The following is a 57,103-nucleotide window of genomic DNA, read 5'->3' as shown; positions in this document are numbered from 1 at the left end:
TATCCATAGTTTTTTCATTTTTTTACGCTTATCAACAACTTATAATTAACAAGTTTTCAGTTTTTTATTGAAAACTCAAAAACGTATAAAATGACTTTTAAAGAACAAATAAAACAAGGAATTCCAACAACATTACCTCCAAAGCAAGAGTATGATACTACCATAAATCACGCGCCAAAACGTAAAGAAATTTTAACTGAAGAAGAAAAGAAGTTAGCTTTACGTAATGCGTTGCGTTATTTTGATAAAGAACATCACTCAGCATTATTACCTGAGTTTGCTGAAGAATTAGAAAAGTACGGACGAATTTATATGTATCGTTTCCGTCCTGATTATAAGATGTACGCGCGTTCTATTGATGAATACCCAGGGAAATCAGAGCAAGCAAAAGCTATTATGGTAATGATTCAAAATAATTTGGATTATGCAGTAGCGCAACACCCACATGAATTAATTACTTATGGTGGTAACGGTGCGGTGTTTTCTAACTGGGCACAATACTTACTAACGATGAAGTACTTATCTGAAATGACTGATAAGCAAACTTTAGTAATGTATTCAGGGCACCCAATGGGATTATTTCCATCACATAAAGATGCACCAAGAGTGGTAGTTACAAATGGTATGATGATCCCGAATTATTCAAAGCCAGATGATTGGGAAAAGTTTAATGCGTTAGGAGTAACTCAATATGGGCAAATGACAGCAGGAAGTTACATGTATATAGGTCCACAAGGAATTGTACATGGAACAACAATTACTGTGTTAAACGGATTCAGAAAAATAGGAAAATCACCAAAAGGGAACTTATTTGTAACTGCCGGTTTAGGAGGAATGAGTGGAGCACAACCAAAAGCAGGAAATATTGCAGGTTGCATTACAGTGTGTGCTGAGGTGAACCCAAAAATAACGCAGGTTCGTTTAGATCAAGGTTGGATTGATGAAAAAATCACAGACTTAGATGAATTAGTAGCACGTGTTCGTAAAGCAAAAGAAAACGAAGAAGTTGTTTCGTTAGCATATTTAGGAAACATCGTGGATGTTTGGGAAAAGTTTGCTGAAGAAGATGTGTATATTGATTTAGGTTCAGATCAAACATCGTTGCACAATCCATGGGCAGGAGGTTATTATCCAGTAGATATGTCGTTTGAAGAATCAAACGAAATGATGGCGAATAATCCAGAGTTGTTTAAAGAAAAAGTACAAGAAACCTTACGTCGTCACGCAAAAGCGATTAATAAACATACAGAAAAAGGAACGTATTTCTTTGATTACGGGAATGCCTTTTTATTAGAAGCAAGTAGAGCAGGAGCTGATGTAATGAACCCAAATCCGATGTTGGGAAGAGAGTTCAAGTATCCTAGTTATGTACAAGATATTATGGGGCCTATGTGTTTTGATTATGGTTTTGGGCCTTTCCGTTGGGTATGTACTTCAGGAAAACCAGAAGATTTAGCCAAAACGGATGCGATTGCTTGTAAGGTATTGGAGAAAATTATGAAAAAATCTCCTGAAGAAATCCAACAACAAATGGCAGATAATATTCAGTGGATTAAAGGAGCGCAAGAAAATAAGTTAGTTGTAGGTTCACAAGCACGTATTTTATATGCAGACGCTGAAGGACGTATGAAAATAGCAGAAGCGTTTAACAAAGCAATTAAGAAAGGAAAAATTGGCCCAGTAGTCTTAGGTCGTGATCATCATGATGTATCTGGAACTGATTCACCTTACCGTGAAACTTCCAATATTTATGATGGTTCGCGCTTTACAGCAGATATGGCAATTCATAATGTAATTGGAGATAGTTTTAGAGGAGCTACTTGGGTTTCTATCCACAACGGAGGAGGAGTAGGCTGGGGAGAAGTAATCAATGGAGGATTTGGCATGCTTCTTGATGGTTCTAAAGATGCATCAAGACGCTTAAAATCAATGCTTTTCTGGGATGTGAATAACGGGATAGCAAGACGTAGTTGGGCACGAAATGACGAAGCTGTTTTTGCTATCAAACGTGCCATGGAAGCTGAAAAGAAGTTAAAAGTAACACTTCCTAACTTAGTAGATGATGCATTATTAGAAAACATGTAAATCCTAAGAGAAATGAAAAATTTAAAATTACTTTTTTTGCCAATTATAGTTCTACTAATTACTTCGTGTAGTTCGGTAAGGGTAGTAACGGATTATGATACTCAAACTGACTTTAATCAGTATAAAACATTTGCATTTTATAAAACAGGAATAGACAAAGCTCCGATCTCTGATTTAGATAAAAAACGTATTATGCGTGCTATTGAAGCAGAGTTGACGGCGAAAGGGATGACAAAGTCAGCTACACCAGATGTTTTAGTGAGTTTGTTTACTAAGTCTCGTGAACGTATTAATGTGAATGATAATTTCTATGGAGGATTTTATTATCCTTGGTATTATGGTCCAAGTCCAGTAACTGTTTCTCAATATACCGAAGGTACGTTGTTTATTGATTTGTTAGATGCTGACAAAAAAGAGTTAGTTTGGCAAGGAATAGGAACGGGAGCTTTGAGAACAAGTAGTGTAGAAAGAAAGGAAGCTCGTATTAAAGAGTTTGTGGCTGAGATTATGGCGGAGTATCCACCTAACGCTAAAAAGTAAGATTTAAATTTTTTAAAGATATACAAATACGTTAAGCAGAAACATAAAGTCTGTTTAACGTATTTTTTTATGATATTTGTAACATGAGAAATAAGATATTAAAACCCACTCCTGATGAGTATTATACTAACGAACAAGGGTATAGGGTTTTTAAAGAAGCGTACCATTTACGTCGTGGATATTGTTGTAAAAACGGCTGTAAACATTGTCCTTATGGATATGATAAAAATACCGATAGTTTCAAATAAATGTGACAATAATTAGTTTATTGTTTCTAAAAAGATAGATAAAATCAAACAAGTAAACATGAAAAAAATTACAGTATTCTTTATTGCACTAACTTTTATGGGATGTGCAGAATTACAAAAAGTAGTAAATCAACTACCACAAGGAGGAGTGTTAACACAAGAACAAATTGGTAATGGTTTACGTCAAGCCTTAGACAATGGTATTCAGCATCAAGTAACCAAGTTAACTTCAAAAGATGGTTTTTATAAAAATGATTTAGTGAAAATTTTATTACCAGAGGAATTACAAGCAGTTGATAAAGGTTTGAGAAAGATAGGTTTAGGTAATTTAGCTGATGAGGGTTTAAAAGCAATCAACAGAACAGCTGAAGATGCTGTAAAAACGGCTACACCAATTTTTGTAAATGCTGTTAAGGAAATTACGTTTGCAGATGCAAAAAACATTTTATTAGGGGCGGATAATGCAGCTACTTCTTATTTAGAAGGAAAAACAACAACAGCTTTGTATAGTGAGTTTAATCCAGTGATTAAAAACTCATTTTCGAAAGTAGGAGCTGATAAAATTTGGTCAAACTTAATCACGAAATACAATAGTATTCCATTTGTTAAAAAAGTGAATCCAGACTTAACAGATTATGTAACTACGGAAGCTTTAGAAGGTGTTTTTACCATGATTGCTGTTGAAGAAAAAGGAATCCGTGAAAAAGTAGGGTTACGTGATACTCCTTTGCTACGTCAGGTATTTGCGTTGCAGGATAATAAATAAAATTAGAAAGCTCTTGAGAAATCAAGAGCTTTTTTGTTGTTGGTAATAATTAAAATAGGAATTTTCCCCGTTTTAAATTTTGATTAGTTTTTATATTTCTGTAAACCAAATATTTACGTATATTTATAATCCGCTTAAATTTTAATATAATGTCAAGAATTAATCAATTACGTAGATACAGAAAACATCTTGAAGAGAGATATTTAAGGTTGGTTGAGACAGCTAATGATTATAAATATGAAGATGAGTGTAAAAGTGACCGCTCAGCATTCAAAGCAATGAAGATTTTAGAAAAACTAAATAGAATAAAATATTTAGATGAAGATATGTCAAATCCTGCTGTGTAACTCCTTGAAATAATCAAAAGCTTTTAACAGTCTACTACCGTACCAAGAAAAGTACTCGCCATCGACCAAAATAGGTGTGCTGTTGCTTGTGTGCTCTTTTATTTTAGCAGTGTGTTTTTCTTTAAAAGGAAAAGGTTCTGAAGAAAGTAAAACGAGTTCTGCTTTTCTTTGTTTTGTGGTTTCGAGAGTAACTTCAGGGTAACGCTCTAAATCACTGTAAATATTTTCAAATTTGTTGAGCTCAAGTAGGTGATTTATAAACGTGTTATTTGCGGCAACCATCCAAGGATTTTTCCAAATAAAATAAGCTACTTTTCTGCTTTTCCTATCGTGAATAAAATTTTTAAAATCGATTACTTTTGATTCTAATTCATGAATCATTTTATCAGCTTCTTTTTTTTTGTCAAAAAAACTTCCGTATAAAGAAATAATATCAATAGCGTCAGCAAGTGTAAAGATATCAGAAACGTGAGTGTATGCTATTTGTTGGCAGGCTTCAACTATTTCTTTAGTGTTTTCTTCTTTGTTACATAAAATGATATCAGGTTGAAGTTCCTTGATTTTATCTGTTTTTATGTTTTTTGTACCCCCAACTACTGTTTTTGTTTTTAAAAGATGTTTTGGGTGAACACAGAATTTAGTTACTCCCACTATACTATCTTCAAGTCCCAAGTCAACTAGAAGTTCTGTTTGACTTGGAACCAAAGAAATTATTCTTTTATACTTTTTATCAATACCCATTAAAGCAAAAGTAAGGATTCAAAAAAAAAGAGCTATTATTTAACCCCCATTAGCTCTTGAAAATCTTTTTTATAGCTTTTACTTACTCTGAAAGTTTTATTATCATTAATTTTTACATCTGTTTCACCATAATTAGAGGTGATAATTTCATCAATAAAATTAGAGTTAATTATTGTTGATCTATGAATTCTAATAAATAAGTTAGAGTTTAACCTTTTAATAATGCTAGAAAGAGACTCTCTTAGTAAATACTTTTTGTTATCCGTAGTAAAAATTTCTACATAATAACCAGAAGCAGAAATATACTTAATTGAGTTTCGCTCTAAAAAGATTATTTTATTTCCTGATTTAATATTAATCTTGGTCCCTTTTACGGGCATTTCAATTGGAGTTTTTTCTTTTACAAGATCTAGGATGTTATCTAAGTTAGAAAGTTTTTCTATTTTTTTGTAGTCAATAACTTTTTTAATTGAAGCGTAAAATCTGTCTTTTTCTAGGGGTTTTAAAAGGTAATCAAAGGCAAAATAATCAAAAGCTTTTACAGCATGTTCGTTAGAAGAAGCTGTGAAAATAAAAATAGGCTTTTTAGGTAGAGTTATTTTTTCGATAATATCAAACCCTGTCATATTGTTGATTTTTGTATCAAGATAAACAACATCAGGGGATAAGGTGTTAATTTTTTTTATAGCATTTGAACCATCAGAACACTCACCAATGATTTCTATAAAACTATACTCACTCACTAATTTTTTAAATCTAGATCGAGCGTTCTTTTCATCGTCAACGATTAGAATTGATATCTTCATTTATAATATGTTTTCCAATAACTAAAACAACCAAATAAGAGTTCTCCCTAATTTGAAGGATGTTTAATTGTAGTTAAATTTTTATTAAAACTAGAGTTGTATGTTAAAAGTTGAGTTAGTAATTCTTAAGAAGGTTGAAGGAAACCATTGTTATTAATAATTAAGTTGATTTACGCTGCAAAATTAATGAAGAAAATCTTAAGAAGCGTAGTCGGCTAAAGGGGTTTTGAGAAAATTAACATTAATTAACAAATGATGATAAAGAGTTGTTTGTTGTTTACTTCCTTAAAGTGTTTTTTCACATCAAATAAACGGTTGTTTGATTCAAATAGGTGTAGGCAAAAACTTATTGCCGTTAGTTTTACAAATGTTAATTAATAAAAATTTAATAATTTATGAATCTACATTTAAAAAATGTGATCTGTGTATTATTCTTTTTTAGCTTTTTGCTAAATATCAATGCGCAGGAGAAGAAAATCACCGGTGTAGTATCTGATAGTTCAGGTCCTTTACCAGGTGTAAATGTAATTTTAAAGGGTACAACCATAGGTACAGAAACAGACTTTGATGGGAAATACTCTATAAATGCTAAACAAGGAGATGTTTTAGTATTTACTTTTGTTGGAATGCAAGCTGCAGAAAAAACTGTAGGTTCAGGTTCTGAACTTAATGTTTTAATGCAAGAAGATTCTAACTTATTAGAAGAGATCGTTATTGTTGGATACGGAACTAGTTCTAAAAAAGATTTAACGGGGTCTGTAGCAACAATTGGAGTAGAACAACTACAAGATAAGCCAGTAGCTAACGTAACACAGGCTTTACAAGGTAAAACTTCAGGTTTACAAATTGTAAGTACTGGAGGTAGAGCAGGTGATGCTACTCAAATTAGTATTAGAGGTAACGGTTCTTTGAGTGCATCAAACAATGCATTATACATTATTGATGGTGTTCCTCAAGAAGATATGTCTGGAATTTCTCCTGAAGATATTAAAAGTATTAGTATTTTAAAGGATGCTGCTTCTACTGCAATTTATGGTTCAAGAGCATCAAATGGTGTTATTTTAATTCAAACAAATAGAGGAGGATATCAACAAGATATTTCTGTGTCTTTTAACACTTCTTATGGTTTTCAAAATATTATTAAAAGACCAAATTTATTAGATGCTCAAGGATATAAGCAAGTATTAGATGCAGCAAGAGTAAACTATGAGCAAGATATTGCTTCTGGTGATTTAGACGCACCAAAAGATCCTACAGTTTTAACTCCATTACCTAATAGTTCTTACAATACAGACTGGTTAAAGTTAGTGTTAAGAGAAAATGCAACTGTTAAAAGACATCAGTTTAGTGTATCTGGCGGAGGAGAAAATACTAGAGCGTATTTATCAGCTTCTTTATACGATCAAGAAGGTATCATAAAAGAAGATACGTACAAAATTGGACGTGTAAAATTAAATTTAGAGCAAAAAATGAATGACTACATAAAGTATGGAGTTAATTCTTATTTCTCATATTCAGAGGCTACTCCTTTTGCAGATGATAATAGTACATATCAGCCTTATTCAAGAGCATTAGGAGCAAGACCAGATGTTAGTCCTTACGATGCGGACGGTAAGATTGCTGTTCATAGCTTTGTTAATCCGTTGTTTGCTTTTGAAAGACAAGTAACTGATAAATGGCAAAACTTAGGAGGAACATTGTTTTTAGATGTGACGCCAATAGAAAGTGTTGTATGGCACTCTGCTTTTAGTGGTAATATTAGAAGTAATAGATATAATAGATACGATGCTCCTAACACAAGAAGAGGGTTGAATGGAGATGGAGTACCTACAGGATATGGTTTGTATAGTACAGAAAACAATAGAGATTACTTAATTGAAAATACTGTAACTTATACAGATAAGTTTGCTAACGATAAATTAAAGTTAACTTTATTAGGAGGTCACTCTTTCCAACAATGGGATTATGAAAGTGCTTATGTAGCTGGTGAAAACTTCCCGTCAAGTGATTTAAATTGGTTGGTTTCTGCAGGAGAAATTAATCAAGGAGATAGTTTTTATAAGGCTATGGCATTAGAGTCGTATTTTACTAGATTACAATTGTCTTGGGATTCTAAGTATCACTTTATGGTATCAACAAGATATGATGGGTCTTCAAAATTTAGAAAGGAAAACAGATGGGGTAGTTTCCCTGCAGCATCTTTAGGTTGGACAATTTCTAACGAAAAGTTCTTCAATGTACCAGCTATTACAGAATTAAAAGCAAGAGCTTCTTTTGGATATACTGGTAACCAAACAGGTATTTCTTATGCTTCTGGACAAAGTTTAATTGGTTCTGGTGAAAATTATGATCAAGCTCCAGGTTTAGCAGCAACTACTATTTTTAACCCTGACTTAAAATGGGAAAAAGGAGAAGCTTTAAACTTAGGATTAGATATCACATTATTTGATAGAATTGATGTTAACTTAGATTACTATGAAAAAGAAACTCAAGATCTTTTAAGTAGGGTTAATGTACCGCAAGAAAGTGGATTTAGAACAATGTTAGCTAACGTTGGTAATATTTCAAATAAAGGTTTTGAAGCTAATGTTAATGCTAGAATTATTGAAAAAGAAGATTTTAAATGGAACTTCGGTGCTAACTTTTCATACAATGATAATAAAGTATTAAAGGTAGGAGCTGAATCAGGACAATACACAACAGGATTTGCCTCTATTGTTAAAGAAGGTAGCCCTTTAGGTTCGTTCTTTATCTTAGAATCAGCAGGGGTAGCTTCAGAAGCTTATACATACAAGAAAGCTGATGGTACAGACGGTCAAACAGTGGCAGCTGGAGATATGATTTATGTAGACCATAATGGTGATGGACAAATTACTGATGCTGATAAAAAAGTATTTGAAGGAGGTATTGCTCCAATCTACGGAGGTTTTAACACTTCTGTTGAATACAAAGGTTTTGATTTATCAATTAGTGGTCAATACTCTTTAGGTAAAAAAGTATATGCACTTTTCAAGGAAGACGGATTGAACGGAGGAGCAGTTGGAGCACCATCTTATTCTGAAAACATGTTAACGGAAATGTTAGATTATTGGACGCCAACAAATACGAATGCTTCTAACCCAAGACCACATTTATCTTCTGAAATTTCTGCATGGAACACTCAAAGATCTACAAGATACTTAGAGGATGCTGATTATTTAAGAATTTCAGATATTACTTTAGGATATAATTTTGACTTCTTAAAAGATTCAGATGTTAAATTCATTAAAAGTTTAAGACTTTATGCTCAAGTAAGAAACCCATTTACATTTACTAAATATTCAGGAGCAGATCCAGAAGTAAGTTATGTAGATCAAGCAGCACAAGGTAGCCAAGATAGAACAGACGGAAGTAAAATTGGAGCTGGAGTTGATTTAGGAGGTATTCCAAACGTGAAATCATTCTTGGTAGGATTAAACGTTAAATTTTAATAATAAAATACGATGATTAAAAAAATTTCAAAAATACTTTTCATAGGGTTATTTGCGGCGTTAACAACATCTTGTAGCGATCAGTTAGATATACCTTCTGAAGCATCTCTAGACGCAAATTCAAGCTTAGCAACAGAAGATGTAGATAAATTATTAACAGGGTTATATAAAAAGATGAGACACCCTAATCAGTATGGTTATTTCGCAATAATGAATACTGAAATTATGGGAGATAACTATAAGCCAGTTAAATTTCAATGGTTTCAAGTACAGAACTTTTACGAAAATAAAGTTCCTGCAAGTGATATTTTATTAAGTTATTTTTATGCAGATTACTATGCAGGTATCGATAGAGCTAATACTATATTAAAAGTACCTTCTGCAAATGAAGCTCAAAAAGGAGCAGCACGTTATAGCAGAGCTTTAAGTTACTTAAGACTTTATGATATGTTTGAAAGAGTTCCTTTAGTAGATGAAAGTTATGATAGAACACCTATTGCACCTTCTTCAAAAGAGGATGTGTTAAACTTTATTGTTGAAGATTTAAAATACGCAAAAGAAAACTGTGTAAGTTTTAATGGACTTAGTTTGTTAGAAAGTCAAAAAACTCCTACAAAAGAAGCAGCATCAGCTCTTTTAGCAAGAGTTTACAGAGTGCAAGGTGATATTGCAGCTGCAGGAGCAGAAGCAGAAGAGTTAATTACATCAGGTAAGTTCTCTTTAGCAGCAAACCCTTTAGAGAGAGATTCAGAAGTTATCTTTATGTTTAAAGGTAATAAAGCAGAAGAAGTTGGTTCTTGGGGTTGGATTATGAGTCCTATGGCAAAAGATTGGAACTGTTTTGCAGCAGCTGATGATTTAACAGCATTAGTAAAAGGAGAAGATACTCGTGAAATCTTATTTGACTTTGCTGGTAAAGATGATAATGGAGGTTATATTTACTCAAATAAATATAAAAGAGAAGATGATTCAGATTTATTAGTATCTAGAATTGCTGAAATGTATTTAATTTCTGCAGAAGCAGGTAATACAGGAAGATTAACAGAATTACAAACAGCAAGAAAATCTTCGTTAACATTAGCTGAAGAAAGACGTTTAGAAATGTCTTTTGAGTGGACAAGATGGCAAGATTTAAAATTAGAAGGAAAGGCTTCTTATGTTTTACCTTACCCAACTAGAGCGGTTGATTCTAACCCATTACTTCAGTAATAAGTAAAATAGATCTTACCCTTAAATAAAAAAAAGCTGAGAATATATTCTCAGCTTTTTTAATATATAGCTTTCTCAAATCAAAAATAAGGTGATTCAAATCAAAGTTGTAAGTATGAAGTAGTAAGCTTAATACTTTTGCACCATCTTACATCAAATTTTGTTTTCATTGATGTAATTATTTGAATTAGTTATAAAGTCAAGGAGTTATTAACCTTGACTTTTTTTATTTTAAAATATTTTCCATTTGCTGTTGTAGTTCTGTTGCTTTTGTAGCAGCAGCTTCAGCAAAATCATTTCCGTTAGAAGCATAAATAATTCCACGAGATGAATTAATTAATAACCCTATAGTGTCAGTCATTCCGTATTTACAAACTTCTTCTAAGCTTCCGCCTTGGGCACCTACCCCAGGAACTAATAAAAAGCTCTCAGGAATAATTTTTCTTATATCCGCTAAATATTCAGCTTTGGTAGCACCAACTACATACATCAAGTTTTGTGAGTTCTTCCAAGATTTAGAAGTTTCAATAACCTGTTTGTATAATTCTTTACCATCAACTGTTTTTGTTTGAAAGTCGAAAGCACCTTGGTTAGAAGTTAAAGCCAACATAATGGTATGTTTGTCTTCAAAAGCTAAAAAAGGTTCAACAGAGTCTTTTCCCATATACGGAGCAACTGTTACCGAGTCAAAAGCTAAGTCTTCAAAAAAAGCTTTTGCATACATGGTAGAAGTATTACCAATATCACCACGTTTAGCATCAGCAATGGTGAAAATTTCAGGATATTTTTCGTTTAAGTAATTAATCGTTCTTTCAAGAGATTTCCACCCTTTAATTCCATAAGCTTCGTAAAAAGCAGTATTCGGTTTGTAAGCTACACAAAGATGGTGAGTAGCATCAATAATAGCTTTATTAAAGGCAAAAATAGGATCTTCTTCTTGAAGTAAATGAGCTGGAATTTTGTCTAAATCAACATCCAGTCCAATACATAAAAACGATTTCTTTTTTCGAATTTCAGATACAAGTTGTTGTGTTGTCATGTGTTGTTGTAAAAGTTAGGCAAAAGTACATAAATTTAGCAGTTTCTGTTATCTTTGTTATATATGTTTCAATATATAGTTAACAAAATTTTTTACGGATTCTTAACACTGTTTGGTGTAGTTACTGTGATTTTTTTACTGTTTAACATTTTACCAGGTGATCCAGCTCGTATGATGTTAGATCAGAGAGAAGACACCGAACAACTACAAAATATTCGAAAAAAATACGGATTTGATAAACCTGTATTTACGCAGTATTTGTATTATTTGAATGATGTTTCTCCGTTGTCTTTTCATAGTAAAAATGCTGATAATTATACCTTCTTATCAGAAGGTAAATACAATGCGCAACCCTTGTTTTCTGTTGGGAATACAGAGGTGGTTATAAAAACACCGTATTTACGTCAATCATTTCAAAAAAATGGAAAAAACGTTTCCGAAGTAATTAAAGAAACGTTACCCAATACAGCAATTCTAGCGGTTGTAGCCATAACCATTGCTTTAATTTTAGGAATTATTTTAGGAGTCTTTTCCGCTTTATTTAAAGATACTTTTTTTGATAGACTCATAGCAATTATAAGTACTTTAGGAATGAGTGTTCCCTCATTCTTTTCGGCAATTTTATTTGCTTGGTTATTTGGTTTTGTATTACATAAATACACTCATTTAGAAATGACAGGAAGTTTGTATGAAGTAGATGATTTTGGTGAAGGAATGCATATTCAATGGAAGAATTTGGTATTACCAGCAGTAGTACTGGGAATTCGTCCGCTTGCAGTAGTCATACAGTTAATGCGTAATTCATTGTTAGAAACCTTAAGTCAGGACTATATTCGAACAGCAAAAGCGAAAGGGTTAACAATGTATCAGGTAATAAAAAAGCACGCCTTAAAAAACTCATTAAACCCAGTAATAACAGCAATATCAGGGTGGTTTGCTTCAATGCTGGCTGGAGCAGTTTTTGTAGAGTATATTTTTAACTGGAACGGATTAGGAAAAGAAATAGTAAACTCGTTAAACACGCTTGATTTACCCGTAATTATGGGAGCTGTTTTAGTAGTTGCTACGTTATTTATAATCATAAATGTTTTAGTAGATATATTATATAGTTGGTTAGATCCTCGAATAAGATTACAATAAATGAGAACATTTTTTTTATTGATTACCATAGTTTTTTTATCAAGTTGTGCCGCTTTTCAGCCAAAGTATTTTACTTCTGGTGCATTAAATGAAGAATTATTGACCTTAGAACGTGAGTCAATTTCTTTTCAAGAGATTTTAGATCAAAATCAAGGAAAGAAACTCTTTGTACAAATCTTTGCTACTTATTGCCCTTACAGTCAACGTAGCTTTAAAGATGTGCTTTTATTTCAGAAGCAAAATCCAGAATTTGAATATGTTTTTTTATCAGTAGACCATTCATACCATGATTGGAAGAGAGGTTTAGAAAATATTCCTGTTAAAGGTCAGCATTATTATATTCAAGAGAAAGGAAAAGGAGAGCTTGGGGAATTTTTAAAATTAAAAACGATTCCGAGATTTTTAGTAATTGATGAAGATAGAAATATTAAGGTATTTAAGTCATCGAAGGTGTCGGATAAATTAATTCGTTAAAGCCTAGAAATAATGTAATTTTGCAAACAGAAAATCAATAACCAGAAAAAAATAACACACGTGAGACAAAAAATAGTTGCAGGTAACTGGAAGATGAATAAAAACCTCGATGAAGCAAAAGAATTAATAGAGGGAATAAAGGAAGAAGTAAAAACTGGTTTAGAAGAAGGCACTAGAGTGATAGTTGCTCCTAGTTTTGTAAACCTAGAGTCAGCAGTAAAAAAGACTGAAGAATCACTTGTAGAAGTTGCCGCACAAAACATGCATCAATCTAAAAGTGGAGCATTCACAGGAGAGGTTTCAGCAGATATGCTAACAAATTTAGGTGTTAGCATAGTAGTTTTGGGGCATTCTGAACGTAGAGAATACTTTGGTGAAACGGATGAGTTATTAGCAGAAAAAGTAGATGCAGCTTTGGTGAACGGATTAGAAGTAATTTTTTGTTTTGGAGAATTATTAGAAGATAGAAAATCAGGGAATCACTTTACAGTGGTAGAAAGTCAAGTAAAAAAGGCTTTATTTCACTTAAAAGAAGAAGCTTTTAAGAATATTATTTTAGCCTATGAGCCAGTTTGGGCTATTGGAACAGGAGAAACAGCTTCACCAGAGCAAGCGCAGGAAATGCATGCTTTTGTAAGAGAATTTTTTGCTAAAGAGTATGGAAAAGAAATAGCTGATACCATTTCAATTTTATACGGAGGAAGTGTAAAACCAGCCAATGCTAAAGAAATTTTTTCTAAGCCAGATGTTGATGGAGGTTTAATAGGTGGAGCAGCATTAAAAGCTGAAGATTTTGCAGCAATAATTAAATCAATTTAATGGACAATATTTATATAGAATATACTTTTGAAGTAACACCAAAAGAACCAACTACAGAAATCTTAATTGCTGAATTGGGTTCTTTAGGATTTGAGAGTTTTGTTGAAAACGACAATGGAGTTATAGCGTATATTCAAAAAGAAGAATGGAATAAAGATATTTTAAATGATGTTTTTGTTTTAAACTCAGAAGAGTTTTCAATTGACTATAAACACAAAGAGATAGAACAAACGAATTGGAATGAAGAATGGGAAAAGAATTTTAATCCTATTCAAGTAGACGATTTGGTTAGTATCCGAGCTCCATTTCATGAAAACCCGAATTTGCCATACGATATTGTTATTGAACCAAAAATGAGTTTTGGTACAGGACATCATGAAACTACACACATGATGGTACAACATTTGATTAATTTAGATGTTGAAGGTAAAAAAGTTTTAGATATGGGGTGTGGCACAGGAATTTTAGCAATTTTTGCTGAAATGAAAGGAGCACAACCTATTGATGCTATAGATATTGATGCTTGGTGTTATGAGAATTCATTAGAAAATGTAGAAAGAAATAACTGTAAACATATTTCGGTTTATGAAGGAGATGCATCTTTATTAAAAGGGAAAAAATATGATGTTATTATAGCGAATATCAACCGAAATATTTTGTTAAATGATATGGAAACCTACACGAGTTGCTTAACTGAAAAAGGAGTTTTATTATTAAGTGGATTTTATAGTGAAGATATTCCAGTGATTGATAGTGAGGTGTCTAAGTACAGTTTAACATTAAAAGATACCATAAAAAGAAATAATTGGGTAGCTTTGCAGTATCAAAAATAAAACAAATGAGTACGATAGAAAAAATTCAAGAAGAGCTTGATGTTTTATTAAATGAAACAAGAAAGCACGAAATTGTTTTGCATAACGATGATGTAAATACCTTTGATTTTGTAATTGATAGTCTTGTAACTGTATGTGATCATACATTAGAACAAGCGGAACAATGTACCATCTTAGTACATTATAAAGGTAAGTGCTCGGTTAAAACAGGGGAGTATAAAGATTTAGAACCAAGATGCTCTAAGTTATTAGAGCTAGGTTTATCAGCAGAGATAGTATAAGAATGGAAAACATTTTTAGGTATTACGAATTTTCAGATTTTTTTAAAGATAACTCAGGAGCGTTTCAAGAAAACGAAATAAGCTTTTCGGAATTAAACGAACAACATTTTTTAATCTTTGAAAAGAAAAATCAAGATACAAAAACGGTATATAATTTATACGTGTCTAAGTACAAATCAAAAAAAGAGATAGGAAAAGAACCACCAGAGATATTGGAGTTACTGGTAAATGACTACGACAAATCAATACCAGAGCATCGAATTGTATTACGAAAATATTTATACTAAAAACTCAAAAAAAACTTTTTTTGAGTTTTTTTTGTTTTTATGTGACCAGTTTAAAAATATGGTGTCTTATTAGTGTAAACAAAGCAAAAAGGTTTACAAATTAATACAAGAAATTACACCCTTAAAGCAAAACACTTCTCTTAGTAAGTTGGGGGGCTGAAAAGAGAAGTTTTTCAAGGAAGGTTTAAAATAGTAGTAGTTAGTTTTTATACTAAGTTTGGTTAGACGAAAAGGCCTTAAGCGAAAGTTTAAGGTCTTTTTTATTGTGTTCTTTTAACTTAAAAATAATTAAGACTTTGTAAAAAAGAATGAAAAAAAATGTATCTTTATATAGATGAAACAGTAATAATAAAAGCCTATGTAATATCATTTTCTTTAAGTGCCACGAGCATAACTAAAAGCTAGTTTTTGCTAAAAGAAACTTGGACTTGTTGTGGTTAATATCCAAGATGAAAGTTTATTAATTAAAATTTTTAAAGAAAATGAAAAGTACATTTATAAAAACAGTTTTTATATTATTTATTGGGGCAAGTTTGGCTTTTACAACTAAACAAAATAAACTTATTGACCCTATAAAAACTGTAGCAATTTTTCAAGGTTATGATGAGTATGGTTATACTTTTTCGTTTGAAGACGAAGATGGAGATGAAGATGTAATAACCTTTGAAACCATATCAGAGAAAATATTAAAAATTTATAACTTAAAAGATAATAAATTTGTAGATCAGGTATTTGAAATTACATATGATTATAAGGTATCAGATGATGAAATTGAGACACCTGTGTTACAGTCAATAAAAAAAATAGAATAATTATGAGTATTGTAGATTTATACGAGTCAAGTAAGCATAGAAATAATGTAGCTCACTTTAGTGCTATTGTTAATCTTGCTATTATTGATGGAGGTTTAAATGAGGATGAAGAAAAATTAGTGAATCGTTTTGCTAGAAAATTAGATATAACCGAGGCAGAGTATCAAGATATAGTAGAAAACTCATAAAAATATCCAGTAGTGCCACAAGCAAAAACGGATGATAGGTTAGAGCGCTTGTTAGATTTATTCAAAATAATTTATTCAGATCATGAAATAGATGAGGCTGAATTAAAGTTAATTTTGAGATATGCTATTCAGCTAGGTTTTTCACAAGAAAGAGCAGAAGACATAATCTCTAAAACCACAAAGGTTTTTAGTGGTAAGATAGATTTAGATCAGTATAAATCAATACTAAGTATATTATAAAAAGTTAAATCCCATTCTCTTTAGAATGGGATTTGTTTTTTAAAGTGGTTGTAAGTTTTCTAACTTAAAAATTACAAGACCTTCATCATCTACATCATCAAAAATTTCTTTATACGTAATTTCAAAACTTTTATTTTTTAGAGATGAAGACTTTAAATCTAAATGTTCAAGATTCTTTTTGTTGATTTGTTCAAAGTCAATAATATCTCCGTTTTCTAATTCAAAAACATAATAGCCGTTTGTGTATCCTTGATAAACGCCGACTAATGTAACTGTTTGTTGTGAGTTATAATAAGCCATGGTTTAAATACAGTTTACTATTTATTCATTATCAAAGTCATCAGCTATTTCAATTTCATCAAAGGTATCGTCATTTTCTTCATCGTCGGTTTCATGGTCTTCCATTGACTGTTGTAACTGAGAACTTATTTTTACTAAAAAAAGAGTATCTTCGGTATTTACTTCTACCGCTTTTATTGTTTCTCCTTTACTATTTTTAAAGGAAATAATATCTGAATGATCATATCCATCAGGATATCTTTCTACCAATAAATCTAGAATATCAGTAGTTAACTTGGCATAGTCTACAATAACTCTCTTCATAAGGCTACATTTTTAATAAATAGGCAAATATTAATGGAGCAACAATAGTTGCATCACTTTCTATAATATATTTTGGTGTATCAATGTCTAATTTCCCCCAAGTAATCTTTTCGTTAGGAACAGCTCCTGAGTAAGAACCATAGCTAGTCGTTGAATCTGAAATTTGACAGAAATAACTCCAGAAAGGAGTGTCTTCTCTTTCTAAATCTTGATATAGCATTGGTACTACACAAATAGGGAAATCTCCAGCGATTCCACCACCAATTTGGAAAAACCCGATACCGTTTTCTGAGTTTTCAGTATACCAATCCGCTAAGAAGGTCATATATTCAATACCAGACTTCATAGTTGATGCTTTTAGCTCTCCTTTTACTACATAAGAGGCAAAAATATTTCCCATTGTACTATCTTCCCATCCAGGAACAACAATTGGTAAGTTCTTTTCTGCTGCTGCATACATCCACGAATCTTTTAAATCGATTTCATAATATTCCTCTAAAACTCCAGATAATAATAGTTTATACATATATTCATGAGGAAGATAACGTTCGCCAGCTTCTTCTGCATCTTTCCAGATTTTAAAAATATGTTTTTGTAGGCGTCTAAAAGCTTCTTCTTCAGGAATACAAGTGTCTGTAACACGATTTAATCCTTTTAATAATAAATCCCACTCATCTTGTGGAGTTAAATCACGGTAGTTAGGAACTCTTTTATAATGAGAGTGCGCTACTAAATTCATGATGTCTTCTTCAAGGTTGGCTCCTGTACAAGAGATGATGTGTACTTTGTCTTGACGAATCATTTCTGCAAAAATTTTTCCTAATTCTGCAGTACTCATGGCTCCTGCTAGAGATACTAACATTTTAGAGCCTTGTTCTAATTGTGCTTCGTACCCTTTGGCAGCATCTACCAGTGCAGCTGCATTAAAGTGTAAAAAGTATTTTTCTATAAAATTTGTTATAGGTTTGTTCATTTTATTATTTTTTTAAGCTTATAAAATTGCTTCTTTAATGCTAGAAGTGATAACTTTATAAGCCTTGTGTTTTTTAAATTAGCTTTTCAATAATTACCTGTACAACTTCAAAAAGAATTAGAAGAATGATAATCCATTCTAGCATGCTACTGTACTTGTGTTGTAGTATATCGTTAAATAAATCTAAATTTTCTTTAATTACGTTTAAACTATTTTCTATTCCTTGATGACGTTTTAAAATATCTAATTCATCTTTTAGTTTATAATCTAAATCAGACAAGTCTTTGTTATTCCAAGCAACATCTGGTGAGTCAAAAACAAATAAATTTTCAGCAATATTATTTTTTAAATTTAAGGTTTTACCAATAAATTTTCGCATTTGAATTTTAGAAAGTTTAAAACTTCCTGTCTTTTCTAATTGCTTTGAATACACTAATGTTTTATCGTGCAAATCAGATGTTTTGTTTACATAGTTCATCAATGCTACCGATTGTGCTAGGTTAAGCATAATGATATGTGCTACATCATCATTTAATTCTTTAATTTGAATAGTTCCGAAATCAACTTCTATAGTATCAGAAAAAGTGATGTTGTATTTTTCTGAGGGCAAGTTGTTGATATTTGAATTTTCTTTATTAATTAAAAAACTAACAATTTGATTAATTAAATCATTTGTACAGTTCATAAAAAAACAACACTTCCATAATCTTTTATATAGATGTATGAATTGTTTGTGATTTTATATAGTAAAAAAGAATGTTCTCTTTTGACTAACTCATACGATTCAAACTGAGAGCGAATAGCACTAAGTGCTATTCGTCTTTCAAGATGATATGCAATTGTTTGTAAGTGCATTTTAGTAATCGTCGTCGTCGTTTTTAAACTTCGCTAATTTGTTAAATGGAGAGCTTTCGTCATCATCGTAATCTTCTTCATCTTCCGTAGTAGAAGAAAACTTATAGCTCAACATTTTATAATATAATTTAGCCGCTAAAAAGTCTGAAGACTTTTCGTTTTCGTTAGGGCATAATTCTACGATATCAAAACCTACTACGTTTCTTTCAGTAAATACTTTCTTTAAGAACTCTAGTGTTTCGTAATAGAATAATCCTCCTGGTTCTGGTGTTCCTGTACTTGGTAATAAAGATGGATCAATAGCATCTAAATCGAACGTGATAAAAACATTACCTGTTAATTGATCAATCACATCATCCATCCAATATTCATTTACAGCCATGTCATGAGCAAAGAAGACTTTTTCCATGTTCATTGATGACTTTTCTGTAATATCCATACTACGAATTCCTACTTGTACTAAGTTAGTAGTTTGGCTTGCTTCGTAAACAGCACAAGCATGGTTACACTTAGTTCCTTCGTATTCTTTACGTAAATCAGCATGCGCATCGATGTGTAATACTGTTAAGTTGTTAAAACACTCGTTAAAAGCACGGATAGTACCGATAGAAATTGAATGCTCACCACCAAAAAGAGTTACAAACTTATTCTTATTAATAAATTTTTTAGTTGTTGCATGCACAGCTTCTACCATAGCTTCTGGAGAAGAATCTTCTGTAACAGCATCCGCTAAATAAACACCTTCTTTGTATACTTCGCTATCAGTTTCTATATCATATAACTCCATGTTCTCAGAAGCGTTTAAAAACGCCTCTGGACCTTTATCAGCTCCTTTTTGCCAAGTGCTAGTTCCATCATAAGGAACAGGGATTAATACTACTTTAGCAGTTTCTAATTTTGCGTATTGATCAGGAATACCTGCGTAATTTCTTTTTTCCATTTTTATTGATAATAAACTAGTACCCTAGGATTGATAATAGTTCTTCGCTTTTTTGTTGTTCTTTAAATAGTTTAGTGGTGAAATCACCATTTTCGTTTTTATCAATTAACACATGTTTTGGTGTTGGAATTAAACAGTGTTGTAATCCGCCAAAACCACCAATGGTTTCTTGATAAGCACCTGTGTTGAAAAAACCTACATATAGTGGAGATTCTTTTTCGTATACAGGTAAATATATAGCATTTACGTGCTGTTCTGAGTTGTAATAATCATCACTGTCACAAGTTAATCCACCTAACAATACACGTTCGTATCTATGGTTCCATTTGTTAACAGGAAGCATGATAAAACGTTTGTTAATGGCCCAAGAATCTGGTAAAGTGGTAATAAAAGATGAGTTAATCATATTCCATTTTTCACGATCGTTTTGTTTCTTTTGATACAATACTTCGTAAATAGCACCTCCAGCTTCTCCCACGGTAAAACTTCCAAATTCAGTAAAAATATTAGGAACATCAACACCTGCCTCTTTACAAGCTACATTAATTTGGTTGATGATTTCATCTACCATATACTCATAGTCAAAATCAAAAGCTAATGAGTTTTTAATAGGGAAACCTCCGCCGATATTTAAACTATCTAAGGTTGGACAAACTTTTTTAAGTTTGATATATACACTTAAACATTTCATTAATTCGTTCCAGTAGTATGCGTTGTCTCTAATACCTGTGTTGATAAAGAAGTGTAACATCTTTAATTCAACTTGAGGGTTATTAGCGATTTCACGCTCGTAAAAGGATACGATATTTTTGTATCCAATACCTAAACGGCTAGTATAAAATTCAAACTTGGGTTCTTCTTCAGAAGCTATACGAATTCCTACTTTAAATTTACTTTTAGTTTCTTCTAAAAGTAAATTTAGCTCTTCATAGTTATCTATGATTGGAATACAGTTTGTATGCCCTCCATCAATTAGACTAACAATATTAGCGATGTATTGATCGCGTTTAAAACCATTACACAATACAAAAGCATCATCACTTAGCTTTCCTTCTTTTTTTAATGACTTTACAATGTCAATATCAAAAGCAGATGATGTTTCGATGTGAATATCATTTTTTAAAGCTTCATCTAATACGTATTTAAAGTGAGAACTCTTAGTACAGTAGCTGTAATTGTAGTTTCCTTTGTAATTGTGTTTTTCAATAGCATTATGAAACCAGTTCTTAGCTTTGTTAATGTTTTCCGATATTTTTGGCAAATACGTGAACTTTAAAGGTGCACCGTATTGCTTCACTAATTGCATTAAGTCAATGTCATGAAAAAATAAGTTGTTGTTTTCTGTGTGAAACTCCTCTTGAGGAAAATCAAACGTTTGTTCTATTAAGTCTTTATATTTAGTATTCATTATTATTTTTAGTTGTATCTGTTTTTTGAGTACAGATAGATAATTCAAAAAGCAGTTAAGGCATGCACCAAAACTTTTTTAAATAAATTGTATAACAAGTATCATTGTTGTTGTTATAACAAACAAGATTGTTAAACCAAAATAATATGAATAGTTAGACTCTTAAAGCTAAGCAATCACCGCACTGTTTATAAAAATTCAGTGGTAGAGAGTATTGAGGAATGGAAGAATCCTTAATTTTTTCGTTGTGTTTCCAAAACACTAAATAACCTTTAATCTTCCCGTAAAAGTTATTACCGAAATAAGTAAAACGTAACATTCGACTTATATAATAAGATGCCGTAAATGTAAACTATTTTTTAATACAACAAACTTTTTTTTATTTTTTTTAAAAAATTAATTTACAGTGAATTAGATGTTGTTTTGTTTCTTTATTAGCTCAATTCCTTTGTACAGAATAATAGTGTTAGGCACAGTTATTTCTCTTTTTTCTTCTGGCATGTATAAAAGAACGTAAAAGCCTGTAATGTTTTTTACCACACCTTGTAAATCGAAGTCTTTATCAATAATTTTTATAGTATCACCTATACGCATTGGGTGGTAAAAAAATAAGATGATACTAGCTGTTAGGTTCGATAAAATAGACCACTGGGCAAAGAAACCAACACCAAGTACAGCAAGTATTGAAGATGCAAAAACAATTACTTCTTTAAAATTAATACCAAAAATAATTAATGAAATAAAGAGAGCTAACGTATAGTATAAAAAATAGCTTAGGTTTAATATGAGTTTTCTCCTATGAGGTTCAATAGCGTTTTTTAGGATATATGATCTAGTCAGTTTTTTAGTAACATAAATCAAAAAAAATAGTGTTGCTACTAAAAGCAAGAATTGTATAAAAGGGTTGTAGAAAGACAATTCTAAAAAACGATTTTTCATGATTAAGTTTTTTTAAATACAAATATACTTCTGGTTTCGTAAATATAATGTCGAAATAAAAAATTATATTTGATAGGTAATCATAATTCTATTTCATTATGAAAAACATCTTAATTCCATATAATTTTTCAGAAGCAGCTATCAATGCACTGAATTACACCAAGCAGTTGTTTAAAGGAGTTGAAGCAACTATTTATTTGTTAGATGTGTATATAAGTCAACCTTCAGAACTGTTAAGTGATGAAAAAAACGATAAATGGTTTAATGAAATGGATGATGAAATAGAGGATGAATTAAAGTATTTACTAGAGGTTCTAAATAGAGAAGAAAGTTCGTTTACTTACAAAAGCTTAGTTACATCAAATTCATTAACTAAAGCAGTAACTAAAACAATAGAAGAAAATAATATTGATGTAGTTGTAACAGGAACGAAAGGAGCAAAAAGTTTAGCAGAAACCTTCATAGGAACAAATACCATGAAAATGATTAATGCTATTGATAATTGTCCATTAATTGTAGTTCCAATGAACTATAAATACAAACCAGTACATCAGATAGTTTTTTCAACAAATTATAAAAGATTCTATTCAAAAAAAGAATTACAGTTTTTAATTAATTTAAGTCTTATAAAAAAGAGTGGATTAGAAGTTGTGAATTTATCTGAGGAAACTTTTTTAACAGAAAATCAGCAAAAAAATAAAGTAAAACTACGAGAGTTATTACAAGGTTTAAACGTTACCTATAAAAAGATAGATTGGGAAGGTTCAGAAACGCAAACTATAGAAAAACATATAGATGAAACCCAAAGCGAATTGTTGGTATTGTTAAATCATAAATACAATTTTTTTAATCGTTTATTAGAAGAAAACGTAATTAAAAAATCGGCATTTCATAGTAAAATACCGATACTAATATTACCAGAAATAGTTTAATCATGAATTTTACAGAAGAATTTTACGAAGGTTTAGCCAATTTTTTTTATGCCGTTTCAATGGCAGATAAAAACATGACCGTAGAAGAAAAAAAGAGTATTGTTAAACGAGTTGAAAAGAACTGGTCTAATTCCGATAACTCTGGTAGCGAACAGGTTTATGAAACTTTAAGAAGCCTTGTAAAAGATAAGTTAAGTTCAGAGGAAGCCTATGAGAATTTCAAAAATTACTATTTAACACACCAAGATGAGTTTTCTAAAGATGTAATTCATAATTTATTAGTGGCTGCACACGAAATTTCTAACTCTACAGCAGGTAAAAATAAATCAGAACTTATTATTCTTGCTAAATTATATAAGCTATTTAAGCTTGCTTAAAAAAAGAGGATGACGCGATTTATAACCAAACAAAAACACACAAAGCACGTAATTCCTGGAAACCCAATTTTTGTTGGAAATCAAAAGGAAGAAAATACACGAATACGATTAATAGGTTATGATGTAGATACAATAGTCGAAGTAGAACTACAAACTGTAAGCGAACTTTCAGATTATTTAAATAAGTATGAAAAAATATGGATTAATATTGATGGGTTGCATGATGTTAAATTGCTTGGAGAAGTAGGTAAACTTTTTGCCATTCATACCCTTGTTCTTGAAGATATTGCAAATACAGGCCAGAGACCAAAGGTAGATATTGATGAAGATTACATTTTTACGAGCATTAAAATGATGTTTTTAGATGAAAAAATACATCGACTAGAAGCAGAGCAAATTTCCATGTACTTAACAAAAAATATATTAATTACATTTCAGGAAAAGCAAGGGGATATTTTTGAACCAGTAAGAGAAAGATTACGCAATAAAAAAGGAAGAGTTCGTAATTATAATATTACTTATTTAAAGTATTGTTTATTGGATTTGATAGTAGACAATTACAATTTTTTAATGGAAACTTTTGGTGAAAAAGTAGAAGATTTAGAAGATAAAATTTTACTAGAACCTAATAAAGATATTCTAGCAGAGATTAATAAAAACAAGATAGAACTTAACTATTTTAGAAAAGCAATACGACCAGCTCGTGAAGCAATAAGTAATTTCAAAGACTTTAAAACGGATCTAATCACAAAAAAGGAACAACCTTTTTTTAATGATTTGCACGATTTAATTCAAAGAAGTTACGACTCAGTAGAAAACTATAAAAACATGCTGAGTGAGCAGCTTACAGTGTATTCAACCAACGTAAACAACCGTTTAAATGATATAATGAAAATACTCACTATTTTTTCGGTTATTTTTATACCAATAACATTTGTAGCGGGTATTTATGGAACTAATTTTGAATACATTCCAGAACTAAAATTTCGTTATGGGTATTTCACAATGTTAGGTGTTATTCTGTTAATCGTTTTAATAATGTTGGGTTATTTTAAGTATAAGAAATGGTTTTAAGGATTGTTTAAGTTTTTGAAAATTAATTTTTGTACTTTTGTGTCATAAAATGATTTTGGTTATAATTTCAAGTTTCAGGAAAATAAGCTAAAAGAAATAAATAATCATTAAGTCTAATTTTAATAAACTCACTTAGTGAGATGAAAAAAGTATTTCATAAAATAACATCTATTGCAATGGCATTAATTGTAGTTCTTTCTACAATGTCATTTACCGTTAACAGTCACTTTTGTGGTGATATGTTAGTGGATACAAGTTATTTTGTGAAGGCCGAATCTTGTGGTATGGATATGCAACAAGAAAAAAAGTCTGATGAATGCTCAGTTATAAAGAAAAATTGTTGTCAAGATGTGGCATCGGTAGTTGAGGGACAAGACACATTAAAAATTACTTCTTTTGATCAATTGTCTTTCGATCAACAAGTGTTTATAGCTTCGTTTTACTATAGTTACATTAATTTATTTGAAGGAATTCACGATAAAGTAATTCCTTTTAAAAATTACTCGCCTCCACTCGTCGTTAAGGATATTCATGTACTTGATGAGGTATATTTAATCTGATTTTTAAACAATAACTAGTTGTCCTTTTGAAAGATTCATTAGGATGATTTGTCGTATTCGATGTTTTTTTAAAACATCAATGTTTAATTGTTTAAAATCATTTTTTATGCTGAATAAAAGCATCAAATTTTTAATAGAAAACAAGCTGGTAGCAGTTATATTACTCGTTTTATTTGTAGGATGGGGAACTGTAAATGCACCTTTTAATATAGATACAGGTTTTTTACCAAATGATCCTGTAGCTGTTGATGCCATACCTGATATTGGAGAAAATCAACAAATTGTTTTCACAAAGTGGGAGGGACAGTCCCCGCAAGATATAGAAGATCAAATAACCTATCCTTTAACCACTTCGTTGTTGGGAATTTCAGGAGTAAAAACCATCCGAAGTTCTTCTATGTTTGGATTATCTAGTATTTATGTCATTTTCGACGAAGATGTTGATTTTTACTGGAGTCGCTCAAGAATTCTAGAAAAACTAAACTCACTACCAAGTAACTTATTACCAGAAGGCGTAAGTCCTTCATTAGGACCCGATGCAACAGGTTTAGGTCAAATTTTTTGGTATACATTAGAAGGACGCGATGAAGAAGGGAATGTTACTGGCGGTTGGGATTTGAATGAATTGCGTAGTGTACAAGATTACTATGTAAAATATGCGCTTTCATCGGCTAATGGAGTGTCTGAAGTAAGTTCTATTGGAGGTTATGTACAGGAATATCAAATTGACGTAAAGCCAGAGTTGATGCGTCAGTACAACATCAGTTTACAGCAAATTGTAGCAGCTGTAAAACAAAGTAATCAGGATATTGGAGCGCAAACTATAGAAATAAATCAAGCAGAATATTTAGTGCGTGGTTTAGGCTACATAAAATCAATTGCTGATATTGAAAATGCAGTTGTTAAGTCAGAGGATTATACATCGATTCGAGTAAAAGATGTTGCTAATGTAAAACTAGGAGCAGAACCACGTAGAGGGATTTTAGATAAAGAAGGAGCAGAAGTCGTTGGAGGAGTGGTTGTGTCTCGTTACGGAGCGAATCCTTTAGAAGTAATTACTAATGTTAAAGCTAAAATTAAAGAGTTAAGCGCAGGATTGCCAAGTAAAGAGTTGAAAGATGGTAGAATCTCTCAATTAACGATTGTTCCTTTTTACGATCGTACAGAATTAATTCATGAAACATTAGATACATTAAATGAAGCGCTTACGTTGGAAATACTAATTACAATTCTGGTAATTGTAATAATGGTATTCAATTTACGAGCTTCTGTATTAATATCTGGATTATTGCCAGTGGCAGTATTAATGGTTTTTATTGCAATGAAAGCTTTCGGAGTAGATGCAAATATTGTAGCCTTATCAGGTATTGCTATTGCTATTGGTACCATGGTAGATGTTGGAGTCATTCTCTCCGAAAATATTATCAGTCACATAGAGAGAGATGAGAATAAATTACCGATAAATACATTAGTTTACAATGCGACCGCTGAAGTTTCAGGAGCAATTGTAACTGCGGTAATGACAACTATCATCAGTTTTTTACCAGTATTTACGATGATTGGTGCAGAAGGTAAATTATTCCGTCCACTAGCGTTTACAAAAACCTTTGCGTTAATAGCTGCTATTATAGTAGCATTGTTTTTAATACCTCCGTTTGCAGCTGTTCTATTCAGAAAAAGAGATCTAACAAAAAACTTTAAGTATGTTTTGAATGGTGTTTTATTAGTGTTAGGTATCACTGCTATTTTTTATGGATATTGGTTAGGTATCGCTTTAGTGGCTTTTGGAGCTGTAGGACTTTGGAGTAATTACTCTGGAAAATCAGAGATTAGTTTTTCATTCTCCACTTTTCACTTTTCATTTTCAGTAAACACGATTAATATTGTCATATCAGCATTAGTAATTGTTGGTTTATTGGCAGAATATTGGAGGCCTTTAGGAGTAGACAAAAGCATTGTTACTAATCTTTTATTTGTAGCGCTTATTTGTTTTGGGTTGCTAGGTTTTTTTAGTTTGCTTCAAAAATATTACAACCAGATATTACAATGGGCGTTGAACAATAAATTATTGTTCTTAATTATTCCATTAACGGTATTAACTTGTGGGTTCCTAATTTTTAAGAATACAGGAAAAGAGTTCATGCCTTCGTTAAATGAAGGGTCATTTTTATTGATGCCAACTTCTATGCCGCATTCAGGTGTAGAGGAAAATAAACGCGTATTACAGCAGTTAGACATGGCGGTTGCTAACATACCAGAGATAGCGACGGTAGTTGGTAAAGCAGGAAGAACAGATTCAGCCTTAGATCCAGCACCATTATCCATGTATGAAAATGTGATTAACTACAAGTCGGAATATGCATTGAATTCTGACGGAGAGCGTCAACGTTATCGAGTAAATGAAGAAGGCTTGTTTTTGTTGAAAAATGGTAAAACGGTAGCGAATCCAAATAAGACAGATAAAACCTCGGAAGTTATTTTTTCAAAAGTTTCTTCAAATGAATTGATAGAAGATGAAGATGGTGAGTTCTATCGTAATTGGAGACCAAATATCAAGTCCCCGAATGATATCTGGAATGAAATCGTAAAAGTAACCAAGCTTCCAGGGGTGACTTCCGCACCTAAATTACAACCTATTGAAACTCGATTGGTTATGTTGCAAACAGGAATGCGTGCACCGATGGGAATTAAAGTAAAAGGACAAGACTTAAAACAAATTGAAGCTTTTGGAGTAGAGTTAGAAGGTGTTTTAAAGGAAGTAGAGGGAGTTAAAAAAGAAGCTGTTTTTGCTGATAGAATTGTAGGGAAACCTTATCTGTTAATTGATATTGATAGAGAAAAATTAGCACGCTACGGAATTGCTATTCAAACGGTACAGGATGTGTTGAAAGTAGCAGTAGGAGGTATGCAGTTATCACAAACAGTAGAAGGAAGAGAGCGTTACGGTATTCGTGTTCGTTATCCTAGAGAGTTACGTTCTAGTCCGACTGATTTAGAAAATATTTATGTGCCGGTTGCTAAAGGAGCTCCAATTCCATTAAGTGAATTGGCAACGATTCGTTATGAGCAAGGACCACAAATGATTAAAAGTGAAGATACTTTTTTAATCGGGTATGTGTTGTTTGATAAGATAGATGGTTTTGCTGAAGTAAACGTCATAGAGGATGCCCAAAAAGCGATTCAACAAAAAATAGATTCAGGAGAATTAGTTGCTCCAAAGGGAATATCTTATCAATTTACAGGGACTTATGAAAATCAGTTAAGAGCGGAAAAAACGTTATCAATAGTGGTTCCTTTAGCCTTGATGATTATCTTTTTAATCTTGTATTTTCAGTTCCGTTCATTAGCCATTTCGTTAATGGTATTTACGGCAATCACGATAGCTTTTGCTGGTGGGTTTATTATGATGTGGTTATATGGTCAAGAATGGTTCTTAAATTTTAGCGTATTTGGAGAGAACTTGCGAGAATTGTTTCAAATGCATCCAATTAATTTGAGTGTCGCTGTTTGGGTAGGGTTTATTGCATTGTTTGGAATCGCAACCGATGACGGTGTAGTAATGGCAACGTACTTAAAGCAAACATTTGATAAAGATAAACCCCAAACAATTGAAGCCATTCGTGCATCGGCATTACACGGAGGAAACAAACGTATTAGAGCATGTGTAATGACAACGGCAACAACCATTTTAGCTTTGTTGCCAGTGTTAACTTCAACAGGAAGAGGTAGTGATATTATGATTCCGATGGCAATACCAGCTTTTGGAGGAATGATTATAGATGTAACTTCATATTTTATAGTACCTGTATTATATAGTTGGCGTGAAGAATTTTTATTAAAACGTAAAGTTAAAAATGAATAGTGTAAAGTGTAAAATTTTTAAATATGAGTGTTTTAAAAGATAAAAGTTATGGGTTTGCACTTGAGATAGTGAGGCTTTCACAATATTTAGTTGCTGATAAAAAGGAGTATGTTTTAAGTAAGCAACTTTTGAGAAGTGGCACAGCAGTGGGAGCTTTAATAAGAGAAGCAGAATTTGCGCAAAGCAAGAAAGATTTTATTCATAAAATGAGCATTGCTTTAAAAGAAGCCAATGAAACTTTGTATTGGCTAGATCTTTTAAAGGATACTAGCTATTTAGTTGAAGATAAATATCAGTCATTACATTCGGTTTGTAAAGAGCTTGTGGCAATGTTGGTAAGTTCAATAAAAACATCAAAAAAGTCAATATCATGAAAAAATTTATAGCTTTCATATTTCGTGAAATAAAAAACTGGGTAGTTTTCGTTTTTCGTTTTTCGTTTTTCACTTTTCATTTAAAAAGAATGTTGACTTTTAGTTTTTCACTTTTAGTTTTTCATTTTTCAAATGCGCAAGATTTACAAGAATACATAAATATAGCTTTAGAAAATAGTCCAGAAGTACAACAGTTTGATGCGCAATACAGACGTATTTCAGAAAAAAAGGAAGAAGTGAATACTTTGCCTAATACAGAGTTTGGAGCAGGATATTTTGTGAGTGAACCAGAAACGCGTACAGGTCCGCAGAAGTTTAAGCTTTCTGTAAAACAAATGATTCCTTTTTTTGGAACTATATCAGCAAGAGAAAATTATGTGTCATCATTAGCTGATGCTAGCTATCAAGATATGATGGTTGTTAAACGTAAGTTAATGGCGTCGGTAGCGCAATTGTATTACAAACTCTACGAACTAAAAGCAAAGCAAAACGTATTGGATGAAAATATAGAATTGCTTAAAACGTATGAAAAGTTAGCGTTGACTTCGGTAGGAGTAGGTAAAGCATCAGCAGTAGATGTGTTAAGATTACAGATAAGACAGAATGAGTTGAATCAGCAAAAAGAAGTATTGGTGGAGACTTTTTCAGGTATAGAAAAGGCATTTAATAAATTATTAAATCAAGATATTATGACTTCTATTAGCGTTGTAGATAGCTTACCGATTCCGGCAGAGGCTGCTAAAATACAGCCGAGTAATTTACAGTTGCACCCTGAGTTGGTAAAGTTTGATAAAATGTATACTTCTGTAGAAAAATCAGAATTATTAAATCAAAAAGAAAAACAACCAATGATTGGTTTCGGTCTTGATTATGTAAATGTGGCTAAACGTACAGATATGGATATGGCTGAGAATGGAAAAGACATTGTAATGCCAATGATATCATTATCAATACCTATTTTCAATAAGAAGAATACATCTGTAACTAAACAAAACAAGTTGCAGCAAGAAGAAATTCTTTCCCAAAAACAACAACGATACAATACGTTAGAAACTGTATTGTATAGAGCTGTATCAGATAGAAATGCAGCGATGATAAGTCATAAAACACAACTCAAAAATTTAGAGCAAGCAAAAAATGCTGAACAAATTTTGGTAAAAAGTTACGAGACAGGTACAATCGACTTTAATGATGTGTTAGATATTCAGGAGTTACAATTAAAGTTTCAAACAAACATGATTACATCAGAAGTAACTTATTATACTCAAAGTACCATTATTAATTATTTAATAAAATAAACAGATGAAAAAATATATAGTTTATATAGTAATTTTAATTGTAGGGGTAACCTTAGGGTGGTTGCTCTTTGGAGGTTCTTCTGAAGGAGGAAGTTATAATCATGCAAGTGAAACTGCTGAAGGAAATAAAATGTGGACTTGTTCTATGCATCCACAAATTATGCAACCTGAACCAGGAGATTGTCCTATTTGTGGAATGGATTTAATTCCTGCTGAAGCAGGAGCAGAAGGATTAGCTGTAAATCAGTTTAAGTTGACTAAAAATGCATTAGCCTTAGCAAACGTTCAAACTACTGTAATAGGTAATGCTATGAGTGTAGGTAATACAATTACATTGTCAGGAAAAATAGCAGAAAACGAAAAGTCGAATGCAGTACAAGTGAGTTATTTTGCAGGAAGAATTGAGCGTTTGAATGTGAATTTTACTGGAGAGAAAATAAATAAAGGACAATTACTTGCAACAATCTATTCTCCAGAATTAGTGAAAGCACAACAAGAGTTACTAACAGCAGCTTCTTTAAAAGAAAGTCAACCAGAATTGTACAAAGCAGTTAGAAATAAGTTGAAGTTATGGAAGCTTTCAGAAAATCAAATCAATCAGATAGAGAAAACAGGAGTTGTAAAGGAAAACTTTCCTGTGTATGCTACAGTTTCTGGTACAGTATCAGAAAAATTAGTAGAACAAGGAGATTATGTAAGCCAAGGACAGGCCTTATTGAAAATAGCTAATTTGAATTCAGTATGGGCAAACTTTGACGTATATGAGAATCAAATCAGTAATTTTAAAGTAGGTCAAAATATATCAATTACTACAAATGCATATCCTAACGAAACTTTTAAAGCAAAAGTTTCGTTTATCGACCCTGTGTTAAATCAAGAAACTCGTACGGTAACTATACGTGCTGTTCTTAACAATAGCAAAGGAAGGTTTAAGCCAGCAATGTTTGTTATAGGAAAGGTGGAAGCTACAGAAAAGCAAACAGAACAACAATTGAGTATTCCAGCTACAGCAGTTTTATGGACAGGAAAGCGATCGGTAGTATATGTGAAACCAGAAGTAGACAAGCCTGTTTTTGAAATGCGCGAAGTAGTGTTAGGAGGAAGAGTAGGGGAGAATTATCAAGTAGAAAAAGGATTGAATTCAGGAGAAGAAATTGTAACGAACGGTGTGTTTACAATAGATGCTTCTGCTCAATTGCAAGGAAAGAAATCAATGATGAATCATACGAAGGAGATTATAGAGTCTTTTAGTACTCCTAAAGCCTTTAAAGAGCAATTGCAAAAAGCGTATGAAGATTATATAAATTTAAAAAATGCTTTGGTAAAGACCGATGCGAATAAAGCAAAAGAAAGCGCTGCAGAGTTAAATAAAAGTATTGAGCTAATAGATATGAAGTTGCTAACCAACGAAGCAGCACATAAACAATGGATGCAATTGATTCCTGTATTAAAAGAAGGAAGTGCAGATATGGCTAAAACAACAGACATAGATGCGCAGAGAAAGTCTTTTAAAACAGTGTCAGAGCATTTTATTAAGGCAGTTCAATCTTTCGGAATTAATGAGGTGACCTACAAGCAATATTGTCCTATGGCAGATAGTGACAAAGGAGCCTATTGGTTAAGTAAAGAAAAACAAGTATTAAATCCGTATTTTGGCGATATGATGCTGAAATGTGGTGAGGTAAAAGAAACAATAAATAATAATTAAATATCAATTCAAAATGAGAAAAGTAATCTTAGGAGTGGCTATGTTAGCTACAATTGGTTTAGTAAGTTGTAAAAACGAAGCTAAAAAAGAAACCGAAACAAAAGACATTCAAACAGAGCAAACAACAACTCAAGAAGTAGCGATGACTACAACAACTTTTGGAGTAAGAGGTAACTGCGGAATGTGCAAAAGCACTATCGAAAAAGCTGTAAATGGTGTAGATGGAGTAGCATCGGCAGAATGGGATAAGTTAAGAAAGCAAGTTAATGTATCGTTTGATGGTTCTAAAACAAATGTAGATGCTATTCATAATGCTATTGCGGCTTCAGGATATGATACTGATAAAGTAGCTGGAAATGAAGAAGCTTATGGAAACTTACCAGGATGCTGTCAATACGATCACGGTATGGAAATGAGTTTAAAAGGTGATGTAAAAGCAGATGAAACGTCTAATCACTAACTCTAAAAAAAGTGTAACGAAATTTTAAAATCGTTACACTTTTTTTGTTTTTATAAAGTTTATAAAAGATAAAAACCAGTAATTCAATTATCGAATTACTGGTTTTTTGTGACCTCGGCAGGATTACCTTATGTTGTTTGCGTTTGTTTCTGAAAATTCAAAAACTCAATAAAAATAAGGGTTTTAAGAGTGTTGTTGTTTCTACTTGTTTATAAAAATATAAAAAAAATACACTTTTTCTTACCACTATTCTTACCGCTGTTGTAAATTTGTGGTAAGTTAAAACGAAGAAGATGTATTTCTATTTAAAGCAACCCAAATCAGAAAAAGAAACTCTGATTATTATTCAATTTTATGTAAAGACCGAAAAGGCTATTTTCAAATATTCGACAGGAGAAAAAATTAATCCTGAAAATTGGGATTTTGATAATAGACTTCCAAAAACCAAAAAAGGTCTTGGTGGGGCGAAGTTAAAAAAAATAACTTCCAACATAATGTTATACGATACTTTTTTAGAAAGGCTAATTGATAATTGCAAAATAAATAACACACCAATTAGCAGAAAGTTTTTAAAAACAGAGTTTGACAAACATTTCAAAAAAGAAATCAAAGAAGATGATAAAGGTTTTGAATACCTAACCGATTTTATAGATGATTTTGTTTTAAAAGCACCAAACTTAATTAATCGTTCTACAAAACGAAATTATAATGCAACTAAAATCAAACATTATAAAAAAGTAAACAATAGACTAAAAGAGTTTGAAACTCATAGGCGTTCAAAAATTAAAATAGACAAGTTTGATATTGTAGTTTATGATGCGTTAATTCAGTATTTGACAGACAATAAAAAATACTCTATTAATTACACAGGGGATATAATTAAGAATGTGAAAAAACTACTTAAAGTCGCTGATGTAGAATTTGGCTATAATGTTCATAAGGATTACGAGCGAACTGAATTTTCAGTTTTAAAAGAAGAGAGTATATCAATTGCGCTTGATGAAGACGAAATCGACACGTTGTTTAATCACGATTTTTCCGAAGATGAAAAACTGCAAAATTGTAGAGATTTAGCAATTATTGGTTTATGGACTGGGTTAAGAGTTTCTGATTTTCTAAACTTGCCCGATATTAGTGTTAAAGATAAATTTATAACTGTTCAACCTCAAAAAACTAAAAATTCATCGGGTGTAAAAGTTGTAATACCCTTGCATCATCAAATTAAAGAAGTGATTAAAGAAAGAGGAATGCCAAGAATGATTAGTGATATGAAGTTTAACGAGTACATTAAAATTGTTTGTAAGCGAGTAGGCTTTAAAGATTTGGTTAAAGGCTCTTTAATGGTTAAAGATGAAAAAACAGAAATTTATCGTAAAAAAGTAGGAATGTATCCAAAATACAAACTTGTAAGTTCGCATACTTGCCGAAGGTCTTTTGCTACAAACTTGTATAAAATGAATTTTCCTACTTTGTCAATTATGAAAATAACAGGGCATTCTTCTGAAAAGAGTTTTTTATCTTACATAAAAGTTACACCAACTGAACACGCCGAAAAACTGCTTAATCATTGGAACGATTATTATAATTCAAAAGAAGCTGAAAAAGTAGAAGCGTAATTAAAAAGTACGCTTAATCACTTTAAAAATTTGATATACGTCGTTTAACTCCAATTCAAAATTTGAAAACTCGGGACTTGTATTTCTGCTATGGCAAAGGATAGTCCCTTTTTCTTTGTTTAACCCTATGATGTCTTTGTGAAAAACATTCTTTTTTGATAAAATTATCCAACCATATAAAGTAGGATTAAATCCGTCTAACCAATGATGCCTTTGTAGTTCTCTACCTAAAAGCAACGAATTATTTGGTGTGTCGTTGATTTTTCCACCGTTCATACTATCGCCTTTATTTTTAAAAGCTAAATAGTTTCCTCGTCCGTATCTGTCAACACTAAAAGTTACTTCTTCCCAATCGTGAATAACACTTACATCATCCAACGTTTCTAAATAAGACGAATACGCATCGAAAGGCACTAATCGAGTAGTTACGTTAAAACTTCCGTCGGGTTTTTCAACAAAAACATTTCCGCTGTTATTAACCATAACACCTTTACGAACTAACTCGCCTTTTCCTGTCAATAAATAGTCGTAATCAATTTCTTTATATCTCTCTGTTATCGCTTTGGCAAGTTTCGGACTTATCTTACTTCGACCATTACGAACGTAATAAATTCGGGAATTACTATTGTCGCCAATTTCTACTGAAAGACGATTTGCTTTGACGCCTAAATGGTCTAAAAGTTCTTGTAAAATTTCTGTACTGGGTTTCAACATTTTATAACTTTTTTCAAATTATTTTGTCCACAATTTAACCTAAAAAGTAGATTTTAGATATACATTTGCGGTGTAATTGTTGACAAAAATAGCAATAAAAATTAAAATTGTTGACAATTGTGCGTAAAAATTAAAAAATAACACAAAACATAAAAAAACACACCCTATGACACAAACTGACCTATTAAAAGCCAACATCAAAGCATTAACAATTTTTAAAGCAAATGACACAATGTTAAGTGTAGATGCCTGTGCTAAATTTTTAGGAGTTCATCCAAACACAATCAAAAACCGCATCCACCGACAAACAATTATTGCAGTTTTCCAAGACGGAAAATATCACATTCCAAAAATTCAGTTTTTAGAAAAAGTAGTTGAAGATTTTGCAAAAGAAGAATTTAAAAAAGTAGGATAGCACCACACGATAAGCAAGGCTTATCAATTTAAAGTAACTCACATTTACTTGTGAGTTGCTTTTTTTAGGGTATAAAAAAAGCGGTTAGCATCTCACCTCAAACCGCCTTTGTCAATTACGCCCTACGGCATAACCATTTGAACCACAAAAATAATGAAAAAAAGCGCAACTCAATCGAGGGCAACCGCTACACTCTTATCTGAAATAGGTTTGTATAACCAAATTGTAAAAGACAACCTACAACAAACGTCTTTAGATACAATTACGCAATACACAATCAAACTATTTAAAGACAATGCACAACGTAGCAAACTAACCGATGCACAATACAACAAAGCTGTTGAGGAATTTAACAACACACACGGCTTTTTACTACTGAAAAAAGGTAGTATCTACACTCAACCCAATGTAAAACAATATGCGTACATCAATTATCCTTTCATTGATAGAGAGGGAATGAAAAATGCAATGGATAACTACCGCCAATTTGTACACGAATATAACAAGCAAGTTGCCGAAGAAAACAAAGCGATTAACAAGTACAATAAATCTGTTGTAAAACCGAGTGAAACCGATGCAAAAATCCTTTCGTTAGTGGTTGATTTTACAACTGCCAACGCTCATTTATTTACAAGGCAATACAACGAAGCAGTTGCGGAACAGAACGAACGACTAACCGCAAACTATATCCCAAAAAAACGCATCCAAACAATCAAATACACCACCGAATTGGTGTTTAACGTGTTGGTTGGCTTTTACATTTCACAACTCAAAACACGCAACAACTATTTATTACAAATGAATAGACCAACAAGCGTACTTAAAAAGTCGTTGCCGAAATTAACCATAGACCAACGCAAATTAGCAACCCACAAAGTCGCCGATATACCAAGACTAAACTTTTGTAAGAAAACGGCACAAAACCACATTAAAAGATTGCGAGAAGCTGGCATCTTAATCAACTATACATACATCAACCAAAACAAGCCAATCGCTGTTAATTTCAACCCTAAAATTGTCGAAGTTTTAGACGGAAATCCGCCAAAATCGAAAACGTCTGAAAATCATTTTTTTAAGGGTGTAAGTGCGAAAAAGTTACCAGATAATAGTGATACTACAAGAACCTTTTTATTAAAAGAAAAAGAAATAAAAGAGTGTGCAAAACACACTATTGAGAAATGCGGTTTGATGCCTCAAGCAGAACGCAATAGCGGTGTATGTCCTGCGGACGGCTACAAGAACACCACAGCGATAAGTAAGACTTCTGAAATTTGCCCGCCCGTAAATCCCGCACATATTCGTTCGATTTTGCCCGATTTTTTGAAAAAAGACCGCCAACAACAAGGCACAAACAACACGATAACTGAAAATTTTATCCACAGATTGCAAGACGATAAGGCGTTAGCGGAACAATTAGCCAACGGCGATTTTGACAATTACAAAGGCTTGCGTTATGATTATTTGCGCAAGGTTGAACTATACGCAAATTTAACAAGCGAAGAATTTAAAGCGGTTTTAATACAGGATTTTATCAAAGTATCGGCGAAGATTTGGAAACAGCACAACGTCTATGTAGGCGAATGGAAAAAGGCTATCAACTACCTAAACGATACCCTATTTAAAAACATCACACAGAAATCAACACTTATTCAGAAGTTACAGGAATATCGTTGGAAATTGAATTTTGCTCGCAAGTGGTTTATCAAATCGAATGTTTCGGCACTTTATCCGTCAATGTATTTCGATGCAACCCGAACAGAAAGCAAAGAAATAGGCTTTTTCGGATTGCACAAGGTTTGGAAAACTCATTGCAAATACTTGGAAAACAAGTCTAAAAACCAACAACGTAATAAAACGCAAAGAAACGTAAGAAAGCGTAAACTTTCAGCACAGCAAAAATTAACAACTGCAATAAAAAAGTACGAAGCAGGCAAGTACACAGCACAGGAACTATTCAGCTATGTACAACATCATTTACCAAATGATTTTTTGCTTGCGCTACCAAATTTAGTCAATAATCAACCCACAAATAAAGCATAATAGCCTATGAAACAAACAAAATGCAACTGCGGACTAAACAACAAAATAACCTGTCCGAAGTGCAGTAGAATTAAAATGGTAATGCTACTAAAAAACGGCAACAACCATTTAAAACACCGCCGAAGTAACGGCAGATACGCAAATCCTGTTTGGTATAGTCATTTAAGCAAAAACCGAAAACCCGAAAATGTACTTATCAACTCGATGTATCAACGTTTTGAAAAATCGAATTGCAAACCTTTTACCAACAAACTAATGTTTTTTGATAATCAGACCAAACAACACCTAACATCAGTAACCATTTAAACCATAAATACAATGAACAAAGAGAATTTACAAGACAATTTAAAATACTTCTTAACCAATGAAGTAGAGAACGGCAAACGAGTATTTAAAATCGTTGACGGCACACATTTTCCATTGAACGAAGCGCACGTTTTTCATACAGGCGAAGTAGCCAATTTAGGCGATAGAGATGCAGATTTCAAGCAAATGGGCGACCAAGCCGATAATGAATATTGCGAATGGTACGCTAACAATCGTAATGCAGTTCGTAAGTTCTACGAGCAAAAAAAGTAAAGTATAATGTAAGTAATAGTAGTTAAACCAACACGGAAAAAGGGTTTGTAGTACGAGATTGAAATTCTGAAACCCCGAAATACCCAACAGCTCGCCAGTCAATCAATCTAATTGTTGGTTTGCCTATTGCTTAAAACCCAAAACGAATGAATACCTATCAAAAATGGTGCGAACTTCAAGAAGAAAAGGAATATTTAAAACGTAACAAAACGCAATTGAAATGCACTGAAATTCAGCATCAAAAAAATCAAAATGTAACGAAACGTACTAAAACGTAAAAGAACGTAAAAAAACGTAAACCTAATTTTAAACAAATGCAGATACATCAAGAAGAAAACGGCAACATCATTATTAAAAATCAATACGGAACAATCACGCATATTTTACCAAGTATCAGCGTGCAATTGCATCCAAGAAAAGAAAACGCCTTACTAATCGAAAGCAAAGACCTACGAAAAGGCATCGAATTTTTAGCAAACAAGCGAGTGAGAATAAACAATAAAAGCTATTACGATGTACACTCAATTTTAAATGTAATTGGTAAAACCATTGAGTTAAGCGGAACAAAAATACCAATCGACACCAAGCCAAAAACCAAAGAAGAAGACCCGAACTATGTAGCCTATTTACAGGCGAATACTTACGAAAAGTTGTTAGCCTTTGCAAAAAAGCATCACGGAAACACAGGCGGTAAAAACATACAGGACGGCAAACTTGTCGAAGAAGAGTTTTTCTGTCAGTTCGGCACGTTTACGATTAAGGTTGCTTTACGCTATCACTACCGACTTGACAAACCCGACTTGATAAAACATATTCAAATGTGGGGAAGCACGCAATACGTTACCAAACCTAAAAAAGTGTTTGTGTACGATGAAAACGATACCATTACAGGGTATATCTACAAGGAAACTTTTGAAGATTAATACAAACCAATAAATGTTAGCAATCTATACTAAAAAGAAACTATTTGAAAAGTATTACTATTTACCCGAAGATGAAATGCGAGTTGTCCTCAATGAGATAATCGCAAAAAATCGAAATTTAGCTTTTGATATAGCCAAGTATAAAAAGATACTTCGACCAACGGAAGTTCGGCTTTTTTTAGAGGCTTATGATTTGGTATAAAATGAAAACAGATTGCAAAATGCAATCTGTTTTTATCTGTTATTTACTCAATTTTAAAATTCTGAATGCACCTTGAATTACCAATACAAAAACAATTGTACCAATAATCAAATCAGGTTTGCTTGAACTCAACCAATTTACCAAAATTCCAGCAATTATTACTCCTAAATTGATAATCACATCGTTTGAAGTGAAAATCATACTCGCTTTCATATGAGCTTCTTCTTTACTTTTTGACTTTTGTAAAATATAAAGACAAATTCCATTCGCAATAAGTGCAAAAACTGATACGATTATCATTGTTGAAAAATGGGGAAGTTTCTCTGTGCCAAAAAATCTTCTTAAAACTTCTATAAATCCGATAATTGCAAGTGTAATTTGAAAATATCCAGCGAGTTTAGCAATCCTCTTTTTTCTTGTTAAAGTACCCCCAACAGCAAACAAACTAATTCCGTAAACGAAACTGTCAGCAAGCATATCTAAACTATCAGCAACTAATCCCATTGATTTTGAGATTATTCCAGTTGTTATTTCGATAATAAAAAATGCAAAGTTAATTCCGAGTACCGTCCATAGCAATTTTTTCTGATTTGCATTTTCATTAAATTCCGTTTGGTCGGTTTGTTCGGTTGATATTTTTTTTCCGCCTAAATTCAGTTCAAGAACTGACTTTTCAATTTGGTCGATTTGTCCTCTATGAAAAACGGTCAATTTTCGGTTGGGAATGTCAAAATCTAAATTCGCAATACTTGAAATTCCGTCTAATTTCATTCGGATTAGATTTTCTTCTGAAGGACAGTCCATTTTGGCAATCTCAAATATTGTTTTATTCATTTAGTTTCTCGATTTTCAATATTAACAACAGCTTCAAAGTTTAAAGAAGAAATCGTTATAACATTACTTAAAATGGTATAACTTAACAAATATAATGTTATTTAAGTTTGTTTTTTTAAAACAAAACCTCCGTAAAAGTAGCCAATCTTCGATAAAACTCCGCAAACCTCCGAAATCCTCGACCCCACTTCTAAACTCAATGTACTATTGCAGTATCAAAGCAATTTTAATGAGTTCAGAAGCAATCAATACGTTACTATACCGACCGCTAAAAAAAGGTGTTAAGTTCGATAACTTAATGCCTTTTAGTGATTGTAGTAGTACCAAGATTGCACACGGCAACACCAAAGTTGCGATTGATAGTATGGCGTTATGGTCGAAGCGATACCAAGACCATACAAAGGCACTCGCCGACACACATTTTGCACATCGCACCCTATCTAATTTATGCAAGGAACTGCACAGCTTTTTATTTCATCACTTACAATATAAAATAGATGATTATAACCAGTTATTGCGCAGTCCTGCGTGTGCTTGGGCTACTCGCTCACAAGGGTTGGATTGTAAAAGTTATAGCATTTTTGCAAGTAGTGTATTGTTAAATTGTGGGGTTTCTCACTACTTGCGACGTGCTATACAAAACGAGGGCGAGGGTTACAGCCACGTTTACGTGATTGTACCGAAAAACCAACAAACCTTAAACCTTAAAGACGGCTATTACACCATTGACGGCACTTTACAATCGAACAAAGAACAAGCGATTTACAAAGCCGATGATGTACTAATGTCAGCAACACCGAAAGGACTATCGGGCGCAGTTATGGGCGCAATCGGTGGCGAACTTGCCAAAGGTGTTGGGCAATTGGTATCGTATGCCGTGAGCGAGTTTATTCAAGAAATGAATTCGTGTAGCGGTTCGTATTATGATAATTCGGTGGTACAATTAAAAATCCGTAGAGATTTACGAGACAAACTTCAAGTAAAACTTATGGAATTAGGCGAAGCAATCACATTCAGAAACCGCCCAAGAATACAGCACCTTTTTAACGAGATTTTTAAAGAGGTGGATTTGGGTATCGCCCACCTACGCAACGAAACCGCATACAGCAGTTTTGAGCATTGCGACGGCGAAACATTGGCGCACGCTTTAGCCTTTGCCGAAAAGCTAAAAACCTTTATCGACAATTTTTACGAGGAGTTTAAAAAACGAAATCCGCATTACTCGGTTGAGGAATTTACCAAGTCGGCAAATGTGAATAGTCGCACGATGTATTTCGTAGTGGATAACGACACCAACCCAATCGTGGGCGATTATCGTTTTATCGTGCTACGCAAAGAAGTTTCAAAGTATGGTTTAGAGCCGATATTTCCTTTTGAAGAAAACTCCGAAAAGTGGTTGCAAAACAATTTGGTACACCTACAAAAAACGTACAACGACGGCAGGGAAAATCGCTATGAAAAAGAAATAACCCCACTACTCAACAAGGTTAAAGAGTTACGAGCAAAAGCGCATTTAGGCGGAGAAATGCTGTACTATTTCGAGCAACCTATCCAACGACAATTATATAGGGTTTGGCTCAAATACGACACGCAATACACCGACTTTTTACGTGAAGAAGCACAGAACGAACGCACCGCAAACGAATTAGCATTGCGTGATTATCAGAAACGATTTGCAAAGAATATCGAAGAAGATAAACAAGCCAAAAAACGCAAGCGATTAAAAATTCAAGTGGGCGTTGGTGCGGTGGTTACTTCATTGCTGTATCTCTACCTAACAAAAGAATAAGTTATGAACGAAGAATTTGACACAATCAACAGCTATCCTGCCTATGCGCTTCGTGGTTGGTTTGACGGCTTTTGCCCCTCGAACGGCATCGCCAACGATTTAAACCGCAAAGCACAGGGCGTATGGGCGCAAAAAAAGGAATGGGATAGCAAGTACAACGCCCTCAAAAACGGCAAACAAGCGATTGAGTGGGAAGCCTTGAAAAAGGAAGTCCGCAGATTAGAAGAAGAAATCAAAGCGGAACAAATCAAACTCAATCAAGAAAAAGGAATTTCGGAAGCATTAGGCTTGGGTGCGTGGTGTAATGGCGCAGTATCGAAGCGTAAAAAAGCCGAAGAAAGTTTGCGAAACGCCGAAAAGTCGTTAGGACAAATTAAAGGCGCATTTCAAACATTAGAACGCCAACAAACGCAAGGCATCCGTGAAGCAAGTAACGTAATTGCAGAGAACGAGAAAAAAATCAATCTCATTAAACAAGAAATTGTAAACACTCGTAAAAAGATTGAGGAGTACAAAGCCAAAAGGGATAACGCCCCGAAGCCTGTACCGACCAATAATGCCGTTGCGGTACACAATGCCAAAACGCAATCTATCTACGGAAAACTAAAAGAAAATGCACCGCTTATTATCGGTGGTTTGGCAGTTGTTTCGGCGATAGTGTATGTAAAAAGTCAACAGAAAAAAGGAATGGTTAAAGCTGTTCAAGTTTAAAAATTAGCAAGCTATGGATTTAGTAAAAACACACTTATTGCTTGCACAAGGGCAAGAAAAACAGCTTGAAAAACAACACTTTTTAAGCAACTCAAATTCCCTCAACGGATTTTGGGACGGCGCAAACTTCATGGGCATTTTAAACACTATCGGCGGTACGTGGTCGCAAATCGAACAAGCGAAAAACGGACAACCTGTATATGTTCAAAATCCGAACGGAGAGCAACAAAACATCGCACCGCTATTGCTTAAAAAGTTAGAAGAACAAGCCAAAGCACAGCAAACGTCTGTCGATAATTTTATGAAAATGATGCAAATGCAAATGCAGGCGCAACAAGAACAACCCAAAAAAGATAACACGCTTTTGTATGTGGGTATCGGCGCAGGTGTATTGGTGTTATTAGGCGGAATTTATGTAATCACTAAAAAATAAAAGCTATGACAAAAAAAGGAGTAGAAAATTCGGTAGTGAGTGTGGCGAGTATGACAGCAGGTGCAATGGCATCACGCATTATCGCCGATAAGCTACCAATTAAAAACAAGCACCTAAAAAGAGGTTTGTTAATCGCCACAGGAATTTTAGGCGCATCGGCATTAGATCGAAAAAGTACAGGCAGAAAAATCGGGCAGGATATGGCTATTTCAATGGCTGTAACCCAAACAGGACACTTAATCAAAGAAGTGGTACAAGGTCGATTAAAAGAAGACCAAACCTTGCATCCTGCATTGGGTAATCCGTTAGACGATTTTAACGAGCCAATGTTGGATAGTAGCAACTTTTTAGCAAGCTACACACCCAACTACGATGCAATTGCCGAAGACGTACTTTTTGAAGATGTCGAAGAATTTGCAGGATAAAAAACAAGTAACAACAATCATTTAAAAACAGAAAAAGAGAAATGAATTTTTTAAAAAACCAAGAAGCGTATTTACGAATTGCCGAGTATTTAAAAGACAAAAACGCTCGCCGTAAAGACAATGAAAAGTGGAACATCGGAGCAATGAAACCAATGCCGAGTTTCTTATATGCCAACAAAAAAATTGATGTTGGTGGTACGGTTTCCTTATTAACAGGAGCATCCGTAGCCAAAAGAGGTGTAACCAATTTTGACGGAAACTCACTTGTAAAAGGACGTGTTTTTGTGGCGGACGGCATCACATTAAAGGCAATTATTGCCGATGCAACCACACCCGAACAGGATGCAGAATATAGTCCGTTCAAAGTCCCGAACGTATTAATGCAATCGAATATCGTTGTGAAGCAGAAAAACGAAATCTTAATTGATTTACCGATTTGCGACATCATTCACGCAAGCGAAAACGGTAGCATTTATTTCAAATTAGGTTCGTTCGCCTTAATCGAAGACGACACCATTACGGAAATTGAAATCCAATATCCAGAGGGTGCGAAATTGACATTAGAGGACGGCAAAGCCTTATTTGTTTCGGCTCGTTTATCAGGATTTGCGACCTACCAAAAACGCTAAAACCCTTTTCACTAACAACTTTGCGCTACGTGGTTAGCGCAAAGTTTTAAAAATGCTCACAAATGAAAAAGATTTATAAACGTATTCGAGTAAACAAAAAACTCTTAAAGTTAAGCGCAGAGCCACAAGTTCAAAACAGATTATCGCCACAAGAATTTTTAATGAATGAAGTAACCGACACCTTGCCCGCAGGAAAAGTTGTTGGCGTGTACTTCAATCATTACGGCGGAAATATGCCTGCATTCGCAGATATTGGCGAGCCTTATATCGGTGAGGGAAATTATCCACGAAATCAATATCGTATGCCTTTTGGTTACTCTCATACCGACATCACTTTAAAAGATAGTCGAGGACATCAGTTAACCGAGCCGACCGACATTTTCGATTACGAACACAAAGGCGGTGGTTATTTAGACGGATTTAAAATATTAGACTTTGAAAGCAAAAACGAAAAAATCACGATTGCGTGGGAAACAATTGGCTCGATGCCTATTTGTGGCGAGTTCATTTTTGCGATTGAAGTTGATAATTGCGCTTGCTAATGAATGCAAGTTACAACACAGAAACTCACACAGAAGATTTTGAAATCAACATTGCAAACAAAGGCGGGTGCAAAGGATTGTTAAAAATCGAAGTGTTGGTAACAGAAACAAGTGTACCGCTTTTACTAAAGGACGGCTCACAGCAACGCATTTTTGGAAACTCGCCCCCTTTTGTGTTGCAATCCTTAACCCACCCAATCACAAGTGGTGTGTTAAAGTTTGAATTTGCCGAAGTAGAAGCCTTACAAGATTATCAAGAAGCAGAACAAAAAGCCATAGTACGATACCTATATTGTGAATAACGAATTAGCGAACATATTACTTGCACATTTAAGCACATCAACCCAAAACGTTGTCAAAGTTCAGCGTAACGGCGTTCGATTGGTTATATCTGACACCGAAAAACGATACTCGTTTTCCTTACAAGATATTGAGCAGAAATATAGTTCTATACCTAATTTTCTTCACACAATCGCACAAAAAGGTTTTACCAAAAATGTAGAGTTCGTCTTACAGAGAATGTACGAAAGCAAAGGCACATTTTCTTACCGAACGCTACAAGTATTAATAGAAGATTTAACCCACGATATGAACACAGCAGACAATCACGAAATCGTTTCATCGTACCCGACTTCGCCGAGTTATACGAACTTTTTGGGTGCGCCCGAATTAATGGCGAAAATGGTACAGGCAGAACGTTCAGAAGATTATAAAGAACAAGTACAGGAACTCAAAGAAACTGTTAAGGATTTGCGCTCGAAAAATCGAGTGTTAGAAGAAAAAAACAGCTCGCTAACCATAAAGTTAGAAACCGCTAAAGAGCGTGAAGAACTACGAGTACAAAAGGAACTATTAAACAAGAAAAGTTTTTTAGAAACGCCAGCTTTTGAAAAAACAATGGAAACGTTAGGTGGCATTTTACCGAAAGTTATTGAAGCATCCGCAAACAACAACGCAACGGCGCAACCCAACACAGGGTTAGCATCGCCGAGTTTGTCGCCGATTAAAAAAGCCTTTGTGCAAAAGTTAAGCATTGCCACAGACGAGCAAACAATGTTCTTTAACTACTTGTTAGATAATTGGAAAGAAGATTTGATACAATATGTCGCACAACATATCGAACAACAAGAAAACAACAATGAAGAAATTACAGACTAAAGAAGAAGCCTTACACGTATTAGAAAACTTACCCGAAAAAGTATTACTACGCTTGGCGGAATTGTCAAGCAACGAAAAGGCACAAGGCTACTTTTCGTGTCCGATTAAGTTCGGGGCGGTCAAGAGTTTTTTAAGCTAAAAACATAATTGAAATGGGAAAAATTGCAACGAAAAAGAATATTGAAAAAGCCAACGAAATGAGCGAGTTTTTGTTATCGAATAGGTCGCTATTAATCGTTGTTGGTGCGAGCGTTTTAGGTTTTATCGCCTATCGCCAAATCAAAAAAACTGCGGGGGCGGTTTCCGATGCCGTTTCCGATGTTTTTGCCGATGTACCTACCGACCACATTTCAGCCGATGTAAACGTAAACAATCAGAAAACCACCATTACAAAAGAGAAAGCCGTCATACTTGCAAAATCGTTGTTAGATGCCTTTAACGATACCACGTTTTTTGGCAGTCCTGCCACCGATGAGCGTAAAGTGGAGTATGTATTCGACCAACTCAAAACAGGCGATGATTTCCGATTGGTGTATAACATTTTCGGAAAACGAAAAATCATCAACGGCGGAACACCAACCACTTGGTTTGATAAAAAAATCGCTAACGAATACGATTTAATTTATTGGTTGAAAGCAGAAATTTCTGAAACGTGGGACAGCAGTTTATTCAATAAGATTAAAGACAGAGTACAAAGTGCAGGAATGCCCTTTTAACTAAAAAATAAAAAGACTATGGAAAGTGATTTACCAATCTTCGGTTTGGCGTGTCCGAGTACCAAACACGACCAACAAGAATTTAACACAACCGATAAAAAATGCGGATGCACTATGAAACAAGCACCACAAACATTAGTAAACGCAATCATCATCAACGAAAGCACCAATAAGCCTTTTGAAGCAGGATTGGTAAACGTTTACAACATCAATACAAAACAAGGAACGATGCCCGATGCGAACGGAAATTTTACCATACACGCATCGCCAAACGATGTAATTAGTATTTCGTTTGTAGGGTTTAATACAATCAAAATTAAAGCATCTGAATTACCTAAAACAATCGCCTTACAGGAAGCCAACGAAATGCTTAACGAGGTCATTATTACAGGTAAAAAACAACAACAAAATTACCTCTATGCAGGGTTAGGATTGACGGCATTACTTTTTGTATATGCTATTGCAAAAGACGACAAGAAATCAACTAAAAAAACAAGCGTATAACTATGGAATTTGTATTCAACCATTGGGAAAAAATCGCAACGATTATCGGGGTTTTCGTGTCCTTTTTTGCAGGGTTGAAAACCCAAAAAATAGAGAACTACAAGCGTGCTTTTGAAATCAACTCGCAAATGATAGGAAGTGTAACAAGCGACTTTAACGCTCGCATCCAATCACTCAACGAGTACATCACACAGCTTGAACAAATGAACACGAAGCTACACAGCATTATTGACAAACAACAAAAAGATTTAGACAAATACATTCGGAAATATGGCACAGACATTTAAGCACGTTTTAACCGCTATTGTATTGGCTTTACTGTTTACAACTTGCGCATCAACCAAGCGCAAGTTTGTAAAGTCAGCAACCCTAAAAAACGATAGCACTTTTACAAAACAAGATAGCATCGTTTCAACCACGATTAGCTTGGGAATTAAAGACACTATTTTTCTGCCAATCAGCACAGGAAGTGAGCAGTTGGATAGTGTTTTAACAACACGTTTAGCCAACTTTAAAACAGGAAAAAAAAGCGGAGCAAACAGCTACGATATTCGTTTCGATACGCAAGCAAAAGGTTTTGAAATTACAAGTACAATCAAACAAACCCAAAACAAAATTGAGCAAAAACACGACAGCATTTACCAAAGCAAAGCAACCGAAGTGCGCAAGGAACACAAAGAGGTTAAAACAAGGTCAAAAGTACCAATTTGGTTATTGATTGCCTTTTTAGTCTTGTTGTTTGTTGTGTATTTGTTATCCAAGTTTAACATCATTTAAAAGAAAAAGAAAATGGCAAGCTATGAACTATTTAAGCACTCGATACAAGAAGCAGAGGGCGGTTATCAGAACTTAACCAACGACAAAGGCAATTACAATTCGCTTCGTCAACGAGTGGGAACGAATTACGGAGTATCAGCAAAGTTTTACGAAAAAGTAATTGGCAGACCGCCGACTATTGCGGATATGAAAAGCATTACCCAAACCGAAGCGCATCAACTTTTTAAAATTCACTTTTGGGATGCAATCAAAGGCGATGCAATTCAAAGTCAAGCGGTGGCGGAAATGGTTGCCGACCATTCTATAAATGCCAATCCACGAGTTACCGCAGGCATTGTGCAACGAACATTAAACCGCTATTTCGGTAAGAATTTAAAAGTCGATAGCGTTATCGGAGCGAAAACATTACAGGCGATTAATTCGGTAAATCCGCAACAACTATTCGCTAAAATCGGACAAGAACGCCTACACCATTACAGCCGATTAGATGACTACAAATACTTTTCAAAAAGTTGGAATAGTCGAGTGTTCAATTTGGCAAAAAAGTATGGCATCAGCTTAATCGACACGATTAAAAAAAAAGTACCGAAACGACTATCGTAATTAGCCTAATCGGAGTATCAATTTTAGGAATCTACCTATATCAAAAATCGAAAAAGAAACAATGACAACAACGAAATTTCAACAATTAGACGGCAAAGAAGTCAGCCGAAAATATTTACAGCAACTCATCGAAGAAGCCAAACAAGAAAACAATACGGAAGTAGTTTACAGGCTTTCAAAAATCTTGTTAGACAATCCGAAGTATAAGACGTTTACAATTCAAGTAAAAAGCTATCCGACTTCGTTAAACGCACCAAGACACAAAGGCGCATACAAAGAAGCCTTAACGAGTTGTGGACGTTTACGCAAAGGGTGGCGTTTTATCAAAGGTAGTGTTGTAAAAGCACGACCACAAGTGCCAAAACCTAATCGAAAAGGATTAGCAGGAACAAAGCAAAAAGAGGGTTTGACACCAACAGGGCGACTAAAAAAAGGCTACAAATACAAAGCAGGAGGTAACATCGTAAAAGTTACCTCGAAAAAAAAAGCGGTGTAATTCCTGCAAGTAAAACACCACAATCTGCCAAAGGTTTACCAATCGAATTTTTGGCAGGTTTAGATTACATCGAAGCAGATGACAACGAAATTAACTCACTAAATGCGCCTGTAAAACCCGACCAAATTTATCAAATGATTACCGATATGGTGGTGGATGCGGTCAACAAATCGAAAGGCGACGGCGAACTCGGTTGGAATCAAGACTTCTTTTACGGCGGTTATCAAATGCCTGCAAACTTTATCAGTAATAAAACCTATCGAGGTGTGAATGTGTTATTGCTCAAAAACGGAAATCCGTACACAGTTTTTAAAAATCCATACTTCTTAACCAGGAAGCAGATAAATGAAAAAGGCGGTAAAATTCGACTGGGTGCAAAAGGTCAAATGGTGGTGTACTTCACACGTTTATACAAGTTCGAGGGAAAAGAAAAGAAAGATGAATTAGCTACTTACAACAAAGGAAAAATGATACAACATTTAAAATCAAAAGGTTTAAACGATAGTCATTTTGACGTATTGGTGGAAACCATACCTATTTTAAAATACTACAAAATTTTCAACGGCGAAGACATCGAGGGAATAGATTTTAAACTCGATAGTTTATCCGAGTTAGATAAATTAAGGTTAGGATTTTTGCCGAAAGATGATGCAATCAATACCGATGCGAAAAATCAAATGGCGGAATTGATAATCAAAAACTTTCCGAAGAACACAGCGAAAATAAAACACGGCTACAAAGGAGCGAGTTATAACGGCTTACACGATGTTGTTAAAATGCCGAATTACGAAGCCTTTTACAAAAGTGAAAACTATTACAGCACGTTATTTCACGAAATGATACACAGCACAGGGCATCCGAGCCGTTTAAACCGACCTTTAGGAAATCCGTTTGGTTCTGTTCCGTATGCGAAAGAGGAATTAATCGCCGAGTTTGGTGCGGTGTTCTTATCAGCACAGGCAGGTATTTTGTGGAAAACTCAACAAAACCACGCCGACTATTTAAAGAATTGGCAAATGGCATTACAATTTATGGGCGAGGATAAAACCTTGTTGATGCGTTCAGCAACCGAAGCCCAAAAAGCCGTTGATTATCTTTTACAAGTAGATGAAAACAAAGAGCCGAAATTTTATCGAGAGATTAAAAAAGTAACCACAAAACCGACACCAAAATTACCCCCAAAGCAATTGGTATATGTAACGAAAAGCACTCGTAAAAAACCAATTTTAGCACAGCCGATTGTAAGTGAAGTTTCAGCACCTAAAAAGCGTAATTCATTAGCTTACAAACGTAGTCAGCGAAAAAATAAAACCTTTGAAATGTACGATATACAGGACAAAGATTTAGCGACTTTTTTAGGTGATTTGGAAATCAAATCAAAAGAAAGTTTGGTATTGACAATTGCAGGAAAACAAGGAAGCGGAAAAACTCGATTTGCGTTTCGATTTATGAATATTCTCGCTCAAAAATATAAGGTCGGACACGCATCAATGGAAGAACACCCCGATAGTAAGGTGTATTGGGATAAGGTAGATATGTACTTCAATAAAAAAGCTGAAGAAAACATCGACAATGCCGAAATCAAAAATTTAAGTCAACTCGATAAATTGATTAAAGAAAATGATGTTATCGTAATCGACAGCTTTGCCAAGTTAAAAGAACTCGATAACAAATTAGAAGTTGATACACACCTACGAAAAAAGTATAACGGAAAACTATTTTTAATCGTGTTTCAGCAAACCACAGACGGAAAAATGCGTGGTGGTTCTAAAAGCGGTTTTGACGGCGATTGCATTTTCTTTGTTGAAAAGGATGCTGACTATAAAAAGCATTATGTTTATACGGATAAAAACCGCTATCAAACGAAGTCGTTGGAGGAGTTGCAGTATAATATTTATTCGGGAAAGTTGAATAATATCAATTCAAGTACAGAAGAAATACAAGAAGTAGAATTTTAAAAGAAAAAGCCACGGACACGTGGCTTTTTTTTAGCTTTTTACATTCTTAAAGACAGCTTTAAGGCTTTCTTTAAGATTTTTATGGTCTTCTTTATTAAGGTCAAAAGAAACATAAAATGTATTATGCTTTAAGTTCAATGATTTTCTTATTTCATCATCGAATGAAAATATTAAACTATCATTTGACAATTTGTAATCAATATTATTACTTCTAATACTTTGAGATTGAGTTGCGTTTTCAATGTAAATAGCTTCATCTTTTTCATATTCAGAAAAAGCTAAAGTAAAATACTCTTGTTCATCAAACTCTAAATATACACTTGCTAAATATTCATCATCACTCGGACTTGCGTTTAGCGTAACTAAATTATTTGTTTTTATCATTTTGAACGAGTTTTAAGATTAAAACCACTATAAAAATATGATCTTTAATAAAAACAAGGCAGATGCCGTATCTACGACATCTGCAAAATTTTCTACTAAATAATTTCTAAAACAAATTATTCTTTATACCTCAATAAACGCAACGCGTTAAAAACCACCAATAGTGTAGAGCCTTCGTGCAATAACATTGCTGGTCCGATTTTGGCAATTCCTGTAAGTGTTAAAGGTATTAATATGGCGACAATTCCTAAACTCATCCAAAGGTTTTGCTTGATAATTGATTTTGATGTTCGGCTTAATCCAATTACAAAAGGTAGGTTTTCAATTTTGTCTGACATTAAGGCAACATCGGCAGTTTCTAACGCAACATCGCTACCCATTGCGCCCATTGCAATACCCACTGTACTGTTTGCCATTGCAGGTGCATCGTTTACACCGTCGCCTACCATTGCTATTTTACTATCACGTTGTTTTAGTGCTTTAATCGCAGTTACCTTATCTTCTGGAAGTAAACTTCCTTTTGCTTCGGTTAACCCAATTTGTTTAGCAATACTATCGGCAACATTTTGATGGTCGCCTGTAAGCATTATCATTTTTTTAATGCCCATTTCTTTTAGTTTTAGCAAGGTACTTTTGGCGTGTTCGCGTGGTACATCCATTACACTTAACAAACCGATTAATTTATTATTAAAGGCGACAAGCATTGCTGTATGTCCGTTTTTTAGTAAGTCGTTGGCTTGCATTTTTATTTCTGAAGACACAGTAATGTTTTTATCAATCATTAAGGTTTCGTTTCCAATAAACACTTCGCCATTATTATAATTTGCTGAAATACCTTTACCTTGAATAGCTTTGATATTGCTTGCTTTGTTTTGGGTTGTTAATTGATAATTCGCTTTTATATCTTTTGAAATAGCCTTTGCTAAAGGATGATTACTTAAACTTTCAACTTCTAAAACCAGTTTTAAAAATTCGTCTTGATTAAAACCGTTTAGAGCAATAGCGTTGGTTAGTTTTGGTTTTCCCTCTGTTAGTGTTCCTGTTTTGTCAAAAGCAATAGTGGTAAGGTTTCCGAGGTCTTCTAATGCACGTCCGCCTTTAATTAATACACCGCCTTTAGCACCTCTTGCAATACCACTTAACACCGCACTTGGTGTAGAAATTGCCAAAGCACAAGGGCTTGATGCTACTAAAACAGCAATGGCTCTGTAAAGGCTTTCTTTTGGTGTTTCGTCAATAACTAAATATGCAAAACACAAGGCAACGACTAAAATGATTACCGCTGGAACAAACCACTTTTCAAATTTTTTGGTTAATAATTGTGTTGGCGATTTTTGGTCTTCGGCTTCGCTCACCATTTTTACCAATCGTGCAATGGTACTATCTTTACTTAATCGCAATACTTGTACTTCGAGTGCATTGTCGCCATTTATTGTTCCTGTAAACACCTTGTTTTCTGCATTTATTGTTTCAAAATTTGAAATAGTATTGGTATTTACAATCGCTTTTTTGTCAACAGGCATACTTTCGCCAGTTATTGATGCTTGATTGATACTCGAATTTCCTTTTATAATAACACCGTCTGCCGAAATTTTGGTGTTGGGTTTTACCACGATTATATCGTTTATTTTAAGGTCTTCAACAGGAACTTCAACCGTTGTATTATTGCGCTTTACAAGTGCCTTTTTAGGTGATAATTCGCCCAATGCTTGAATAGATTTTTTGGCTCTACCCATTGCATATTCTTCGAGAGCGTGCCCAATACTAAATAAAAATAAAAGCATTGCACCTTCTTCCCATTTTCCAAGATAGGCGGCACCTGCTGCGGCTACTAGCATTAAAAAGTCTATTTCAAACTGTCCTTTGCCTATTTTTTCGATGGCTTCTTTAGTTGTAAAAAATCCACCAAGAAAAAAGGAAATAATAAAACTTATCAGTGCATAGTTGGCTGGTAAGTTGGTTAATTTTTCTATAATTAATCCTGCGAAAAAGAAAACTCCACTTCCAATAGCAAAATAAAGCTCTGTATTTTCACCTAAAAATCCACCGTGATTTTCGTGATTGTGTCCGTCGTTTTTAGTATGTTTTTGTTGTGACATTTTTTTAATAAATATTAATGATCATCTTATATAAATGGTATCGACTATTCTGCTAATGCGCATGTCCTTCCATTCCTCCAGCTTTTTTAAGTAATTCACCTTTTAAAAAATGTGCACCGCTGGTTACTATATTAATGTTAAAGTTATTTTCTTGAATAGTTTTTAATTCTGTAAACCCATTATCGGTACTTCCAATTGTGACTTCTAATGGAATAAATTCCTCATTACTTTCAGCCATGAATATAAACTTTTCACCTTCAATATCTACAATGGCTTCTTCTGGTACTGTGGTCTTATTTTCACCACCTAACAAAATTTCAGCATTTATAAATGTACCCGCTCTTAGTAATTGTTGTTCATCTTCGAAATGCCCATGAACATTAACAGTTTTTGTTTGGTCATTAACTTTTTGACTAATCAATTTAATATAACCGTTATATTCTCTATCTATACCATTAGGTTTAAATACAAACTCATCTTTAATCTTTAATCTTGATATATCAGAACCAAACACATTGAGTTCAGCATGTTTATGATCGTTATCTATAATTTCCATCATTTCCGAATTTGCTTCTAAAAATTTTCCTTTATTTAGGTTGTTCTCTACAACGTAACCAGAAATTGGTGCTTTTACATAAACATATTGTTGTATACCACTATTTCTAACAATAGTGGGTGAAATTCCTGCCATTTTCAGTTGTGATGCATAACTGTCTACTAAACTTTTTGCAGATAAGTACACACTTTGAGCCATTTGGAACGACTTTTTTGAAGCAATGTCTTTTTCAAATAACATCTTCTTTCTATCATATTCGGATTTTGCTAAAGAATGTTTGTTTATTGCTTCTAAGTAGTTGTATTGTAAATCGGTAAAATTAGGATGCTGTAAAATTGCTACTGTTTGTCCTTTATGAACTTTATCTCCTGGCAACAAATCTGTTTTATAAACAAAGGCCTCTAATGGAGCATATACAGTTGCTTTACTTTGTGGAGGCACTTCAATACTCCCTGTAACTTCAATGCGCTCACGAATATTTCGTTCACGAATACTATCGGTTTGTATGTTTGCCGATTTTATTTGAGTAGCGTTTAAGTGAATTTCATTTTCTGAATGTTCTTCCGAATCACCTTTATCCTCTTCAGACTTTACAATTCTGGATTGTTCTTTTTCATGATTGTGATCATCTTCATGTTTTGATTTACAGCTTATTACAGCTGAAATTACCATAAATAATATTATTATTCTTTTCATTTGTTTAATATTTTTTGTTGTAGAATTCATATTCTATAACTGTTTTATTATAGGTGTTTACTAATTGTAAATAGTTTTGCATTACTTGAAAATAAGCATTAAAGCTCTGATTGTATTGATAAGCATCTATTTCGCCCGCTTTATAAGCCGTTTCTAATTTTATAATGAACTTTTGGGCCTGTTCGGTTGTGTTTTTGATGCTTTCTAATTCTGATTGTAACTGTACAACCTGCAATTGCAAACTGCTACTATTATTTTTTAAGGCTACTTTTTTCGCTTCATTTTCAAAGGCAATCTCTTCTCTTATGATTTTTTGCTTTTTGATTTTTGCTTTATTACCTCCAAACGGTAAAGGAATATTTAAGCCTACTCTAAAACCTGTATATGCGTTAGCATTTCCTTCTTTCCTATTAATAATTCCAGCAGTAACTTCTGGAAAATATATGGATTTAGCTACTGCAACTTTTTTATCTGCAACTTCATTACTTTTATTAATAGCATCTAAAAACATTGTCGAATTGCTTTCTATAGTTGGTAATGGTAATGGTAATGGTTTTGGAAATTCTTTTTCTGGCACAATTTTGTTATCTAATTGCAATAAGAATTTTAACTGATTTTCTATATTAATAAACTGCTTATATACATTACTTTTTTGTGACTGTACACCCAAGGATTGTAGAATAGTAACATCATTTTCTAATCCACCTATTTCTCCTGATTCATGTAGCTTATTTGAGATGCTTTTTATAGCATTTACATTTTTTTGCTGTTCTTCCATCAAGGATTTTAAGGCATATAAATAATGCCATTGCTGGTATAAATATCGAACATTTAAAACAGCTTGTCTTTGGGATATATCTGCATTTAGCTTTGCAAACTCTGTTTGTGTTTTAGCTAGTTTTTGTCTATTAATATGTGATAAAATAGAACCAAAATTTTGATTTATACTCCATTCTTTTTCATCTGCATTGGGTGCAATTCCCACAGTTTGATAGTTAACTGATAAGGGTTCTAATACTATCGCTCCGCCAATGTTAGTCTTTTGCTTTTCAATATTTAATGTGGCCTTTTTTAATGTAACTGACTTCGCTAATGCTAATTCGATAGCCTCTTTTTCAATTAAAACATTGGTAGATTGTTGAGCACTGGCAAATGAAATACCTAAGAAAAATAGAGCTACAGTTATTGTATTTTTATTCGGTTTTTTAATCGATTTAGTTTCAAAAAACATATATAAAATTGGCAATATCAACAAGGTTAATAAAGTAGCTGAAACTAAACCACCAATAACTACAGTAGCTAATGGTTTTTGCACTTCTGCTCCTGCTGATGTGGCTAAAGCCATTGGTAAGAAACCAACAGACGCTACCAAAGCAGTCATTATAACAGGGCGTAAACGTACCGATGTTCCTTTTTTAATGATGTCGACAACATTAGTCATTCCGTCCTTTTTGAGGCGATTAAATTCAGCAATAAGTACAATACCATTTAAAACAGCAACACCAAATAGCGCAATAAACCCTATTCCTGCCGAGATACTAAAAGGCATATCTCTCAACCATAATGCAAATATTCCACCAATGGCCGACATAGGAATTGCCATAAAAATAAGTAAGCTCTGTTTTACCGACTTAAACGTAATATACAGTAACATAAAAATAAGTAACAAGGCCACAGGTACGGCAACCCCTAATCTTGTACGTGCTTCTTCTAGATTTTTAAACGTACCCCCATAGGTTACATAGTAGCCTGCATCAAATTGAACTTTCTCTTCAATATTCTTTTTTACTTCAGAGACTATACTAGCCACATCACGTCCACGTACATTAAACCCGACAGTTAATCGACGTTTAGCGTCATCTCTTTGAATTTGATTCGGACCTGTTTTAAAACTTATTTCGGCAACACTTGCTAATGGAATTTGCATACCATTAGACATTGTAACATAGAGTTTTTTAATATCCTCTATACTACTGCGACTAGATTTTTGTAATCTTACAACTAAATCGTATCGCTTTTCACCTTCATATACTGTTCCTGCATTTTGTCCAGCAAAAGCTGCATTAATAGTTGTGTTTACATCTTGAATAGCCAATCCGTAACGTGCTAGCTGTTCTCTTTTATAGTCGATTACGATTTGCTGTAATCCACCAACCTTTTCAACATATAAATCTTCAGCTCCTTGAACAGTTGGAATTATTTTCGCAATCTTATTTCCATAAGAAATTAATTTATCTAGATCTTCTCCATAAACTTTTAATACAACATCTTGTCGTGCACCAGTCATTAATTCGTTAAAACGCATTTGTATGGGTTGTTGAAAACCAAAGGTTACTCCCACCATATTTTCTTCAAGTTTTTCCTGCATTTTTTGAGCCAATTCTTCTTTGGAATTTGCTTTAGTCCAATGGTCTGGTTCAGAAAGGATAATCATTATATCTGCCGCTTCAATAGGCATTGGATCAGTTGGTATTTCAGAAGAACCTATTTTTCCCACAACTTCTATAACTTCATCTGGAAATTCTCGTAATAAAATTTGTTCTGCCTTTTCAGATGATTTAATAGTATGAGATACACTACTTCCTGTACTTACCATCATTTGTGCAGCAAAATCTC

Annotated in this window: 64 protein-coding genes (1 of these 64 running past the window's edge); 48 read left to right on the top strand and 16 right to left on the bottom strand. The window is 33.5% G+C overall.

The window, feature by feature from the left end; all coding sequences use genetic code 11:
• Positions 1-90 precede the first annotated feature (90 nt).
• From Q0663_RS08250 to Q0663_RS08230, 5 genes are all read left to right on the top strand, one after another.
• Positions 91-2,085, top strand: coding sequence for a urocanate hydratase (locus tag Q0663_RS08250; RefSeq protein WP_299009229.1), 1,995 nt, complete (start codon positions 91-93; stop codon positions 2,083-2,085).
• A gap of 12 nt (positions 2,086-2,097) precedes the next feature.
• Complete coding sequence (locus Q0663_RS08245) at positions 2,098-2,625, top strand: DUF4136 domain-containing protein (protein ID WP_299009227.1); 528 nt, start codon at positions 2,098-2,100, stop codon at positions 2,623-2,625.
• A gap of 83 nt (positions 2,626-2,708) precedes the next feature.
• Complete coding sequence (locus Q0663_RS08240; RefSeq protein WP_299009226.1) at positions 2,709-2,873, top strand: DUF5522 domain-containing protein; 165 nt, start codon at positions 2,709-2,711, stop codon at positions 2,871-2,873.
• A gap of 58 nt (positions 2,874-2,931) precedes the next feature.
• On the top strand, positions 2,932-3,639 hold the full coding sequence (locus tag Q0663_RS08235) for a DUF4197 domain-containing protein (RefSeq protein ID WP_299009225.1): 708 nt from the start codon (positions 2,932-2,934) through the stop codon (positions 3,637-3,639).
• A gap of 149 nt (positions 3,640-3,788) precedes the next feature.
• On the top strand, positions 3,789-3,986 hold the full coding sequence (locus tag Q0663_RS08230; RefSeq protein WP_299009224.1) for a hypothetical protein: 198 nt from the start codon (positions 3,789-3,791) through the stop codon (positions 3,984-3,986).
• Here Q0663_RS08230 and Q0663_RS08225 read toward each other — a convergent pair.
• Positions 3,969-4,727, bottom strand: coding sequence for an ABC transporter substrate-binding protein (locus tag Q0663_RS08225; protein WP_299009222.1), 759 nt, complete (start codon positions 4,725-4,727; stop codon positions 3,969-3,971). The genes Q0663_RS08230 and Q0663_RS08225 overlap by 18 nt on opposite strands.
• A gap of 35 nt (positions 4,728-4,762) precedes the next feature.
• Positions 4,763-5,533, bottom strand: coding sequence for a LytTR family DNA-binding domain-containing protein (locus tag Q0663_RS08220; protein WP_299009220.1), 771 nt, complete (start codon positions 5,531-5,533; stop codon positions 4,763-4,765).
• A 395-nt stretch (positions 5,534-5,928) separates the two neighbouring features.
• Between Q0663_RS08220 and Q0663_RS08215 the strand changes: the two genes are divergently transcribed.
• Both Q0663_RS08215 and Q0663_RS08210 read left to right on the top strand, forming a co-directional pair.
• Positions 5,929-9,003, top strand: coding sequence for a TonB-dependent receptor (locus Q0663_RS08215; RefSeq protein WP_299009218.1), 3,075 nt, complete (start codon positions 5,929-5,931; stop codon positions 9,001-9,003).
• 12 nt (positions 9,004-9,015) lie between these two features.
• Positions 9,016-10,212, top strand: coding sequence for a RagB/SusD family nutrient uptake outer membrane protein (locus Q0663_RS08210; RefSeq protein WP_299009216.1), 1,197 nt, complete (start codon positions 9,016-9,018; stop codon positions 10,210-10,212).
• A gap of 226 nt (positions 10,213-10,438) precedes the next feature.
• On the opposite strand, the gene pyrF is transcribed toward Q0663_RS08210, so the two are convergent.
• Positions 10,439-11,251 (bottom strand): orotidine-5'-phosphate decarboxylase, encoded by an 813-nt coding sequence (gene pyrF / locus Q0663_RS08205; protein ID WP_299009214.1) that lies wholly within the window; start codon positions 11,249-11,251, stop codon positions 10,439-10,441.
• Positions 11,252-11,314: 63 nt separating this feature from the next.
• On the opposite strand from pyrF, the gene Q0663_RS08200 reads away from it, so the two are divergent.
• The 9 genes from Q0663_RS08200 to Q0663_RS08160 all read left to right on the top strand — a co-directional run bounded on the left by Q0663_RS08200 (position 11,315) and on the right by Q0663_RS08160 (position 16,325).
• Complete coding sequence (locus tag Q0663_RS08200; RefSeq protein WP_299009212.1) at positions 11,315-12,391, top strand: ABC transporter permease; 1,077 nt, start codon at positions 11,315-11,317, stop codon at positions 12,389-12,391.
• On the top strand, positions 12,392-12,865 hold the full coding sequence (locus Q0663_RS08195) for a thioredoxin family protein (RefSeq protein WP_299009210.1): 474 nt from the start codon (positions 12,392-12,394) through the stop codon (positions 12,863-12,865). It begins immediately after the preceding gene.
• Between the two features lie 60 nt (positions 12,866-12,925).
• On the top strand, positions 12,926-13,684 hold the full coding sequence (gene tpiA / locus Q0663_RS08190; protein ID WP_299009208.1) for a triose-phosphate isomerase: 759 nt from the start codon (positions 12,926-12,928) through the stop codon (positions 13,682-13,684).
• The gene (gene prmA, locus Q0663_RS08185; RefSeq protein WP_299009206.1) at positions 13,684-14,517 is read left to right on the top strand and encodes a 50S ribosomal protein L11 methyltransferase; all 834 of its coding nucleotides are present in this window, start codon (positions 13,684-13,686) and stop codon (positions 14,515-14,517) included. The genes tpiA and prmA overlap by 1 nt, the downstream gene beginning before the upstream one ends.
• 5 nt (positions 14,518-14,522) lie before the next feature.
• Positions 14,523-14,798, top strand: coding sequence for an ATP-dependent Clp protease adaptor ClpS (locus Q0663_RS08180; RefSeq protein ID WP_121146033.1), 276 nt, complete (start codon positions 14,523-14,525; stop codon positions 14,796-14,798).
• Between the two features lie 2 nt (positions 14,799-14,800).
• A complete protein-coding gene (locus Q0663_RS08175; protein WP_299009198.1) occupies positions 14,801-15,085 on the top strand; it encodes a hypothetical protein in 285 nt (94 codons plus the stop codon).
• 482 nt (positions 15,086-15,567) lie between these two features.
• Entirely contained in the window at positions 15,568-15,897 is a 330-nt protein-coding gene (locus Q0663_RS08170; protein WP_299009197.1) for a hypothetical protein, read from the top strand.
• A 2-nt stretch (positions 15,898-15,899) separates the two neighbouring features.
• The gene (locus Q0663_RS08165) at positions 15,900-16,085 is read left to right on the top strand and encodes a hypothetical protein (RefSeq protein WP_299009195.1); all 186 of its coding nucleotides are present in this window, start codon (positions 15,900-15,902) and stop codon (positions 16,083-16,085) included.
• A 12-nt stretch (positions 16,086-16,097) separates the two neighbouring features.
• The gene (locus tag Q0663_RS08160; protein ID WP_299009193.1) at positions 16,098-16,325 is read left to right on the top strand and encodes a TerB family tellurite resistance protein; all 228 of its coding nucleotides are present in this window, start codon (positions 16,098-16,100) and stop codon (positions 16,323-16,325) included.
• A 39-nt stretch (positions 16,326-16,364) separates the two neighbouring features.
• Here Q0663_RS08160 and Q0663_RS08155 read toward each other — a convergent pair whose 3' ends face one another.
• The 7 genes from Q0663_RS08155 to Q0663_RS08125 form a co-directional block, all read right to left on the bottom strand.
• Complete coding sequence (locus tag Q0663_RS08155; protein WP_299009191.1) at positions 16,365-16,625, bottom strand: hypothetical protein; 261 nt, start codon at positions 16,623-16,625, stop codon at positions 16,365-16,367.
• A 21-nt stretch (positions 16,626-16,646) separates the two neighbouring features.
• Positions 16,647-16,928: a hypothetical protein gene (locus Q0663_RS08150; protein ID WP_047788432.1), complete on the bottom strand. Its 282-nt coding sequence runs from the start codon at positions 16,926-16,928 to the stop codon at positions 16,647-16,649.
• 4 nt (positions 16,929-16,932) lie between these two features.
• Entirely contained in the window at positions 16,933-17,901 is a 969-nt protein-coding gene (locus Q0663_RS08145) for a deoxyhypusine synthase family protein (protein WP_299009178.1), read from the bottom strand.
• 73 nt (positions 17,902-17,974) lie between these two features.
• Complete coding sequence (locus Q0663_RS08140; RefSeq protein ID WP_299009176.1) at positions 17,975-18,586, bottom strand: RMD1 family protein; 612 nt, start codon at positions 18,584-18,586, stop codon at positions 17,975-17,977.
• A gap of 171 nt (positions 18,587-18,757) precedes the next feature.
• Positions 18,758-19,696 carry an agmatinase gene (gene speB, locus Q0663_RS08135; RefSeq protein WP_299009173.1) on the bottom strand — a complete coding sequence of 313 codons (939 nt, stop codon included), beginning with the start codon at positions 19,694-19,696 and terminating at the stop codon, positions 18,758-18,760.
• A 16-nt stretch (positions 19,697-19,712) separates the two neighbouring features.
• Entirely contained in the window at positions 19,713-21,104 is a 1,392-nt protein-coding gene (locus tag Q0663_RS08130; RefSeq protein WP_299009170.1) for an arginine decarboxylase, read from the bottom strand.
• Positions 21,105-21,515: 411 nt separating this feature from the next.
• The gene (locus Q0663_RS08125) at positions 21,516-22,043 is read right to left on the bottom strand and encodes a mechanosensitive ion channel domain-containing protein (protein WP_299009167.1); all 528 of its coding nucleotides are present in this window, start codon (positions 22,041-22,043) and stop codon (positions 21,516-21,518) included.
• 98 nt (positions 22,044-22,141) lie between these two features.
• Between Q0663_RS08125 and Q0663_RS08120 the strand changes: the two genes are divergently transcribed.
• The 10 genes from Q0663_RS08120 (at position 22,142) to Q0663_RS08075 (ending at position 34,304) form a co-directional block, all read left to right on the top strand.
• Positions 22,142-22,975, top strand: coding sequence for a universal stress protein (locus Q0663_RS08120; protein ID WP_299009165.1), 834 nt, complete (start codon positions 22,142-22,144; stop codon positions 22,973-22,975).
• Positions 22,976-22,977: 2 nt separating this feature from the next.
• A complete protein-coding gene (locus Q0663_RS08115) occupies positions 22,978-23,352 on the top strand; it encodes a hypothetical protein (protein ID WP_299009162.1) in 375 nt (124 codons plus the stop codon).
• A 9-nt stretch (positions 23,353-23,361) separates the two neighbouring features.
• The gene (gene corA, locus Q0663_RS08110) at positions 23,362-24,426 is read left to right on the top strand and encodes a magnesium/cobalt transporter CorA (protein ID WP_299009159.1); all 1,065 of its coding nucleotides are present in this window, start codon (positions 23,362-23,364) and stop codon (positions 24,424-24,426) included.
• A 140-nt stretch (positions 24,427-24,566) separates the two neighbouring features.
• Positions 24,567-24,986: a hypothetical protein gene (locus Q0663_RS08105; protein ID WP_299009157.1), complete on the top strand. Its 420-nt coding sequence runs from the start codon at positions 24,567-24,569 to the stop codon at positions 24,984-24,986.
• Positions 24,987-25,092: 106 nt separating this feature from the next.
• Positions 25,093-28,848 (top strand): efflux RND transporter permease subunit, encoded by a 3,756-nt coding sequence (locus Q0663_RS08100; protein WP_299009154.1) that lies wholly within the window; start codon positions 25,093-25,095, stop codon positions 28,846-28,848.
• 23 nt (positions 28,849-28,871) lie between these two features.
• Entirely contained in the window at positions 28,872-29,222 is a 351-nt protein-coding gene (locus Q0663_RS08095) for a four helix bundle protein (protein ID WP_299009151.1), read from the top strand.
• An 89-nt stretch (positions 29,223-29,311) separates the two neighbouring features.
• Positions 29,312-30,520 carry a TolC family protein gene (locus tag Q0663_RS08090; RefSeq protein WP_299009661.1) on the top strand — a complete coding sequence of 403 codons (1,209 nt, stop codon included), beginning with the start codon at positions 29,312-29,314 and terminating at the stop codon, positions 30,518-30,520.
• 4 nt (positions 30,521-30,524) lie between these two features.
• Positions 30,525-32,228, top strand: a complete 1,704-nt coding sequence (locus Q0663_RS08085; protein ID WP_299009148.1) for an efflux RND transporter periplasmic adaptor subunit — start codon at positions 30,525-30,527, stop codon at positions 32,226-32,228.
• A gap of 13 nt (positions 32,229-32,241) precedes the next feature.
• Positions 32,242-32,688, top strand: a complete 447-nt coding sequence (locus Q0663_RS08080) for a heavy-metal-associated domain-containing protein (protein ID WP_299009146.1) — start codon at positions 32,242-32,244, stop codon at positions 32,686-32,688.
• 293 nt (positions 32,689-32,981) lie between these two features.
• Positions 32,982-34,304, top strand: coding sequence for a tyrosine-type recombinase/integrase (locus Q0663_RS08075; RefSeq protein ID WP_299009143.1), 1,323 nt, complete (start codon positions 32,982-32,984; stop codon positions 34,302-34,304).
• Here the strand turns inward: Q0663_RS08075 and Q0663_RS08070 are convergent, their stop codons facing one another.
• On the bottom strand, positions 34,305-35,018 hold the full coding sequence (locus Q0663_RS08070; RefSeq protein ID WP_299009140.1) for a hypothetical protein: 714 nt from the start codon (positions 35,016-35,018) through the stop codon (positions 34,305-34,307).
• 166 nt (positions 35,019-35,184) lie between these two features.
• Here Q0663_RS08070 and Q0663_RS08065 point away from each other — a divergent pair, with 166 nt between their 5' ends.
• From Q0663_RS08065 to Q0663_RS08040, 6 genes are all read left to right on the top strand, one after another.
• Positions 35,185-35,433 (top strand): helix-turn-helix domain-containing protein, encoded by a 249-nt coding sequence (locus Q0663_RS08065; RefSeq protein WP_299009138.1) that lies wholly within the window; start codon positions 35,185-35,187, stop codon positions 35,431-35,433.
• Positions 35,434-35,586: 153 nt separating this feature from the next.
• Positions 35,587-37,473, top strand: a complete 1,887-nt coding sequence (locus Q0663_RS08060) for a hypothetical protein (protein ID WP_299009135.1) — start codon at positions 35,587-35,589, stop codon at positions 37,471-37,473.
• Positions 37,474-37,479: 6 nt separating this feature from the next.
• Positions 37,480-37,779, top strand: coding sequence for a hypothetical protein (locus Q0663_RS08055; protein WP_299009131.1), 300 nt, complete (start codon positions 37,480-37,482; stop codon positions 37,777-37,779).
• A 12-nt stretch (positions 37,780-37,791) separates the two neighbouring features.
• Complete coding sequence (locus Q0663_RS08050; protein WP_299009127.1) at positions 37,792-38,052, top strand: hypothetical protein; 261 nt, start codon at positions 37,792-37,794, stop codon at positions 38,050-38,052.
• Between the two features lie 146 nt (positions 38,053-38,198).
• Positions 38,199-38,330 (top strand): hypothetical protein, encoded by a 132-nt coding sequence (locus Q0663_RS08045; RefSeq protein WP_299009124.1) that lies wholly within the window; start codon positions 38,199-38,201, stop codon positions 38,328-38,330.
• A gap of 36 nt (positions 38,331-38,366) precedes the next feature.
• Positions 38,367-38,975, top strand: a complete 609-nt coding sequence (locus Q0663_RS08040; protein WP_299009121.1) for a hypothetical protein — start codon at positions 38,367-38,369, stop codon at positions 38,973-38,975.
• A gap of 241 nt (positions 38,976-39,216) precedes the next feature.
• Here the strand turns inward: Q0663_RS08040 and Q0663_RS08035 are convergent, their stop codons facing one another.
• Entirely contained in the window at positions 39,217-40,011 is a 795-nt protein-coding gene (locus Q0663_RS08035; RefSeq protein ID WP_299009119.1) for a cation transporter, read from the bottom strand.
• A gap of 229 nt (positions 40,012-40,240) precedes the next feature.
• Here Q0663_RS08035 and Q0663_RS08030 point away from each other — a divergent pair, with 229 nt between their 5' ends.
• From Q0663_RS08030 to Q0663_RS07955, 16 genes are all read left to right on the top strand, one after another.
• Complete coding sequence (locus tag Q0663_RS08030) at positions 40,241-41,800, top strand: hypothetical protein (RefSeq protein WP_299009117.1); 1,560 nt, start codon at positions 40,241-40,243, stop codon at positions 41,798-41,800.
• A gap of 3 nt (positions 41,801-41,803) precedes the next feature.
• Positions 41,804-42,511 carry a hypothetical protein gene (locus Q0663_RS08025; protein ID WP_299009116.1) on the top strand — a complete coding sequence of 236 codons (708 nt, stop codon included), beginning with the start codon at positions 41,804-41,806 and terminating at the stop codon, positions 42,509-42,511.
• Positions 42,512-42,524: 13 nt separating this feature from the next.
• The gene (locus Q0663_RS08020; RefSeq protein ID WP_299009114.1) at positions 42,525-42,944 is read left to right on the top strand and encodes a hypothetical protein; all 420 of its coding nucleotides are present in this window, start codon (positions 42,525-42,527) and stop codon (positions 42,942-42,944) included.
• A gap of 5 nt (positions 42,945-42,949) precedes the next feature.
• Positions 42,950-43,369: a hypothetical protein gene (locus tag Q0663_RS08015; RefSeq protein WP_299009112.1), complete on the top strand. Its 420-nt coding sequence runs from the start codon at positions 42,950-42,952 to the stop codon at positions 43,367-43,369.
• A 41-nt stretch (positions 43,370-43,410) separates the two neighbouring features.
• Positions 43,411-43,998, top strand: coding sequence for a hypothetical protein (locus Q0663_RS08010; protein WP_299009110.1), 588 nt, complete (start codon positions 43,411-43,413; stop codon positions 43,996-43,998).
• Positions 43,999-44,060: 62 nt separating this feature from the next.
• Complete coding sequence (locus Q0663_RS08005) at positions 44,061-44,540, top strand: hypothetical protein (protein ID WP_299009107.1); 480 nt, start codon at positions 44,061-44,063, stop codon at positions 44,538-44,540.
• Positions 44,540-44,842, top strand: coding sequence for a hypothetical protein (locus Q0663_RS08000; RefSeq protein ID WP_299009104.1), 303 nt, complete (start codon positions 44,540-44,542; stop codon positions 44,840-44,842). The genes Q0663_RS08005 and Q0663_RS08000 overlap by 1 nt, the downstream gene beginning before the upstream one ends.
• Positions 44,843-45,059: 217 nt before the next feature.
• On the top strand, positions 45,060-45,698 hold the full coding sequence (locus Q0663_RS07995) for a hypothetical protein (RefSeq protein ID WP_299009102.1): 639 nt from the start codon (positions 45,060-45,062) through the stop codon (positions 45,696-45,698).
• Positions 45,679-45,837 carry a hypothetical protein gene (locus tag Q0663_RS07990; RefSeq protein WP_299009100.1) on the top strand — a complete coding sequence of 53 codons (159 nt, stop codon included), beginning with the start codon at positions 45,679-45,681 and terminating at the stop codon, positions 45,835-45,837. Before Q0663_RS07995 ends, Q0663_RS07990 begins: the two co-directional genes overlap by 20 nt.
• Before the next feature lie 58 nt (positions 45,838-45,895).
• On the top strand, positions 45,896-46,414 hold the full coding sequence (locus Q0663_RS07985; RefSeq protein WP_299009098.1) for a hypothetical protein: 519 nt from the start codon (positions 45,896-45,898) through the stop codon (positions 46,412-46,414).
• Positions 46,415-46,432: 18 nt separating this feature from the next.
• A complete protein-coding gene (locus Q0663_RS07980; RefSeq protein WP_299009096.1) occupies positions 46,433-46,918 on the top strand; it encodes a carboxypeptidase-like regulatory domain-containing protein in 486 nt (161 codons plus the stop codon).
• 2 nt (positions 46,919-46,920) lie between these two features.
• Complete coding sequence (locus Q0663_RS07975; protein ID WP_299009094.1) at positions 46,921-47,205, top strand: hypothetical protein; 285 nt, start codon at positions 46,921-46,923, stop codon at positions 47,203-47,205.
• Positions 47,189-47,695, top strand: a complete 507-nt coding sequence (locus tag Q0663_RS07970; RefSeq protein ID WP_299009092.1) for a hypothetical protein — start codon at positions 47,189-47,191, stop codon at positions 47,693-47,695. The genes Q0663_RS07975 and Q0663_RS07970 overlap by 17 nt, the downstream gene beginning before the upstream one ends.
• Positions 47,696-47,707: 12 nt before the next feature.
• Positions 47,708-48,298 (top strand): glycosyl hydrolase 108 family protein, encoded by a 591-nt coding sequence (locus Q0663_RS07965; RefSeq protein WP_299009090.1) that lies wholly within the window; start codon positions 47,708-47,710, stop codon positions 48,296-48,298.
• Positions 48,299-48,359: 61 nt separating this feature from the next.
• Positions 48,360-48,794, top strand: a complete 435-nt coding sequence (locus tag Q0663_RS07960) for a hypothetical protein (protein ID WP_299009088.1) — start codon at positions 48,360-48,362, stop codon at positions 48,792-48,794.
• Between the two features lie 50 nt (positions 48,795-48,844).
• The gene (locus Q0663_RS07955; protein ID WP_299009086.1) at positions 48,845-50,752 is read left to right on the top strand and encodes a zincin-like metallopeptidase domain-containing protein; all 1,908 of its coding nucleotides are present in this window, start codon (positions 48,845-48,847) and stop codon (positions 50,750-50,752) included.
• Positions 50,753-50,782: 30 nt separating this feature from the next.
• On the opposite strand, the gene Q0663_RS07950 is transcribed toward Q0663_RS07955, so the two are convergent.
• From Q0663_RS07950 to Q0663_RS07935, 4 genes are all read right to left on the bottom strand, one after another.
• On the bottom strand, positions 50,783-51,136 hold the full coding sequence (locus tag Q0663_RS07950) for a hypothetical protein (protein WP_299009084.1): 354 nt from the start codon (positions 51,134-51,136) through the stop codon (positions 50,783-50,785).
• 116 nt (positions 51,137-51,252) lie between these two features.
• Entirely contained in the window at positions 51,253-53,235 is a 1,983-nt protein-coding gene (locus tag Q0663_RS07945; protein ID WP_299009081.1) for a heavy metal translocating P-type ATPase, read from the bottom strand.
• A 52-nt stretch (positions 53,236-53,287) separates the two neighbouring features.
• Positions 53,288-54,487: an efflux RND transporter periplasmic adaptor subunit gene (locus Q0663_RS07940; protein WP_299009079.1), complete on the bottom strand. Its 1,200-nt coding sequence runs from the start codon at positions 54,485-54,487 to the stop codon at positions 53,288-53,290.
• A gap of 4 nt (positions 54,488-54,491) precedes the next feature.
• Positions 54,492-57,103, bottom strand: partial view of a CusA/CzcA family heavy metal efflux RND transporter gene (locus Q0663_RS07935; RefSeq protein WP_299009077.1) — the 3' portion only. The gene runs 1,705 nt beyond the window's last position; only the last 2,612 of its 4,317 coding nucleotides appear in the window; the start codon falls outside the window, past its right edge; the stop codon is at positions 54,492-54,494.

Origin of the sequence: uncultured Tenacibaculum sp., from assembly GCF_947504135.1 — a bacterium.
In the GTDB taxonomy this organism is placed as follows: Bacteria; Bacteroidota; Bacteroidia; order Flavobacteriales; family Flavobacteriaceae; genus Polaribacter.
This window is presented reverse-complemented; position numbering and strand designations above follow the sequence as displayed.

What these genes read in the sequence shown, in the direction of transcription:
- Q0663_RS08235 (WP_299009225.1), top strand. Translation starts at nt 2,932, where the DNA reads ATGAAAAAAATTACAGTATTCTTTATTGCACTAACTTTTATGGGATGT.
- Q0663_RS08115 (WP_299009162.1), top strand. Translation starts at nt 22,978, where the DNA reads ATGAATTTTACAGAAGAATTTTACGAAGGTTTAGCCAATTTTTTTTAT.
- Q0663_RS08020 (WP_299009114.1), top strand. Translation starts at nt 42,525, where the DNA reads ATGGATTTAGTAAAAACACACTTATTGCTTGCACAAGGGCAAGAAAAA.
- Q0663_RS08095 (WP_299009151.1), top strand. Translation starts at nt 28,872, where the DNA reads ATGAGTGTTTTAAAAGATAAAAGTTATGGGTTTGCACTTGAGATAGTG.
- Q0663_RS08210 (WP_299009216.1), top strand. Translation starts at nt 9,016, where the DNA reads ATGATTAAAAAAATTTCAAAAATACTTTTCATAGGGTTATTTGCGGCG.
- Q0663_RS08165 (WP_299009195.1), top strand. Translation starts at nt 15,900, where the DNA reads ATGAGTATTGTAGATTTATACGAGTCAAGTAAGCATAGAAATAATGTA.
- Q0663_RS07960 (WP_299009088.1), top strand. Translation starts at nt 48,360, where the DNA reads ATGACAACAACGAAATTTCAACAATTAGACGGCAAAGAAGTCAGCCGA.
- Q0663_RS08125 (WP_299009167.1), bottom strand. Translation starts at nt 22,043, where the DNA reads ATGAAAAATCGTTTTTTAGAATTGTCTTTCTACAACCCTTTTATACAA.
- Q0663_RS08245 (WP_299009227.1), top strand. Translation starts at nt 2,098, where the DNA reads ATGAAAAATTTAAAATTACTTTTTTTGCCAATTATAGTTCTACTAATT.
- Q0663_RS08230 (WP_299009224.1), top strand. Translation starts at nt 3,789, where the DNA reads ATGTCAAGAATTAATCAATTACGTAGATACAGAAAACATCTTGAAGAG.
- prmA (WP_299009206.1), top strand. Translation starts at nt 13,684, where the DNA reads ATGGACAATATTTATATAGAATATACTTTTGAAGTAACACCAAAAGAA.
- Q0663_RS08155 (WP_299009191.1), bottom strand. Translation starts at nt 16,625, where the DNA reads ATGGCTTATTATAACTCACAACAAACAGTTACATTAGTCGGCGTTTAT.
- Q0663_RS08040 (WP_299009121.1), top strand. Translation starts at nt 38,367, where the DNA reads ATGCAGATACATCAAGAAGAAAACGGCAACATCATTATTAAAAATCAA.
- Q0663_RS07980 (WP_299009096.1), top strand. Translation starts at nt 46,433, where the DNA reads ATGGAAAGTGATTTACCAATCTTCGGTTTGGCGTGTCCGAGTACCAAA.
- Q0663_RS08200 (WP_299009212.1), top strand. Translation starts at nt 11,315, where the DNA reads ATGTTTCAATATATAGTTAACAAAATTTTTTACGGATTCTTAACACTG.
- Q0663_RS08145 (WP_299009178.1), bottom strand. Translation starts at nt 17,901, where the DNA reads ATGAACAAACCTATAACAAATTTTATAGAAAAATACTTTTTACACTTT.
- Q0663_RS08140 (WP_299009176.1), bottom strand. Translation starts at nt 18,586, where the DNA reads ATGAACTGTACAAATGATTTAATTAATCAAATTGTTAGTTTTTTAATT.
- Q0663_RS08120 (WP_299009165.1), top strand. Translation starts at nt 22,142, where the DNA reads ATGAAAAACATCTTAATTCCATATAATTTTTCAGAAGCAGCTATCAAT.
- Q0663_RS08170 (WP_299009197.1), top strand. Translation starts at nt 15,568, where the DNA reads ATGAAAAGTACATTTATAAAAACAGTTTTTATATTATTTATTGGGGCA.
- Q0663_RS08195 (WP_299009210.1), top strand. Translation starts at nt 12,392, where the DNA reads ATGAGAACATTTTTTTTATTGATTACCATAGTTTTTTTATCAAGTTGT.
- Q0663_RS08065 (WP_299009138.1), top strand. Translation starts at nt 35,185, where the DNA reads ATGACACAAACTGACCTATTAAAAGCCAACATCAAAGCATTAACAATT.
- Q0663_RS07975 (WP_299009094.1), top strand. Translation starts at nt 46,921, where the DNA reads ATGGAATTTGTATTCAACCATTGGGAAAAAATCGCAACGATTATCGGG.
- Q0663_RS08225 (WP_299009222.1), bottom strand. Translation starts at nt 4,727, where the DNA reads ATGGGTATTGATAAAAAGTATAAAAGAATAATTTCTTTGGTTCCAAGT.
- Q0663_RS08180 (WP_121146033.1), top strand. Translation starts at nt 14,523, where the DNA reads ATGAGTACGATAGAAAAAATTCAAGAAGAGCTTGATGTTTTATTAAAT.
- Q0663_RS08055 (WP_299009131.1), top strand. Translation starts at nt 37,480, where the DNA reads ATGAAACAAACAAAATGCAACTGCGGACTAAACAACAAAATAACCTGT.
- Q0663_RS07970 (WP_299009092.1), top strand. Translation starts at nt 47,189, where the DNA reads ATGGCACAGACATTTAAGCACGTTTTAACCGCTATTGTATTGGCTTTA.
- Q0663_RS08100 (WP_299009154.1), top strand. Translation starts at nt 25,093, where the DNA reads ATGCTGAATAAAAGCATCAAATTTTTAATAGAAAACAAGCTGGTAGCA.
- Q0663_RS07985 (WP_299009098.1), top strand. Translation starts at nt 45,896, where the DNA reads ATGAGCGAGTTTTTGTTATCGAATAGGTCGCTATTAATCGTTGTTGGT.
- Q0663_RS08090 (WP_299009661.1), top strand. Translation starts at nt 29,312, where the DNA reads ATGTTGACTTTTAGTTTTTCACTTTTAGTTTTTCATTTTTCAAATGCG.
- Q0663_RS08060 (WP_299009135.1), top strand. Translation starts at nt 35,587, where the DNA reads ATGAAAAAAAGCGCAACTCAATCGAGGGCAACCGCTACACTCTTATCT.
- Q0663_RS08005 (WP_299009107.1), top strand. Translation starts at nt 44,061, where the DNA reads ATGAAAAAGATTTATAAACGTATTCGAGTAAACAAAAAACTCTTAAAG.
- Q0663_RS07990 (WP_299009100.1), top strand. Translation starts at nt 45,679, where the DNA reads ATGAAGAAATTACAGACTAAAGAAGAAGCCTTACACGTATTAGAAAAC.
- Q0663_RS08105 (WP_299009157.1), top strand. Translation starts at nt 24,567, where the DNA reads ATGAAAAAAGTATTTCATAAAATAACATCTATTGCAATGGCATTAATT.
- corA (WP_299009159.1), top strand. Translation starts at nt 23,362, where the DNA reads ATGACGCGATTTATAACCAAACAAAAACACACAAAGCACGTAATTCCT.
- Q0663_RS08240 (WP_299009226.1), top strand. Translation starts at nt 2,709, where the DNA reads ATGAGAAATAAGATATTAAAACCCACTCCTGATGAGTATTATACTAAC.
- Q0663_RS08035 (WP_299009119.1), bottom strand. Translation starts at nt 40,011, where the DNA reads ATGAATAAAACAATATTTGAGATTGCCAAAATGGACTGTCCTTCAGAA.
- Q0663_RS08175 (WP_299009198.1), top strand. Translation starts at nt 14,801, where the DNA reads ATGGAAAACATTTTTAGGTATTACGAATTTTCAGATTTTTTTAAAGAT.
- Q0663_RS07995 (WP_299009102.1), top strand. Translation starts at nt 45,060, where the DNA reads ATGTACGAAAGCAAAGGCACATTTTCTTACCGAACGCTACAAGTATTA.
- Q0663_RS07950 (WP_299009084.1), bottom strand. Translation starts at nt 51,136, where the DNA reads ATGATAAAAACAAATAATTTAGTTACGCTAAACGCAAGTCCGAGTGAT.
- pyrF (WP_299009214.1), bottom strand. Translation starts at nt 11,251, where the DNA reads ATGACAACACAACAACTTGTATCTGAAATTCGAAAAAAGAAATCGTTT.
- Q0663_RS08250 (WP_299009229.1), top strand. Translation starts at nt 91, where the DNA reads ATGACTTTTAAAGAACAAATAAAACAAGGAATTCCAACAACATTACCT.
- Q0663_RS08130 (WP_299009170.1), bottom strand. Translation starts at nt 21,104, where the DNA reads ATGAATACTAAATATAAAGACTTAATAGAACAAACGTTTGATTTTCCT.
- Q0663_RS08025 (WP_299009116.1), top strand. Translation starts at nt 41,804, where the DNA reads ATGAACGAAGAATTTGACACAATCAACAGCTATCCTGCCTATGCGCTT.
- Q0663_RS08075 (WP_299009143.1), top strand. Translation starts at nt 32,982, where the DNA reads ATGTATTTCTATTTAAAGCAACCCAAATCAGAAAAAGAAACTCTGATT.
- Q0663_RS08220 (WP_299009220.1), bottom strand. Translation starts at nt 5,533, where the DNA reads ATGAAGATATCAATTCTAATCGTTGACGATGAAAAGAACGCTCGATCT.
- Q0663_RS08015 (WP_299009112.1), top strand. Translation starts at nt 42,950, where the DNA reads ATGACAAAAAAAGGAGTAGAAAATTCGGTAGTGAGTGTGGCGAGTATG.
- Q0663_RS08045 (WP_299009124.1), top strand. Translation starts at nt 38,199, where the DNA reads ATGAATACCTATCAAAAATGGTGCGAACTTCAAGAAGAAAAGGAATAT.
- Q0663_RS07965 (WP_299009090.1), top strand. Translation starts at nt 47,708, where the DNA reads ATGGCAAGCTATGAACTATTTAAGCACTCGATACAAGAAGCAGAGGGC.
- Q0663_RS08000 (WP_299009104.1), top strand. Translation starts at nt 44,540, where the DNA reads ATGAATGCAAGTTACAACACAGAAACTCACACAGAAGATTTTGAAATC.
- speB (WP_299009173.1), bottom strand. Translation starts at nt 19,696, where the DNA reads ATGGAAAAAAGAAATTACGCAGGTATTCCTGATCAATACGCAAAATTA.
- Q0663_RS08150 (WP_047788432.1), bottom strand. Translation starts at nt 16,928, where the DNA reads ATGAAGAGAGTTATTGTAGACTATGCCAAGTTAACTACTGATATTCTA.
- Q0663_RS08010 (WP_299009110.1), top strand. Translation starts at nt 43,411, where the DNA reads ATGAATTTTTTAAAAAACCAAGAAGCGTATTTACGAATTGCCGAGTAT.
- Q0663_RS08080 (WP_299009146.1), top strand. Translation starts at nt 32,242, where the DNA reads ATGAGAAAAGTAATCTTAGGAGTGGCTATGTTAGCTACAATTGGTTTA.
- Q0663_RS08070 (WP_299009140.1), bottom strand. Translation starts at nt 35,018, where the DNA reads ATGTTGAAACCCAGTACAGAAATTTTACAAGAACTTTTAGACCATTTA.
- Q0663_RS08050 (WP_299009127.1), top strand. Translation starts at nt 37,792, where the DNA reads ATGAACAAAGAGAATTTACAAGACAATTTAAAATACTTCTTAACCAAT.
- Q0663_RS08085 (WP_299009148.1), top strand. Translation starts at nt 30,525, where the DNA reads ATGAAAAAATATATAGTTTATATAGTAATTTTAATTGTAGGGGTAACC.
- Q0663_RS08030 (WP_299009117.1), top strand. Translation starts at nt 40,241, where the DNA reads ATGAGTTCAGAAGCAATCAATACGTTACTATACCGACCGCTAAAAAAA.
- Q0663_RS07945 (WP_299009081.1), bottom strand. Translation starts at nt 53,235, where the DNA reads ATGTCACAACAAAAACATACTAAAAACGACGGACACAATCACGAAAAT.
- Q0663_RS07940 (WP_299009079.1), bottom strand. Translation starts at nt 54,487, where the DNA reads ATGAAAAGAATAATAATATTATTTATGGTAATTTCAGCTGTAATAAGC.
- Q0663_RS08215 (WP_299009218.1), top strand. Translation starts at nt 5,929, where the DNA reads ATGAATCTACATTTAAAAAATGTGATCTGTGTATTATTCTTTTTTAGC.